The following is a 57,671-nucleotide window of genomic DNA, read 5'->3' on the forward strand; positions in this document are numbered from 1 at the left end:
TCTGATCGTCACAGACCGCGGAAGAGAATTCAAGCATCCTGAAGCTCTTGAGTGTGGGAATAGATAACGTATTGAGAACAAGCATCTATTACTGTGATCCTATGGCTTCATGGCAGAAGCCTCACTGTGAAAAGAATCATGAATACATCCGCAAGATATGCCCTCAGACAACAACTACCTTCGACAGACTTACCCAGGATGATGTCAATCTCATGATGAGTCCACATAAACAGTGCAAACCGTGAAAGCCTTGGAGGGCTCACACCCATTTAAACTAGCCCAAGATGATGCTTCCTAAAAAGCTCTTAAAACACTTTGGCTTTGTGGGAAATACCCTCTGACGAAGTAATCCTCACTCCCGCGCGCTTTTAAAAGGAAAAATCGAGGTTTAAAGCTCAGAAGCTGTTCCTAGATTCTGAGTCAGAGGCAGTTAAAGCAGCCACCTCGCTCCTGCGAGGCTTGTGCCCTTGATAGGTGCCTGAAGAAACGCTACAATGCTCATTCCGACCGATGAAAGCTATTGAAGCTGTTCCTGAGTTCCTCATCGTCGGCAACGGCTGCGAAGCGTTTTCTTCAGGTGCCTGTCAAGGGTGGCGGACGGTGCCAATACATAAATACAAAAAGCCACTAAGCATTACAAAATTTGAAAGAAATCTGCGGACGAGACCACCATATGTTCACCACGAGATAAGTGGAATTTAGTCTTGCAGAACCCAATTCCAGTTGTCAGCGACCGCATACTCTTTTTTATTTTAGCAAATGCATAAGTGGCTAAATTCCACAATAAAGGGTCTGACAAAATATGTCAAACCCTCTAAAAAGCTGAATTTAGTCTTCAGTATGGAATTTACTTTTACATGTGGAATTTAAACTATTCATTCAATCTTATTTATTTCTATTACAAATACTTGAATTCGTAGCTTATTTTCCCGTCATCTCCGATCTCCAGGATCATGTAGCTGGGCCTTCTTCCCTCCTGTCCTGGGGTAGGAAAGGCTTCCGGGATTAAAGAGCCAGATGCCGTCAATACACTTGGCAACAGGCTTGTGGGTGTGACCAAAGAAGGCGATGTCAGCGCCTCGGTAGGCCGCTTCCGCCCTCAGATTCTCAAGATCCATGGACACCATATAGTGATGGCCGTGGGTGATAAGAACCTTGTGGCCCGCAAGTTCTGCCTCTATCTCCCTGTTAAGGTCGGAGAAGAAGTCATTGTTACCGGCAACAAAATACACGGGGCAGCCGGCTGCCAGGGCAAAACGCCCTTCAGATCCTTCAAAATCCCCGCAGTGGATCACCCCGTCCAGGGGCCCCACAAGGTCCAAAACCGTATAAAAATTGTCGTCATGTCCGTGTGTATCACTGACAACCAGGTACTTATGCATTGTCGGAAAGCTCCTCTTTCAAAAGCTCGGCCATTGCCCTTAAAGCCTTTCCTCTGTGGCTTATGGCATTCTTCTCCTCGGGAGAAAGCTCTGCGCTGGTCTTGCCATACTCCGGCAAAAAGAAAATGGGATCATAGCCAAAGCCGTTCTCTCCGGCGATCTCGTATCCGATCCTGCCCTCCATTTTTGCCTATGGTATCGATCTTCCCTGCGCCGGGAAGGGTGGCTGCAATGGCGCAGACGAATCTTGCGCTTCGCTCCTCATCCTTGGCATCCGCCAATCTCTCGATTATTATGCGGTTCTTTTCGGTATATGGTGTGTCTTTTCCCAGGTATCTTGCGGAATAGATGCCCGGTTCGCCGTTAAGGAAATCAATCTCGAGTCCCGAGTCGTCCGCCAAAACCACTGTGTGGTCTGCTGCCTCAGGATCTTTTTCCTTCAAAAGCTCATATATGGCATCGGCCTTGATCCTGGCATTTTCGGCAAAAGAGCTGCCGTCTTCCACCACGTCCTCGAAAACGCCCGCTTCCTTCATGGAAAGGATCTCGGCGTTAAGGCCGCCTAAAATCTCGCGAATTTCCCTCATTTTGTCCTTGTTGCCTGTGGCAAATACTATTCTCATTCCATCTCCTCAAAGGCCTGTAAAAGAGCCTGATAAAGCCCTTCAGCCATCTTCTTTTTGTAGTCGTCTTCCGAAAGGCGCCGCTTGTCTCCCGAGCCCTGCAGATTTCCCATGTCCAGACGGACCGCCGGGATCCTGCAGTCCATTATCATTTCAGCTTCAGGACCTGCAGGTTTTACTCCGCCTGCATCAGCACCTGAGGCCGCCAGACAGCTCTTTTCCACCAGGTTTGCGAAGGCCGCATTGTTGAAGCCCCTGATAAAAAATCTATCGTTGTAGTAGGAAGTTATTCCGTCCGTCCGGTCAGGAGCCATGTTGCAGGTCAGCTCCACGTAAAGGTCCGCTCCGCTGTCCTTCAAAAAGCTTCTGCCTCTGCTCAGGGGAAACATCCGTATCTCCGAGCCTTGTGTAGTAAATCCTGATTCCGGATTCAGGCTTTTTGGCGGTCTCCTCACGAAGGGCCAGAGCCACGTCAAGGTTAATATCCTTCTCCGAAAGTTCCTCGGAAAAATACCCGGTATCGCTGCCTCCGCAGGCAGGGTCAACCACCGCTATATGATCGTACTTGTCCTTGGGCCTGCTAAAGCGCACCTCGATGGTACTGGAATCCGTCAGGGAGCTCTCGTTGACGTAGAGCCCGTCCAGGGTAAAGTCAAGGCACACGCTTCCCGTGTCGTTCTCCTTGATACAGACGGCCTTCTCCAGAATATCCAGATCCGTCCGCACGGGATTATCCAGGTAAAATCCCTCTTCCCGGCTGTCTATGTAGATGAGGAGCTCATTATCAATGTAGCGGTCCTCAAGGACTATATCATCGGAACTGACGCTCTTGGATAAGGGAATTATCAGCGTATTCTCTTTGCCCGCAGGAACGTTCCTGTCGATCAGCAGCGAATATGAGTCATCGGCGTTTCCTCTGTCAATGTGAGCCTCTGCAGCATCCGTGATCATGATGTGCTTGGTGGCCGAGCGGTGAACCATAAGGCCTATGGCCAGCACCGCGAAGACAGAGGCTTTTATCGCCATCTTTTTCATGTCTTCATTGGTCATTGCTGTTTGTCTCTCTTAGGCGGCTTCGGGCCCATAAACTGGTAAAAATAGGTCTTCAGCATACCGTTGTATATCTTGCGGTTCTTGTCGGCTTTGCGGCCGATGAACTTCTCCGCCTGCTCAAAGCCGGTGATAAGGTACATTGACCAGGAATCCAGGGCTTTGTACCTCTCGCCGATAGTCTTGTAGAGGGCATTCAGCTCATTCTTTTCCCCGATTCTCTCACCGTAGGGCGGGTTGGTTATGATAAAGCCGTATTTCTTCCTGTGGCTTAAATCCGCTATGTCTCTGGTCTGGAAATGGATCATGTGCTCCACTCCGGCCTTTCTTGCATTGATGCGGGCAATCTCCACCATCTCGGGGTCAAGGTCGTACCCCTGGATGTCCACCTCAACATCAGTCAGGATCTCGTCCCTGGCCTCTTCCCTGACATCTTCCCAGTTCTGAGGGTCGATGAGGTGCGTCCAGGCCTCAGCAGTGAAATGCCTGTTCATGCCCGGCGCAATGTGGGCTGCCATCATGGCTGCCTCGATGGGAATGGTACCGCTGCCGCAGAAGGGATCGACCAGGATCCTGTCTGCGCGCCAGGGAGTGAGCATGATAAGTGCCGCCGCGAGATTCTCGGCGATGGGAGCCTTGGATTCCAGCTTCCTGTAGCCTCTCTTGTGCAGGGAATCTCCGGTGGTATCAAGGGCCACCGTGACCTCGTCCTTCAAAAAGGAACACGCGCACAGGGTAGTCGTCGCCGTCCTCAGGGAAGCGGTCAACGTCGTAGCTCTCCTTCATCCTCTCCACCATGGCCTTCTTCATAATGGACTGAATATCTGACGGGGAAAAGAGCTTGCTCTTTACGCTGGAGGCCTTCTTAACCCAGAAACGCCCGTTACGGGGGATATATTCCTCCCACTCAAGGCCTTTGGTTCCCTGGAAAAGATCCTCAAAGCTCTCCGCGTGGAAGCTTCCAACCTTGATCAGTACTCTCTCTGCAGTTCTAAGGCCGATGTTGGCACGACAAACAGCGTCAGGATCGCCGGCAAAGGTCACACGGCCATCTGACACTTCAGTGATATCGTACCCCAGATCGATTATTTCTTTTTTTAATACTGCCTCCAGACCGAAATGGCAGGGGGCTATAAGTTCAAATCTTTTCATACCGTGTAATTATAACATTTAACGCAAAGAGCCGCCACAAGAATGCAAATGCTCTTGCAGCGGCTCTCCGCAAAAATGTTTTATGAAAGGGCTGATTTATGAAAATGAATAAATCACTTGGTTATGTGCAGGACTGCCAAAAGTTTTGCCAAAAGTCCTGTCTTGATGGCTATTGCCACAGCTGCGATGATCACTACTGCTGCGCCTGCCGCAATAGGAAGTACCGGTGAAGGAGCTGCTGTGCCGGGAGTGTCTGTTGTAGGCGTCTGCTCGTCGGCAATTGTGGTTGCATCGCCGTTTGCGGAGGCTGCTGTATTGTTGCCGGCTGCTGTATTGTTGCCGGCTGCTGTTTCTGTGCCTGCTGCGGTGCTGTTGTTGTCGGTATTTGCTGCTTCTGTGGTGCCTGCGCTGTTAGCATCGCCGTTTGCTGTGTTTGTATTATCGGAAGCTGCGGTGTTATCTGTTGCAGCGCCTGCGTTGCCGGTAGTTGTTCCGGCATTTGCGCCTGTTGAAGTGCCTGTTCCTGTGGTTGTTCCGGCATTTGCGCCTGTTGAGGTGCCTGTGCCGGTGGTTGTGCCGGCGCTCGTGTTGCCTGTAGATGTGCTTGTGCTGCCGGATGTGCTGCCACTGCCTGAGCTTGTGCTTCCACTGCCGGTTGAGCTGCTGCCTGAACTGCTGCTTCCGCTGTCGGATGAGCTGCCGGAGCCGCTACCATTGCCGGAGCCGCTGCTGCTTGAGCCCGAGCCGCTTCCGCTGCCGGAGCCTGAGCCCGATCCACTGTTTCCGCTGCCATTTCCGGACTCCTCTTCCTCTTTATCCTTCGCGGAATCCTCTGCAGAACCGGAGATATCGCTCTGGTCCTTGATTGCCTCATAGTTGCCGCCAAGATCCGCAACAATGCCTGACGGTGTAAGGCCTGCGTCAACAAGCGCCTTTGCGCCGGCATCGGTGAGCTTAAGGAAATCTCCAAGGTCAATGGAGCCGTCGGCTGTTCTTAAGGAAGCTGCAACTGCGTAAGGATCTGATGCGTTTGCGTAAGGAGCATCCAGTGATACAAACCAATCGTCTGTAACCTTGAGGCCTTCACTGTTTGCGCTTTCGCCATCCATCCAGTAGAAGTTATCCTTGCCGTAGATCTTGCTTGTGTCCTGTGTTCCCTTGGGCTTTATGTTCTCATTGGTGCTCTTGCCTGTTGTTCTGTAGGAGAGAACGCCCTCAACATAATAATCTGTGTTAGCTGTATCATTTGTATAAAGAGCTACGTTGTTGCTTCCGTTGTTGAAGGACATGCTGTTGTAAACCTGGATGTCAGGGCCTGAGTTGGAATCAATACCCTTTGCCTTGTTGCCCCATGCCACGGAGTTGATGAGTCTGTGAGCTCCCTGAATGCTGGAGCCGCCCATCTTGAATCCGTTACCGTTTCCTTCATTGGTGCCGTCAACTCCATAGCCGTTTGCAAATGCTACAGAATTTCTGATGGTCACCTTACCGATAGGACCTGACTCTACCTTTGCAAAGAGATCCCATCCGTCATCTGCGTTGTTGTAGGAGATACATCCGTCAAATACGATGCCCTCGCCGCAGGTGAGCTTTGCCGCAAAGCCGTCAGCATCCTCATAGCCAAGATCGGCGTTGCTGTAGGATGTGCAGTTGAGTATAAGGTCATAGCTTGGCCACTCATCAAATCCGTCTGTAGTAAGGTATCTGCTTACCTGAATACCTGTGTTTCCGTTCTCATAAGTCCTGATATCCTCAAGAGTCATGTGACTTCCGGATACCTGGATACCCTTCTGGGCATTGGCTGACTTTGTGCAGTCGATTCCGCTGATATACCAGTAATCACCGGCAAAAATGAATCCTGCGCACTTTCCGCCAAAATCAAATATTGCTCTTCCATTAGGAGCCGCCATCTTAATAGGCTTTGAAGGTGTTCCGTCTATTCCCCTTTCAACTTTGACTGTACTGCTAAGGTTGTAAGTTCCGGGTGCAAGCTCAATGGTCTGTCCGGGCTGAACATACTTAACTGCTGTGTAAATGTCCACAGGGTTGTTTTCGGTTCCGTCTCCTGTTGACTTACCGTTCTGAGTTACATAGATCTTTTCCCCGTTATTGATGGTTGCGTACTTAACTGTATGAGTAAACTCTGATGTCTCATAGGAGCTAAGGAACTGGTACTCATCATCCTCGGGATGGAAATCCGCATCAGGAGTAAATGTCACTGCAAATTTATTATCTCCCTTTGCAAGTTTAGTAATAACACTTGTTACTTCACCGGCTTTTACAGCCTCTCCATCAACGAGAATCTTTCCGGCTGAGTCTTTGACAGTGAGCACACCGTCAGCATTTCCTGAATACTGAAGTTCATACTTCTCTGTATTTGAATAGGTAGCTGAGATGATGCTGTAAGCAGGTGCTACATATGTAACAGGTCTGTCCTCAGCGGACTCATCCTCTGAAGGATCGATGGTTGTAAGCTCTACGTCTTTAAATGTCGCCTTCACGTTTCTGGACGCAAAGAATCCGATGTAAACATTTCCGGAATCCAGTTTGGAAAGTGCCTCTGTGTCATAGAACTTCTTCTGAGAGATCACGTTGTCATTTCCGTCAAGATATGAAACAAAATATCCCGTGTTATTCTTCTGTATCCTTAACCTTATCTCGGTAAGAGGCTGGTCGCAGGTTCCTAAATCTTTTTCTGTGGTCTCATTGGCGATAATATTTCCGCCGTAACCCAGAGGCCCGAAGCTCTTCTCCAGTGTGTACATATTGGTGGAGAACTGATTGTTTACCACATCAGTGTTATTAGCTTCAAAAGCTGAAAGATTATCAGATGTAACGCCTTTCTTCTCCTGTGCCCCAAGGCCGAGCTTCATTGTAATCTTTGTATATCCGGGAGTATTTACAGTATAGGTCTCTCCGGTCTCGGGATCATAGCCGTACTCAACCTTGGTTGCGGAGGCCATGTAACTGTTGTTCCAGAATACTGAAGCATCTCCGTTAACACCGACTCTGTCAGCCGCCATAAGGCCGAAGCCCTCCTGGCCGTTTGAAAGAATCCACTCATCAATAACAGCTGTTGCTGTAAAAGTAAAGTTCTGATCTGCAGGGACTGCAGTGTAGTAGAAGGAAAGACCGTCTGTGGAGCCAGGAACGATCTTGCCCTTACCATTCACTGCCCATACGCTTACGGTATCATCCTGATTTACGCTGTAGCCGCATTCACTTGCCTTTGATGAAATTCCCTGTCCAAATGCCGAGAATACCCACTCGGTCTCAGCGTCCTTTGTAACCGTGATGTTTACTGAGCTTTCTTCGGAAACATCTGTTATTGTTTCATTTTCTTCAACTCTGTCGCGATTTGCTATAACAGCAAGCTTGTACTCATTTCCAACTGTAAGACTTGTAAAGATATAGGAATACTCTGTCTTGTTGTTGGTCACAACCTCAGAAGGTGTGTAGGCAGCCTTGGTTGTAAGTCCTGCCGCACTTGAAAGATCTGTTGTAACGATACTGTAGGATGTTGCCTCAGGTACGGAGTAAAACTTAAGAACAACCTTTCCTGCGCCTTTATTTGTTGCAACTTTGATTCCGGGTGCCGCAAGAGGAAGAACAAACTTAAGGTTCTCTGACTTGTCGCTGTTCTTGTCCTCCTCATCTATTCTGTGAGCTGCCACAACAAAGTAGTACTCGCCGGATGCGGAAGGAGTAAATGTTGCTGTACCATTGTCTACCTTGGAGGCGTTCATGACCTTCTCATCTGTCTTGGCATCATACATAACTGCTGTTACGGAATCAGCTCCGTCATAACCGGTCTCTACGGTGAATTTAACGTTTATGGTCTTACCGTCCTCAGAAAGTGAGATCTTGTCGATAACGGGAGCCGCAACTTCACCCCAGGCCTTGCGTTCCTGCACAACTGCCTCTCCGCCTTTCTGAACAACAGTGATCTTATAGACTCTTGCGCCTCTGTTAAGCGTCGTATCCTCAGGTGATACAAATCTGTAGGTACCCTCTCCGAGGCCGTAATATGTAAGTGTAGCCTTGGATGTACCCGTAACGAACTCTATATTCTCATTATTTGAAACAGTAGTCTTGGCATCGCCGCTAACTCTAACCAGCGCAACCTTTGATGTGTTGGAGCCTCCTGTGGAGCTTGTCTCAATGGTCACATTGGCATTGCCTGTAACAATGAACTCAAAGTAGCTGCTCTCAGACTTTCCAATCTCCGTTGAGGTTACCTTTTGGGTGCTGGAGTTAATGCGCTTTGTAACACCGCCATAAGCTGTGATATAACCGTTGGCAAAAGTTGTTCCTACTTCAATAACTTCTTTGTCCTTTGCAGCAGTAAGGGTTGTAGCGTCAAATACATAGGTAGTTTCGGCAGCGCCGCCTTCGGGTTCCTCAGGGTCAACATTAACCTTTTCTGTAGGGATAACAATCTTCATGTCATCGCCGTTGTCAGCAAAAGGATCCCATGTTCCAAGGAAAGTCTCTACCGAGATGCTCTTTCCGTCGGTGGTCTCTTCCTTGTCACTTACCGGGGCCCAGCTGACTCTTTTGCCCGTATTATCAACGCCCTCTGCCATCTCATAGGTGCCGTACTCGACGTTCCTTTCGGTTGTGCCGCTGAGTGTTGAAAGCCAGCCATCGGGCATAATAAGGGATGCCGATGATGCCTTGTGCTGATAGCAGGTTGCATCCACTACAGTGTTGTAGAACACTACTTCGGAGGTGTTTGCCGCCCATGGTCTTCCCAGATATCCGGCCTTTGAACCGTAGGAAGAAGCTGTGTTTTCTCCGGGAACAGTGGATGTTACCTTACAGTTGTACATAAGGTAGCCTCTTGTTGCAGCGTCTTTCTGCTGAGCGGCTGTGATGTAGCCGACGTCATTGCTGTCCTCGGAAGTATTGAATATAAGGTTACACTTAGCAAAAACAGCTGTCATTCCGCCGAAGATATAGTCTGTTCCGCCATAGATATCGCAGTTGTAATATGCTTCCTTTGAACCGGGATCACCGTAAAGTGTGTCCTGACGTCCAATGAATGCGCAGTGGTTGAAATATGTCTTGTCTGCAGCTGTGCGGATTGCCATAGCTGCGGCTCTTTCAACGTATTTTTTGTCCTGAACGGTCACATCTCCGGCAGACAGGCCCGCGCGGGGAGCCGATCCCTCTTTTGCGGAGCTCTGCTTAACAATGGTGTCGGCAGCCGCAAGATCTGACTGATACTGGTTAAAAGAGTTCTCAAAAATAATATCGTAAGCTTCAAAGCCGGCTGCATTCACAACAACCGTTGCGTTCCAGTAGCTGCCTGAGGTTGTGCCGCTGCCGGGATTTGTAAATGAAGGATATCCGTTGTAGTTGTTTACCTCCAGAAGCTTGGCATCATATTTGCAGTCATCGCCCATGCTGTAGTAAGTGTAGCCATGGCCGTAGTAGCCTGTGATCCTTACGGAATCCTGTGCAAGGGAAATGCCCTTGTTTACAGGAGTGATGCTTGCGCCCTTTACGGCGTTCTCAAAGGTAACGTTGGGTGTGTCGATAACCAGCATTTCCTGGTAGTCGCCGGGCTGGATCTTTACTGTAACTCTCTGCTGTGAAGCATCCCTGTCCATGTTGCGGATCGCTTCCAGAGCCTCATTTATTGTGCTGTAGTCCTTGCCCTGACCAACGGTAACGGTCTCGGAATAAGGAATCTTCTCAGGTGCTTTGGTAGATACGATGGGCACCTTAACAACGTGCTCGATATCCGCCTCGTGGATAATAGCGTCATAGGAGTGCTTCTCGTCGAATTCGTATCCCGAAGGAACACCTGATACATCAAGTCTGTACTGTCCTTCTCTCAAAGCAGCTGATTCATCAGCAATATCTTTTCCCGAGAAGGTGTATTTGTAGGTTGTGTCCGCAAAGTCCTTCTCCTTATCCAGAAGAATGAAGGTAAAGCTTGCATTCTCAAGGTCTGCCATGGTGAGGTCGCTCTCAGTTACCTCTACGAAAACCGGTACAACAACCTTCTGGACAAAAGAAATTACGGCGTCTGCTGTTTTCTTGTCAGCCTTAAAGGTTTTGGTCAAAAGCTCGTAGTCATCAACGCCAAGCGCTGTAAGGTCGTATTCCACGCCCTTTTCAAGGGTAACCTCAAAGGATCCGTCACTTGCAAGCTCAAACTTTGGAACATAAACGGAGGTCTCGGACTTTGGAGCAAATACAAGCTCAAGGTTTTTCTCGAACCCTTCCGGCATTCCGGCGCCGTATACAAACTCAAGATTTCCCTTTACAGAAACCAGCTCAACAGCAGACACGGCAACATCCATGGTTGTGTCACCGGAAATGCTCACTGCGCTGTCTGAAGTGATGATATACTCATCAGCTCCCTCAAGAGACATCTTGTATTCAAAGCCCTGAGCCAGAACAGCGCTGTAGTTGCCGTCCGAAACGGTGGCCTTTACTTCGTTGCCGTTTTTGGTATTGGTGAAAACAATGTCAAAAGAGCCTGTTCCATCAAAGCCTGAAACAGAGCCTGAAAGAACGCTGTACTTGGCGTGCTCGCGGTAAACCCTGGCAACTACCAGCTTCTCTTCTATTGAGTACAGCTTGTATTTTGATGTAGCAGCGGGATAGAAGACCATCTTCTTGGCCTTGCCGGAGCCAAGATTGAATACATCAGATGCCTTATCCGTAGAATCACTCTCATTCTCAAAAACAAGAGTGGATTCAGTGCCGTTACTGGACACATAGTATGTCATTGTGTCATCGGCCTGACATGCAACCGAAAGGTATACGTCAGTACTCGCCTTTATATTCGAATACAGATAGCCGCTAAGGCTGGTCCCGTCATCCGCAACAAGGCTCTTTTCATCATATCTTGTCACTTCCGTATTGGTGGTTCTGATACGGTGGCTGGTCTTGCCTGCAGCGTTAAATGAAAAGTCTCCGCCGTCAATGGAAAAATCTCCAACACTGACTCCTGTGGATCCGGGTTCAATGTTACTATTTGCATTAAAGCTGTTAAGGGTAGCCACATCAAGCCTGTTGTTGTAGGCGTCTCCCAGATTCTCTGCACCGAAATCCCATACGTCTGTCTTGGAATCGTCAAAAGACCTGTCGGAAACAGCCGCAGCTTTCACAGCGCCAAGGACAGCTTTGGTCTTTAACGCCTCTTTCACAGTCTCCTCCTCGGCCTCTTCCCCGGTTTCCTCTTCGGCTTCCTTGGCCTCTTCCCCGGCTTCCTTAGACTCTTCGGTCTCCTCTATAGTCTCTTCTTTTGCTGCTTCCTGTGTTGTAGCTTCCAAGGAAGCATCCTTCTTCTCGTCTTCATCAGAAAAAGCAGCCTTTTTTCTCGTCTGCGCCTTCCTCGTCATCTTCGGATGAAAGGCCGCCTGTGGCTGCATCTGTCTTGCCTGAGCCCGCATCGTCATCAGGTTCAGTATCTTCTTGTGAAACCGCTTCCACTTCAGTCTCAGATGTCTCAGCGCCGGTTTCCGCAAAGGCCACCGCTCCGGACAAGTTAAAAGACATAGTGGAGAGCCCCATAGTTACTGAAAGAATCGCCGCCATGATGCCCGCAGCAACCTTTCCCCTTCTCGTTCTTCTTGTCATACTTAATCCTCCCAAATTTAGTCCAACAAGCACAAATTATGTATGCGAATGTAAACGCTTACATTCCGCGTGAAATAATCATAGCATAACGGTCCTTCAAAATATATTGTAAAAGCACCACAAAGAATTGTTAGCGGTTTCATGAAATATGAACAATAAAAGCGGGAAATTGAGGTCTGTTTTAGTGAGAATAGAATAAGAATTCTAAAAAATATATAAAGAATGCATAAATTGCAAGAAAAAACAGCCGTATCAAAGATACGACTGTCTCATGTATAAGTGTGCGTGACAGGATTCGAACCCACGACCTTCTGGTCCGTAGCCAGACGCTCTATCCAGCTGAGCTACACGCACATATGCCAATTGCGGCAACACACTATATTATATGCACTACAACCGGCTTTGTCAACAAAAATATTACCCCGCTGTTTTTGAGGCAGCGGGGCAGTTATCATTGCATCTTTTCCGCAGCTTCCTCAGCCTTGGTCTGAGTAACAAGCTTCTCCATGTCGGATCTGGCAAATTCGAAAACAGGCCATGAGTTTTTCCGAGAAGACGCCGCACTCACCGTTCTTGATCATCTCATAGGCTTTGTCCATGGGATATGCAGATTTGTATACCCTGTCGCTGACAAGAGCATCATAAACATCCGCAAGGGCGGTAAGCTGAGCTCCTATGGAATTATCTTCCCCCTTAAGCCTGTCGGGATAGCCACGGCCGTCATATCTTTCATGGTGATGACGGCAGATATCAAGGCACATCTCATAGTATTCCTTGTCCTGAACGTCCTTGAGCATCTCTATTACTTCGCTTCCCCGTGTGGTGTGGGACTTCATTATCTCAAACTCTTCGTCGGTAAGGCGACCGGGTTTTAAGAGGATAGAGTCCGGCACCGATATCTTGCCGATATCATGCATGGCCGAGGCCTGGGTAATGACATCGATAAGGTGGGGATTGAGCCCAGTTCCGGATAATTGTTCATGGCAGTAAGAGCAAGGATCCGGACAAAGCCCTTGATCCTCTTAAGGTGATAGCTGGACTCCATGCTTCTGAACTCAACAATGGTGGCAATGGTGTCTATTACCTTCTCGTTGCTGTTACGCAGCTTCTCTTCCTGCTTCTTAAGATACAGGAACTGTTTCTTTAAAACCCTTGTCTGGTCGTCAACCTGACTCTCCAGAGAGTTCTTGTGATCATAGAGCTCTATTGTTCTGGATACACGCTTATCTACAATTACAGGGTCGAAGGGCTTATGTATAACATCGGCAGCCCCCTTCTGGTAAACTGGTACGCTCCGCCTCCGTAGAGGTGTCCGCTGTGATCATCAGGACCGGAATGTCCTCATTCAGGTTATCCATCTCGCCCATCTGTTCCAGCACAGCATATCCATCCATCTCAGGCATGACAATATCAAGGAGAATCGCCGCCAAGGTCGTCTTTTTTCTCCTTCATGATATTGATGGCTTCGGGTGCCGTCTCCGGCCTCTATGATGTTGTACTTATCCTTGAATATCTCTCCAAGAATGCCTCTGTTTATCTCGTTATCGTCAACTACAAGGATTGAACGATCAGCCATATAAGCCTCCACGCATGTTTCTAGATCTTACCTTTCCACGATGGCTGCGCAGCCCATACCGCCGCCTACGCACAATGTTGCGAGACCCTTGTGTACGTCTCTTCTTGCCATCTCATGGAGAAGTGTAACAAGAATTCTGTTTCCGGAACATCCAACAGGGTGTCCCAGTGCGATGGCGCCGCCGTTTACGTTGAGCACGTCATTGGAGAATCCAAGATCATGCTGAACAGCCACAGACTGTGCTGCAAACGCCTCATTAGCTTCTATAAGATCAAAGTCGCCGATTGAATATCCGGCTTTTTTCATAACCTTCTGTGTTGCGGCAACAGGGCCGATGCCCATGATGCTGGGCTCTACGCCTGCAAGCTCTCCGGCGATCCATGTACCCATGGGTTTAACACCCAGCTCTTTTGCCTTCTCCTCACTCATAACGATAATAGCGGAAGCCGCGTCGTTGATACCTGAGGAATTGGCCGCTGTAACTACGCCGCCGTCCTTTTTGAAGGCGGGCTTAAGATGAGAGATTCCCTCAACGGTAACGCCTTTTCTGGGTCCCTCGTCGGTATCGAAAATGATGGTCTCTTTCTTTTTCTTGATCTCAACAGGAACGATCTCGTCCTTGAACTTGCCTTCCGCAATGGCCTTCTCGGCCTTGTTCTGTGACCAGGCTGCAAACTCGTCAAGCTGCTGCCTTGTAAGGTGCCACTGCTCTGCGATGTTCTCGGCTGTGATGCCCATGTGATAATTTCCAAAGGCGTCGGTAAGGGCATCCTTGATCATGGCATCCTGCAGCTCGCCTGAGCCCATGCGGTAGCCGTAACGGCCCTGCTGCATCAGGTAAGGTGCCATTGACATGTTCTCCATACCACCTGCCACGATGATGTCAGCATCGCCCATGCCGATAAGCTTTGCCGCAAGGTTCACACAGTGAAGTCCGCTTCCGCAAAGTACGTTTATGGTTGTAGCAGGAACCTCAACAGGGATACCTGCGTTGATCGCTGACTGTCTTGCGGGATTCTGTCCAAGGCCTGCCTGGATAACGCATCCCATGTAAACTTCATCAACCTGTTCCGGTTTGACGCCGGCTCTTTTTAATGCTTCCTTAATAACGATTGTTCCAAGGACCGGTGCCGGTGTGGTGCTCAGGGCTCCCCCCATGGTTCCGATCGCTGTTCTGCATGCTCCTGCCAATACTACCTTTCTTGCCATTATCCCTTTTCCTCCATCCATGTTTTTATTATAGAAAAAAGAAGCGGCAGACCCGCAATTGCAGAGTCTCACCACTTCCATTTTATCATCTTAATGTATAGCACTCAACGCATTTTAGATTATTTTCAGAAATGCCTCCCGGGAAAAGAGTCAGCTTTCACCGCCATGTTTCCTGTATAAACTAAGGGGCAGCTCAAGTCCATGATCCTCAAGGAGCTTCTCGTTTCGAAGTATTTCCTGCGCATCCCCGTCGGCGATGATGGTGCCTTCGTCAAGGAGTATCACCCTCTTGCAGGTATCCATGACAAAATCCAGGTCATGGGAGGTGATGATCTTAAGGCAGTCAAGCTCATTCAGTATGCCGATGAGGTTTCGGCGGTTCTTAGGATCCAGGGCAATGGACGGCTCGTCCATGATAATGATATCCGGCTCCATGGAAAGGATCGTGGCGATGGCCGCAAGCTTCTTTTCCCCGCCGGAAAGCTTGTAGTTGTGCTTCTTTCGAAGTTCCGTGATGTGCACCCTCTCAAGAGCCTCCTGAACGCGGCGCTCTACTTCCTCGTCAGAAAGGCCGTAGTTCTGAGGTCCGAAGGCCACATCCTCCTCGATGGTGGAAAGGAACAACTGGCTGTCGGAATCCTGGAAAACATAGCCCACATGCTCCCTGATGTGGTTTAAGTTCTTCCTGTTAACGGGATGTCCGGAAACCTCAAGGGTTCCCTTGCATTCCAGCCTAAGCCCCACAAGGAGCTTCATCAGTGTGGACTTTCCGATTCCGTTGGAGCCGATGATGCCGATGCTCTCTCCGTCATGAGCCACAAGGTTTACGTTCTCCAGGACCATGTTTCCGTCCTCGTAGGTGAAGCTTAAGTTTTCGATTTTAAGAAGTTCTCCGTGTACTCCGGTGTGCATTACTGTCGTCCTTTTCTAAATCACTTTGCGATCAAACAAAGAATCTGATCACGATAAATATCGCTATCCATATTATCGGAAAAAAAGAAATCTACGGGTTTAGCCGCACGCTTTTTTACCCGAAAATCGCCATTAAAGCCTCTCAAAGTCATGCTCTCATACACAGCTCCCGCCCGGTCCATGCTTCGAAGCAGCCACTGTCCCACCAGCGTTCCCCAGGCCTTGTAGTGTATGCCCTTCTGGGACGGGGCTCTTAAGTGATAAGCCGTGGTGATGCGATTCGCTTCGTTCCCCATAAGCCCGAAATACCGGTAGATCAGGAGGATGACTATGACGATGACCTTCGGCACGTGCAGCATTCGAAGGGCGTAGCACAGCTCCTCAATGGAAGTCAGCGCAATGAGAATGTAGGCTGTAAGCACCGTCAAAAGACCTTTCAGTATCAGGGTCAGCATCGACACCATTCCGCCTGTGATGGTGATCCCGGCAGGATTCTCGGCTGTAGCGCCAAATATCATCACCGGAGTCCTGTCAAAAAAACGGATTGAAGATGCCCACAAATATTACCAAAGGCAGTATCAAACGCATTCTGTACAGGCCCTCCTTGAAGGAGAGCTCTCCCACGATAAAGCAGAACGCCGGGAATACAGCCATCAGGATCAGCCGCTGCAGATCATATTTGTCGACAGACGCCACCATAAATACGTAAATAACGCAAACAAGCAGCTTCCCCAGAGGATGAAGCCGGTTCATCCAATGGGAACGCTGCTGAAGTTCCTGAAGCCTGTTAAGTTCATATAAATGATCTTCGATTGATTTCATGAAACCTGCTTAATTGCTATTATATCAGGCACTTGCCTCCGTAGTCTCTTCCTTCTTTTTGAAGAATCTGAAGGCGTAGCATGCACCTACGGTAACACCTACAACTACCAGAGATCCAACGATTCCTGAGAAGCTGGTGCCTACAGCTGACTCACTGTTCTTAAATGCATAGTCAGGCAAAAGAGATGTGGCATCCTGGATACCTGCTGCAGTATCATATGCTCCGCCCTCTGCCTCAAGTTCTGCTGTTCCGGCAACCTTCTCCATGGACCACTCAAGTCCATCAGGGAATGCTGATGCAACCAGAGAGATTGCTCCGCCTGCGATCGCTGCGCAAACTGCAAGAACGATGATTGTTGTCTTGAATGAAAGCTTGCCCTCTTTAGCCTCGGTCTTCTCACCAACGCCCCAGAGAAGCTCAGGTCTTGCCTCGTGTACGAATACAAGAACTGCTGCTGTGATAAGTCCTTCTACAAGACCGATTGCCAGGTGAATAGGCTGCATTGTTCCAAGGAATACGGAAAACGGAAGCTCTGTAACACCGGACAAAAGTGTCTCAATACAAACTGAGAAAGCACCAAGCTGAAGAGTAAGAACACATCCGATGATTGAGGCCGCGATTATCTTCGCTTTTGTTGCTCCCTTCTTCATCATGGGTCTCCATATAAGAAGCGCACCTATAAAGCACCCGTAGAACGCCATGTTCCAGACGTTACAGCCTAGGGCTAATAGTCCTCCGTCGGCGAAAAGAAGACATTGGACAAGAAGTACTCCTATCATGGTAAGGAATCCCGCAAAAGGTCCAAGGAGTGCAGAGAGCATCATGCCTCCACAAAGGTGTCCTGATGAACCTGTACCGGGTATAGTAAAGTTCAGCATCTGAGTCGCAAATACGAAAGCTCCCATAACTCCCATTACCGGGATCTTCTCAGGAGCGCTTTCCTTCCTGACCTCATTAACTGATACTCCTGCTGCCGCAGTTGATAATACATACATTGTTCCGGCCACTGCCGGTGCCACAAGGGCGTCTGCCATATGCATAAAGTAAAACCTCCCAACTATACTTTTTGGCTCTGATGACCGCCTGCGCAGCAGACATTTTGGCCAATCTAATTGTGTATTTTTATTAATACGACACAGCTAAGTATAGTGGCTGGCCATATGACCCGCAAGCCCCCCAGGGGGTTATTTTTATGCATTAATTGCGGTGTAGCCGAATACCTTAACCGCGTGGAGCCGGTTGGGGGAGATTATTTCTCTGTCTTCTTCTCCGCTTCTTTCCTGGCGAAGATGCCGCGGATGGCCTCGTCGTAGGGAGCCCTGAGAACGCCGTACTCTGTAACGATGCCGGCTATCAGCTCGTTGTCCGTTACATCGAAGGCGGGGTTATATACATTTATCCCCTCGGGCGCCATGCGCTCCTTGTACCACATTTCCGTAACTTCCTCAGGTTTTCTCTGTTCTATCTTGATGTCATCTCCTGTGGGAGTGTTCAGATCAATTGTTGAAGTAGGCGCGCAGATATAAAAAGGAATTCCGTATCTCTTTGCCGCAAGGGCCACCATGCTGGTTCCGATCTTATTTGCCGCATCGCCGTTGGCTGCAACCCTGTCGCATCCTGTGAAGATAGCATTGATGGCGCCGCTCTTCATAAGAGATGCCGACATGTTATCGCAAAGAAGGGTTGTGTCTATTCCTGCGGAAGAAAGCTCATAAGCTGTCAGTCTTGCGCCTTGAAGCAGCGGTCTTGTCTCATCGCAGTATACCTTGATCTTGTAGCCCTTCTCATGGGCAAGATACATGGGCGCAGTTGCGGTGCCGTACTTGCAGGCACACAGCTGTCCTGCGTTGCAGTGGGTAAGAAGACCGTAGCCGTCCTCGATAAGTGTAAGACCATACTCGCCGATGCGTCTGCAGACGTCGATGTCCTCCTGCTTGATGCGCTCGCACTCGTCGTGCATTTCCTTTATGAGGGCGGATCTGAGCTCGGGCCAGGATTTCGATTCGCGGGAAGCAGATGCATCTTTTCCCGAGGCGGTTTCCCGGAGCGAAGCAGATGCTTCTTTTCCCGGAGCATCTGTGAGATTCTTGTAAACGTCTTCCACGTGGGCCTTCATCCTCTTAAGAGCCCAGGACAGGTTAACGGCTGTGGGCCTCGATGAATTCAGATAATCACTCTTCTCCTGGAGCTCACTCATGAATTCCTCGTAGCTTCCGGCGGCGGAATGCTTCATCAGAAGGTAAAGCCCCATTCCGGCGCTGACGCCGATGGCAGGAGCTCCTCTTACCTGCAAAAGGTAAATTGCATCCCATATCTCTTTTCCCGTGTGAAGTCTTATGATCTCGGTTTTACCGGGAAGCAGGGTCTGGTCGATGATCTCCAGAGCGTCGTCTTCGTCTATAAGGGCAACGGTTTCGTAATCTAAAATGCTTTTCATTGTAGGTCTCCGATCTTGTATTTATTTCAAATATTGGGTCACCAGGCTTTGTCTGATATCGCTTAGACTATTATATATTATTTCCGGGCGGTTGTGGTCATGAACTACCCTCACCGACTCCACGTCGGAAAGGATTTCTGTTATGCCGCATGGCGGCATGAACCTGCAGGATGCTCTATGCATCCTGCAGAACAGGGCATGTCCACGATGCCCCTATCCCATTGGCTTACCTTTGGGAATACTTTCCTTAAGATGTTTGCAGCTCCATTTATGTCTGCATTTGTTATTGTACCATCATAGTGCCTGTAAAGTCCTCTCTGTATCCTCTTGCCTGAAAAATCGAAGTTCTCTTTCGCATTCTTTTTATACACAGGGATATAGTCTTTTGCAAGAAAGTCTGCCTTTGATGTGTAGCTTTCTTCCGTGAGAACAAACTCTATACCATATTCAGCAAGTTTGTATCTGAGCATGTCTGCAAATATCAGCATTGGTATCTGCACAAAGTTCTGGTTATTGACATGTCCTATACCTATCTCCCGTTTCTGGTATGTATTATGCCCCATCACTACTACATCTACATGGTTATCCCTTGCATAGTCTGCAAGCTGTCTGCTCACCTTATGGAACTGATCCTTTATCCTTCTGTTCCTCTTTTCAGTAAGAGCATTCATCTTTCTTGTCCTGTACCTGTTGTTGCATGTCATGGCACAGGATGCGAGTCTTTTCATCTCTTTGTTGTAAAACTGGTTGATTGACTTGATCACTCCTCCCTTAATCACAAATGGCCTTGCACCAAAAGTGTTGGCTACAGCTACCAAGTTGTCTGTCCCGGGATCTATAGCCATCACTCTCATATCTTTCAGTTCCTCTATATCCGAAAGGTCTGAGAGGATATCCTTATCAGCCATTGGGATCATCCCCATATCAGGAACAGCTAGGACTACATCCAGGACAAAGCTGTTTCCACAGGGCTTTATACGCACTTCCTTAAGGCATGCTTCTTCATGGAGCTGGCCAAGAGACAGCTTATCCCTGGTACCGGGAAACTTAAGACAGTCATTATTGATCCTGCAGATCTGATTTGTCAGGATGGCTGTTTTGAACGAGCCCCGTGACATATATCCCGGCATCTTGGGGCGACCCGTGAAAGCTTCATGATTTCTTCCATATGCTTTTACAGCTTCAAAGAAAGACTTATAGTCCCGAAGGAGGAGTTTCAGTATCTGCTGATTAGCCTGTGCCGGAAGGGCATAGTACGCCTTATCCCTTGTAACCTTTAGCAGATAGTCCAGACCATTGTATGAGAGCCACTTACTGTCACCAAGATATTTAGTCCCTGAAAGATTATCTCTTACGAGCCTGTAAACCATCATCTGATTTGGGAAAAGAGGCTTGAACTCAGCCATTGAATCAACCGATGACGAATACTGCCTTAAGATGAAATTTGCCCTGTTGTACAGAACGGCTGATGATCTGCAGATACCCCTGCAGTAGTCATAGAGTATGTGGTTTCTGCTTATCCTGTATTGCCTTGTTCTGTACACGGTTGAAAATTCCTTATCAGTATTCTATAGTTAGTATTATAGCATACTTTTCAGAAGCATACAAACATTTGTTCTCTTTAGATGTGGAGCAAATTTATGCAGAAATCAATAGTAGAAATAGTAGAATCAGATATCCTGAACGAGTACAGAAGAGGCTCACATTCCGTATACAAACTCACATACCATATAATTTTCGTGACTAAATACAGAAAGAAAGTGATCACTGATGAGATCGGTGATTTCATGAAGAATTACGCAGCTTACCTCTGTGGCCGCATGAACAGTGAACTTATTTCAGCAGAGACAGATGTTGATCACATGCATCTTCTGATCTCCATGCCACCTGATGTGGCACCTGTAAAACTCATTAACTCATTAAAATCGCAATTATCCAAGGAAGTAAGAAACACATATAGAGCACACGTTGAGAAATACCTCTGGGGAGATTCTCCCTTCTGGAGTGCAAGTTACTTTTGTGCTACCACCGGAAGCGTTTCTCTTGATACTGTTAAGAAATATATTGAAGATCAGCGAACAGAAGAACACAAACGCAAATACATTAAGACCGGGAAGTACAAAAAGAAAAGCTAGTGCGATTCATCACGCAACCAACTTCATCGGAAGGGATTTTCTCGCACGTAATATCATAATTCAAGGACGCTTGCCGCAATTGCAGATTCATCACTAAAGATGAGTATGAAGAAAGGCAAAAAGAATGCGGAATAGATCCTAATATACTATCCCATCAAGAAACAATCGCCCGGGCAGCATTGCCCGGGCGATCGTTATATACGTCTAATAATTCAACCTGCAAGATCTATCAATTCTTAGCAGCGAGCTCGTCTTTGAGTCTCTTTGTAAGAGCGGGAACAACCTTGTTGAGGTCGCCTACGATACCGTAGTCTGCTACGTCAAAGATGGGAGCGTTCTCATCTTTGTTGATAGCGATGATGATATCGGACTCTTCCATACCCGCAACGTGCTGGATGGCACCGGAGATACCGATAGCGAAATACAGCTGAGGACGAACGGTCTTACCGGTCTGTCCAACCTGCATATCCTTGGGCTTCCAGCCTGAATCTACAACTGCACGTGAGCAGGAAACTGTTCCGTTAAGAACCTCTGCGAGATCCTCAAGGAGCTTGAAGTTCTCGGGTGATCCAACTCCACGTCCGCCGGATACAAGGATCTTGGCAGCCTGGATATCTTCAACTGCTGAAGTCTCTTTAACGATCTTAACGATCTCTGTGTAGCAGTCGTTCTTCTCGAAGCCGGGATTGTAGTCTACAACTTCTGCCTTAGCACCCTTGATAGGATCGATCTTCTGCATAACGCCGGGACGAACAGTAGCCATCTGAGGTCTGAAGTCAGGGCATGCGATGGTTGCGATTGTGTTTCCACCGAAAGCAGGACGTGTCATAAGAAGCTGTTTGTGCTTCTGCTCTCTGCCCTCAACAGGCTCAAGAGGGAAATCTCCGATATCAAGCTGAGTACAGTCAGCTGTAAGACCTGTGTGTACTCTGGATGATACTCTGGGGCCAAGGTCACGGCCGATGGCTGTTGCGCCAACCAGAAGGATCTCAGGCTTGAACTCGTTGATAACTGATGCAAGAGCGTGTGTATAAGGCTCTGTTCTGTAATCCTTAAGCTCGGGATCGTCTACTACGATTACTCTGTCTGCGCCGTACTCAGCAAGCTTGTCAACAAGTCCCTTAACATCGCTTCCAAGAAGTACTGCGGTTACTTTTTTCTCATCGAGGTCTTCTGCAAGACTCTTTGCTTTGCCCAGAAGCTCCAGGGCGATGCCTGAAAGTTCGTTATCTACCTGCTGAGCAAAGATAAATACACCTTTATATTCTTCTAAAGACATGACTCTTCTCCTTTTTCTATAAATAATTATTTCCGGTCGTCAAGTTTTCATTAAATGCCTGCGCGCAGACAAAAATGAAACTTTTCGTCCATATCACTTATACTACGTGTTTCTCCTTAAGTTTACCTACGATGTAATCTACTGCCTCATCAGGTGAATCGGGAGTAACCTTCTCGCCCTGTCCCTTCTTTACCTTATCTGAAGCCTTAGCGATCTGTGTAGGTGATCCCTTAAGACCAAGGTTTGAATCGTCAACGTCCTTAAGATCAGCTCTGCCCCAAACTGTAACTTCCTTGTCGAAAGCATCGAAGATTCCGCCGGGAGTCATATATCTGGGCTCGTTGAGCTCTGAAAGAGCTGTGATAAGGCAAGGCATGTTAGCCTTTACGATGTGATATCTGTCCTCAAACTGTCTCTTAACTTCAACTGTTCTTGCCTTCTCGTCAACCTTGATCTCCTCAGCATAGGAAATTACGGGAATTCCAAGATGCTCAGAAATCTGAGGTCCAACCTGAGCTGTATCTCCATCGATAGCCTGACGGCCTGTGATGATGAGATCATACTCAAGGTTTCTGAGTGCGCCTGCGATTGTTGAAGATGTTGCCCATGTATCAGCGCCGCCCAGAACTCTGTCTGTTACAAGGTAAGCCTTGTCTGCGCCCATAGCAAGAGCTTCTCTAAGTACTGCGTCAGCCTTGGGAAGACCCATGGTAAGAACTGAAACTTCTGCGCCGTACTCGTCTTTTAATCTAAGTGCTGCCTCAAGTCCTGCCTTGTCATCAGGATTCATGATTGCCAGCATTGCACCTCTATCCAATGTTCCATCGGGTTTGAACTTAACGCCGCCCTTTGTATCAGGGACCTGCTTAATGCAAACTACAACTTTCATTTTTGTTCTCCTTCTTAGTTTTTAATCATAAGGAAGTGATTTACTTCAGCAAATCACCGGAAATAACCATTCTCTGAACCTCAGATGTACCCTCGTAGATCTCTGTGATCTTAGCGTCACGCATCATTCTCTCTACTTCGTACTCTCTGATGTAACCATATCCACCGTGAAGCTGAACAGCCTTAGTTGTAACATCCATTGCAACTTCTGCTGCGAAGAGCTTAGCCTTAGCAGCCTCTACAGAGTAGCGGTCAGTCTTCTTCTTGGCATCTGCCGCTGCATAAACAAGAAGCTTAGCTGCCTCGCACTTTGTAGCCATGTTAGCAAGCTGGAACTGGGTGTTCTGGAACTGACCGATCGCACGGCCAAACTGCTTTCTCTCTTTAACATACTCAACAGTTCTGTCAAGAGCGCCCTCAGCGATACCAAGAGCCTGAGCAGCGATACCGATACGTCCGCCATCCAGAGTATGCATTGCGATAGGGAAGCCCTTTCCGCGAGCACCAAGAAGGTTCTCTGCAGGAATGTGGCAATCCTGGAAAATAAGCTCGTAAGTAGAAGATCCGCGGATACCCATCTTGTTCTCCTTTGTTCCGAAGGTGAATCCGGGTGTTCCCTTCTCAACGATGAATGCTGAGAACTTCTTCTGCTTTCTGCCTCTCTTGTCTTCTACGATATCTGTGTAAGCGATGATGATGTAAACATCAGCTACTTCACCGTTTGTGATGAAGCACTTTGATCCGTTAAGGATCCACTCTTTGCCATCCTCTGTAAGAACAGCCTTTGTCTGTACGCCCTGAGCGTCTGTTCCTGCCATGGGCTCTGTAAGGCCGAAAGCACCGAGCTTCTCACCCTTTGCAAGGGGAACCAGATATTTCTGCTTCTGCTCTTCTGTTCCGTATGTAAGGATAGGATCGCAGCAAAGTGATGTATGTGCTGAAACGATAACTGCTGTAGTTCCGCAAACCTTTGCAAGCTCCTCAACACACATTACGTATGTGAGAGGGTCACATCCCTGTCCGCCGTACTCCTTGGGAATCGGGATACCCATGAAACCGTACTTCTGCATCTTCTTAACGGTCTCCATAGGGAATACTTCTGTCTCATCAACCTCTATTGCATTTGGCTTAACTTCTTTTTCTGCAAATTCTTTAAAAAGAGCTCTCGCCATTTCATGTTGCTGATCAAGCTGAAAATCCATGATATAAACCTCCGATTATATTGTTTATGTTTTAAGGAAACACCTGAAACTACGGGCTCGAAAGAACCTCGCCTCGTAATTACTTATCTGTAGGAACCTTGTTTCCATCAGCGTAGTTGTAGAAACCGATGCCGGTCTTTACGCCAAGCTTCTTGCCACGAACCATCTTACGAAGAAGAGGGCATGCGCGATACTTGGAATCGCCTGTCTCTGAATAAAGAACGTCCATGATAGCAAGAACGATATCAAGTCCGATGTAATCGCCCAGCTCAAGGGGTCCCATAGGATGGTTACATCCAAGCTTCATAGCTGTGTCGATACCTGCGATATCTGAAACACCCTCTGAATATACGAAGATACCTTCGTTGATCATAGGAACAAGGATTCTGTTAACAACGAAGCCTGCTGCCTCGTTAACCTGTACAGGAGTCTTTCCGAGATCCTCAGAGATCTTCTTGATCTTATCAACGTACTCATCGGGAGTGTTGGCGCCCTGGATAACCTCAACCAGCTTCATAACGGGAGCGGGATTGAAGAAGTGCATTCCGATGATGGGCTTTGCAAGGCCTGAGCCAATCTCTGTGATTGAAAGAGATGATGTGTTTGAAGCAAAGATACAATCGGGATTCTTAACGATGTTGTCCTGAAGCTCCTTGAAGAGGTTCTTCTTGATATCCATTACCTCAAGAGCAGCCTCAACTACGAGATCAGCATCTGCGCAGATGTCATTAAGACCTGTCTGGATCTTGGCTGTGATAGCATCAGCCTCTTCCTGTGTCTTCTTTCCCTTGGCAACCTGCTTATCAAGACCCTTCTTGATCTTGGCAAATCCGCCCTCAGCAAACTCAGTCTTGATATCGCAAAGATAAACCTTCTCTACGCTTGCAGCCTGAGCAAATGTCTGGGCAATACCTGAACCCATTGTACCTGCACCAATTACAGCAACTTTCATTTTTATTCCCTCCTAGTTTTTATATGCTTAAATGTGTGTTATGCGTTCTTAAAGTCAACAACCTTAACCTTAGCGGGGTCGTCTTTCTTTCTTAAGAAGTTGGCCATGCCTTCCTTCTGATCCTCTGTCTCGAAGCATGAACCAAAGAGCTTCTCCTCGATAACAAGAGCTGCGTCGATGTCTGTCTGACGTCCGTCGTTGATAGCCTTCTTGCAAGCACGAACAGCGATTGGAGCGTTTGCAGCGATCTGATTAGCCATCTTCTCGGCAGCTGCAAGGAGCTCTTCCTGAGGATATACGGCATTTACAAGACCGATTCTAAGAGCCTCGTCTGCCTTGATGTTTCTTGCTGTATAGATGAGCTGTTTAGCCATTCCGTCGCCGATGAGACGGGCAAGTCTCTGTGTTCCGCCAAAGCCGGGAGTAATTCCAAGGCCAACCTCGGGCTGACCGAACATAGCGTTGTCTGAGCAGATACGGATATCGCAGCTCATTGAGATCTCGCATCCACCGCCCAGTGCAAAGCCGTTAACGGCTGCGATAACAGGAACAGGGAACTGCTCGATCTTGCGGAATACGTCGTTGCCTTTTTTGCCGAAAGCCTCGCCCTCAGCCTTTGTAAGTGTGCTCATCTCTCCGATGTCTGCGCCTGCAACGAATGACTTCTCGCCTGCGCCTGTAAGGACAACGGCTCTTACAACGTTAAGGTCAAGAGCAGAAAAAGCAGCATCGAGATCCTCAAGAACCTGTGAGTTAAGGGCGTTGAGAGCCTCAGGTCTGTTGATGGTGATAACAGCAATCTTGTCTTTTAATTCGCAATTAACAAAACCCATTTTATGCCTCCTATATGAATGATTTACTTTTATCGTGATATACGCCTGACTCCGCTTACACTCCCGTCAGGCTACATACATTCGGAATACGGCCTATCGGCCTGCTTCCTCATGTATGTTCGGTTAACAAATTGATAACGACTGTACTGCGCAAGCGCAGCAGTCGTTATCAGCTTGTTTCCCTATATCACTCATACTTCTCTACGATTGTTGCGCAACCCATTCCGCCGCCGATGCAAAGAGTTGCAAGGCCCTTCTTGGCATCCTCTCTTCTTGCCATCTCGTGAAGAAGAGTAACAAGGATACGACATCCTGATGCTCCAACGGGATGTCCGAGAGCGATAGCGCCGCCGTTTACGTTAACCTTGCTCATATCAAAGCCAAGGTCCTTTGCAACTGCAACTGACTGAGCAGCAAATGCCTCGTTGGCCTCAATAAGGTCGATGTTGTCCAGTGTAAGACCTGTCTTCTTGAGAACCTTCTTTGTAGCAGCAACAGGGCCGATACCCATAACCTCGGGCTCAACACCTGCAAGAGCTCCGCCTACCCATGTAGCCATGGGCTTGATTCCCAGCTCTTTTGCCTTCTCTTCGCTCATAACTACGATAGCAGCAGCACCGTCGTTGATACCAGATGCGTTACCTGCAGTTACAAGGCCGCCCTCTTTGCCTGAGCAGCATTTAAGCTTTGAAAGTGTCTCAACGGTTGTGCCGGCACGAGGTCCCTCATCAACCTTGAAGTCTACCATTTCCTTTTTAACCTTAACGGGAACAGGAACGATCTCGTCGTTGAACTTGCCGTCAGCCATAGCCTTCTCGCACTTCTGCTGAGAATTAGCTGAGAACTCGTCGAGCTCTTCTCTTGTAAGTCCCCATCTGTCGCAGATGTTCTCTGCTGTGATCATCATGTGATAGTGATTGAATGCATCTGTAAGAGCATCGTTTACCATGGTATCTACAACTGTTCCGTTGTTCATACGATATCCGAAACGTGCATTGGGAAGTGCGTAAGGAGCCATTGACATGTTCTCCATACCACCTGCTACTACGATATCAGCCTCGCCGGCTAAAATGAGGTCTGCTGCCATATTGACACAGTTAAGACCTGATCCGCATACTACGTTAATTGTTACTGCAGGTACCTCATTGGGAATTCCTGCCTTGATGGATGCCTGTCTGGCAACGTTCTGTCCAAGTCCTGCCTGGATAACGCAGCCCATGAGTACCTCATCAACCTGATCAGGCTTAACACCTGCTCTGTTAAGGGCTTCCTTGATTACTATAGTACCGAGATCTGCTGCAGGTGTGTTGCTGAGAGCTCCGCCCATCTTACCGATAGCTGTTCTGCAAGCGCCTGCCAAAACTACTTTCTGTGCCATAAAGTATTACCTCCGTTTTTGAGAAATCTTGTGGTTGTTGCTGTTCAAAATTTGTGTGTTAAAATTTTGTCACAGCAATTTTATTGTAGCACAGCACTTATGCATTTGCAACAAAAATAGCTCCCCGCAGGGAGCTATTTTATAAAAAACTAATGACTTGATTGTTATTTAACAGTCTTTTATACTTCAGGTTCAATAAGACCGTAGGTGTTACCCTTTCTCTTGTAGACAACATTTACCGCATCGGTCTCGGCGTTAACGAAAACAAAGAAATTGTGACCCAGAAGTTCCATCTGAACACAGGCATCCTCAGCGTACATAGGCTTGGGATCGAACTTCTTCATACGCTCGATACGGATCTCCTCGTCATCCATGTAGTCCGCCTCGATGTACTCCTTCTTGAAGTTGCTGGCCTCGGCCTGCTGCTTGTCAACCAGTTTGCTCTTGTACTTCTTGAGCTGTCTCTCAATTACTTCCTCAACAAGGTCGATGGAAACATACATGTCATTGCTGACCTGCTCGGCACGGATGATCTTGTGCTTAACAGGGATTGTAACCTCGATCTTATGTCTCTCCTTGTCTACGCTAAGTGTTACGTTAGCATTGGTGTCCGGAGTAAAGTATTTCTCCAGCTTGCCAATCTTCTCTTCTACTGCTGATTTCAATCCGGGTGTTACATCAATGTTCTTTCCAACGATAGTAAATTTCATGCAATCATCCCCTTTACTGCGCCAATTTACGGCTATTTAGTGTTACAAGTATTATATCATTGAACAATACACACTTGCAATTTTTAACCGCAAATTGATTATTATCTTTTCGTTAATTATATGCTTTTTGTACAAAATGCACAAAAAATAACCTTTGTTTTCCATTGTACGAAATCCACCCATATCCCATTATTTTTGTGGATAATGTGGATAACTTCGTGTATAACTCATAAAATCGCCGTTTATGTTTTACCGTTTGTGGATAACTTTTGGGAAAAGAACTTTCGAAAACCTTTAATTTACTGTTGACAAACCAGATTCTGTGCAAAAGGGAGATTTTTGCAGCAAAGTGAGCCATGCACAAACTAAAAATAAGGCTGGGGTAAGTTTACTTAACCCCAGTCTTATTTTTTGGTTTGTATACGGCGAATGCCGTGAAACGAGGAACGGCGCAGCTGTTCCGAGTGTGCAGGGCGAACGACGGAAAGCAAGGAACAGCGCAGCTGTTCCGAGTGTGCAGGGCGAACTCCACAAATCCGGGCGCAGCGCAACAAATAAAAAGAAGCCATGTTCATCTCTGAACATGGCTTCTGTGATTTTAGAAGATCCTTCTTACAGCAAGTACTGTTCTGTATCCGGCATCTGAAATCTTAATACCGGTCTTGGCTGTAGAAGCGTGTACGATCTGTCCGTTTCCGATGTAGATAGCTACGTGACCGGAGTAGCAGACAATGTCACCGGGCTGTGCGTTTGCAAGTCCGTCAACTGCTGCACCTACAGATCTGTCAGCACCGGAGGAATGAGGAAGGCTAACACCGAAGTTAGCATATACGCTCATAACGAATCCGGAGCAATCGGCACCATTTGTAAGTGATGTGCCGCCGTAAACATAAGGATTACCAACGAACTGCTGAGCAAACTGAGCAACTGCGGAACCGATGGAGCTGGTAGCTGTTGTGTAGGAGCTTGCTGAATTGTAGCTGGATGATCCTGAACTACTCTTGGTACTTGACTTGGCAGCCTTGTTAGCAGCTTCTCTTGCAGCTCTTTCCTTAGCAAGACGTGCTTCCTCTTCTGCCTTGGACTCAGCCTTAACGAACTCAGTGGAAAGTGTTACATAATCAAGGGAAACGTATCCGTCACCTTCCTCGATACTAACCTTAACCCACTCATCGAGCTCTTCCTCAACTACAAGCTGATCCTCTATAGGTACGAGACCGAGAACCTCTGCATCAAGGCTTGGGCCTCCCCTAACTTTAAGTGTTGTAGTGGTAACTGTTGCGATCCTGGTTCCAACCTGCTTGGCCAGCTCAACCGCGTCATCACCTGTGACACAGTACTCGCCCTTTACATAGCCTTCAACAGATCCGGACTTGATCTTGTACCAGCCGTTGGTCTCCTCGATGAAGGTACCAACTGACTTGTCATAAAGCTTACCTACTACCTCGCCCTCGTTCTCATCAGGGAGATCACGAACGTTTACGTAATCATTAACCTGAGCGATAACAAGAGTCTTGAACATCTCTTCCTCAGACTGCTCTTCCTCGGTAACCTCTGTCTCCTTGGAAGTATTCCTGATAACAGCACCTGTCGCACTCTGGATATCTGAAAGAATGCTGTTGGTAATAGCTGAAGCTGTAGGTGTTACATCTGTCTTGGTGTCGGATGCCTCAATGGCCTCTGCCACTGCTGACTTGCTGGTGCTGGCCGCTGCATCAGCGTCCTGCTGCTTGTCATTCTCAACCGACTCCTGAAGATTTGAAAGTGAAACCTGATTGCTGCCGAGAGCATAGGTGATACCTGCCTGCGGCAGTACACTTGTAACCTTATTAGATGTTGCGTATGAATCTATACTGTAGTTTGTAAATACTAGTGCAGCTGTCATAGTAAAAGCCGCCAGCCGCATTATTGGTCTTTTCAAAACTAACCTCCGAATAAATGTTACGAATTTGTTACATCTTTTAAAAATATACGCCACATCTATTCATTTGTCAACTTAATTCTAAATTTTCTATTAAATCACTTCGCTTTTCCGACCATGAAATCCTGAACGGAAGTAACTGCGTTAGCGCCGTCAGCTACTGCTGTTACAATCTGGCGAAGCCTCTTAGCCCTTGAATCACCTGCAACAAAGATACCGGGTGCTGATGTAGCTCCGTCCTCTCCTGCGATTACGTAACCCTTCTCATCGCACTCAACAATATCTGCAAAAAGATCTGTTGAAGGATGGATACCAATGGCAACAAAAATACCGTCGACATTAAGGTCAGAAATTTCTTTTGTCTTAACATTTTCAACTTTCAGGTTATTTACCTTATCATCACCCTCGATCTCCTTAAGTACGCTGTCCCAGATAACCTCAACGTTCTCAAGTCCGAAAAGCTCGTCCTGAAGGATCTTGGTTGCTCTGAGCTCATCTCTTCTGTGGATCAGGTAAACCTTGCTGCAGAATCTTGAAAGGAAGATAGCATCCTCAACAGCCACATCTCCGCCGCCGTTTACTGCTGTTACCTTGCCTCTGTAGAAGGCACCGTCGCAGGTTGCGCAGTAGGAAACGCCCTTACCGATGAACTCTTCCTCACCGGGTATCTGGAGCTTGGAGTGGTGAGCGCCTGTGGCAAGGATGATGGTGTGTGTCTCAAACTCGCCGTTATCAGTTGCTACCTTATAAACAGGAGCCTCCGTGTCAGAGCCCTTTGAAATGCAGGTAACGCCTGTAACTGTTGCATCAACGAACTCAGCGCCGAGCTTGTCAGCGTGCTCTCTGAATTTCATTGCAAGATCAAATCCGTTAACTCCGGGAATTCCCAGATAGTTGTCAACTTCGTAAGTGTCAATGATCTGACCTCCGCTGACAGGATTTTTCTCTATAATAAGCATGTTGAGTCCTGCTCTCTTTGCATATACAGCAGCTGAAAGACCAGCAGGGCCGGAACCGATAATAATAAGATCGTACATAGTGTTTATCCTCCTTTAAGAATAATCGTTTGTTAAAAGAACTATGATCAGAATACCACAAATTTTAAAAAATGCAATACATACAATTAAATTTTATACAATTTAAATCCATGCCCCGTCAATCGTGATTATCTGTCCGGTAAGATAGAAGGGTGCTTCCGCCAGTTTAAGCACCATATCAGCCACTTCCCGGGCGTCTCCCATCCTTCCCGCGGGAATCTCCTCCTCCAATCCTTTAAGATCCTCGCTTGTAAGGTGCCTCCTGTTCATATCCGTGTCGATCACACCGCAGGAGACCGCATTCACCTGCACATTGCTTGGCGCCAGTTCCTTGGCAAGAGCCTTGGTAAAAGCATTGACTCCGCCCTTGGACGCGGAATAGGCAACCTCGCAGGATGCTCCAACAGACCCCCATACCGATGAGATGTTGATAATGCGGCCGCTTTTTCTTTTGACCATACCCGGAATAGCTCCGGTGCACATATAGAACAGGGAATCCAGGTTCGTGCCCATGACGCTGTGCCAATCCTCGGCGGTCATGTCGGTGAGAAGCCCCATCCAGGCAATCCCCGCATTGTTAACGAGAATATCCACCTCCGGGATCCGGGAAAAGAGCTTTCTCACGGCCTCAGGGTCTGAGACATCGCAGATAAAGGGCGAGCACTTTACGCCGCAGGTTTTTTCAAGTTCCCGGGCAAGGGCCACCAGCTCTTTTTCGCTCTCCTTACAGGTAATGTAAAGCTCGTCTCCGGCCTCGGCAAAAGAGACAGCTATTGCCCGTCCAATCCCTCTGGACGCGCCGGTTATAAGTACTTTTCGGTTCATTTCGATACCTCTTTTTACTATTATAAAAAGAAACGCCGAAGGCATTATGCCCCCGGCGAAATTATATCAGATAATATGCCTTGCAGGTACATCTTCAGCACTTGGCTAAAGCCTCGAGGACAGTTTCTTCTACGAAGGGCTTGGCCACAAATTCACAGGCGCCAAGCTTTACGGCCTCCATCATCTTGTCTTTCTGGCCGGCGGCGGTGACCATCACCACCTTAGCGTCAGGGAACTGCTCGCGGATCCTTCGAAGGGCTTCGATGCCGTCCATCTCGGGCATAGTGATGTCCATGGTGACAATGTCGGGCATGAGCTTGGGATACATCTCTACAGCCTCTTTGCCGTTTATTGCTTCGCCTTTTATACTGTAACCTGCTCTGTTCAGGATATCTGTGAGGATCCTTCTGGAAGTTCTGGAATCGTCAACTATCAGTACGCTCTTCATATCTATGCCTCCGATGCTTTCATGCCAAGAGAAATATCTTTTGAAACAGCGATAATATATTTAGCCTCTCCGCCGTGGGTGTAGACAGGCAGAACCATCATCTCGTCACAGCTGACTTCAGTGAAGGAAACCGTGAATTCAGGGGGCTCCAGCTCAATCTTCACGTCATTTTTGCTCATCTCGCTGGCGTAAAGTCCGTTGATACAGTTAATAACCTCGCAGACAGCATCCAGTGCGTCTTCCCTGGTCTCGATGAATTCTTCCTTGGTGTAGGCGATGGCCATTTTCCGAAGGTCCTCATACTTGCCGGAGATGGCAATGGTGGCGTTTCTGTCACCGTGGAACTTCTGATAGCCGATAACCTCGTCCTTGATCCTCCCTACCGTATAAGCCTGTCCCAGGCACAGATGGTTGTCCATGAGGCGGTACAGGTTCTTGATACCCATGATAAACATTTCTCTGTAGGAAGGATTTGAAGTGTTCAGGAAAATGGGAACAGCCTGCTCTATATCTCCCGTCTTGAGGGCAGACATATCGCTCTCGGTGAAGCCGTGATTCTTCTGGAATTCCTCTTCAACGGATTTAAGCTGCTCCATGGTAAGATAACCCTTGTCCACAACGGCCTGGAGAAAAGCAAGGTACGTATTGCCCTGCAGCTCCAACAACCTTCCGACCTGAGCCTGAGAAAGGTATCCCTTCTCGATGGCGATATCGCCGAAACGTTTGTCCATGGACTGCTGAAGCATGTTGACCTGCTCCGCCTGAGCTATGGTCATGAGCTTCTCAGCCACGGCGATAACCCCCAGCTTGGCACGGTTGAATTCCTGTTCTTTATATGCCTCGAGAAGCTGGGATTTGGTGAGCATTCCCCGCTCCACGAGATAATATCCGATCAGTCTGTCTAACATCCGTCGCTCCTTTTTATAAGCGCAAAAAACAAGGGTGCTACTTCAATTCTAGACTAATATACGTTCATTAACAAGCAATTTATAGTTTTATAAGATTTGTTACTTGTCGCTGTTAAGGTCAGACATAGCCTGCTTTAAGGCCTGCTGAACTGCGTCATCTGCTGCCGGTCCCACGGGCTTTGCAGGGGCCTTTTTGGCTGTTGCTGCAGCTGCCTTCTGAAGGTCGTTCTCAAGTGCCGCGATCCTCTCCTTGGTAATAACAAGGCCGTGGCCCTGAGGATTGATCCTTACGCCGTCTTTGTCCATGGCGAACTTAACGATATCCCTGTAGCTGAAGATACCTACGTTCCAAACGCCGGCTTCCCTGCCAAGCTTACTGAACTCAAAGCCGTCAGTGTATATAGGAAGGAACTGCTTGTCATCTTTGGTCTTCATTACAAGGAACCTGATCTTGGTGTCCTTGGTGAACTTGAGCTGTCCGTTCTCTCCCATCTCTGCAGGCCCCTCATGCTGCATGGGCACCATGAACTTGGCATTGCGAAGAAGTGAAAGCATTCTCAGCTCTTTTGCCTTGAGAACTTCGGGACGCTTCTCGTACTTAACCGGCCACTTGAGCTCCTCTAAGAAATCAAGCATCGCAAAGTTGAGCTCCGGGTTTTTGGGGCTCTTGTCATTGTCGGCGCGGCCCCACTCCATGGGTGAAGGCATGATCTCTTTTCTCTTGATGCGGGCTCTGTAAGCGCCGTTGTCGACGATCAGGTTCTCGATTCCCACATAATAGAGGAAATCGTAGAAATTCTTCTTGTTAGGGTCGTTGCCCTCAACTTCTATCGGGCACTCACGGGCGGTGAGCTTTCTGAACTGGGCCTCAAAGATGCCTGCAACCTTCTCCGCCAGCTCTTTTTCAAAATATACATTGGCAAAACCGTTGTCGATGAAAGGATAGCCGGTGGTGTTATCGTAAAGCACGAACAGGCTCTTGGCGTTCCTGAGTCTGTCGATGAGTTCGTTGTAAACCTTGCGGTGGTTGGCCTTGAACTCGGGCAGCGGAGACTTTCTGTTGAAAACCTCCATGGTTGTAAGAAGGAACAAAAGCTCCTGTCCTGAGAGGAACTTCAGCGTGTCGGGGGAGAGGTCCTCGTCGAATACCATCTCGCCGATCTCGTCCTTGCGCTCAGGGGACACGGTCTCCTCGATCACGTCGTTCTCGTGGTCCTTGACGTTGACGGGGTTGATACGCTGAATCACAGGCCACTCAAGGTCTGCGTAAGGATCCTGGTCTCCGTCTTCCGCTGCTGCGCTGCCGGCGCTGTTCTTGCGGCCGGGCATCTCATGGTCCTGAACCTCGCGAAAATCATGAATATCCGCGCTCTCATCATTCCGGTCAAAAGAGCCATCACTATCCGGCTCATTGTTGTAGTCGTGAGTTTCTTCCTCGCGGAAATCGTGGTGCTGCTTCTTGCGGCGGGGTTCGCGGTCATCACGCTCTTTGCGGTTGTCGCGGTCGTCGCGTTCTTTGCTGCCGTGGTCTTTTCCGGTGCGCTCATCGCGGTCATCGTCGCGCTCGTCGTCGCGGCGGGGCTTCTTGCGGCGGGCCTTCTGCTCCTGCAGCTCCTCCTCGTTTACGTCTTTTTTCTTTTTGCTGAATCTGTCAAATAATCCCATTAAAAAATAATCCTCCAAAAAAACTGTGTATGGGTGGTGCTTGTGGCACGGGCCTTTACGGTGCTTAGCGGCCGCGATGCGGCGTGTGGGGTGCTAAACCGGCCTGCGCTCTTTTACTCGTTGTAGAAAACTTCCGACACTTTTGCCAGGTACTCAGGATCCTTGCTGCCTGCGGATTCATAGGGTGAATGCATAGCCAGCTGGGCAAGTCCGATATCCACAGTGCTCACTGAAACCTGAGCTGTTGAAATATTGCCGAGGGTTGAGCCGCCTGCCATATCGGAACGGTTCACAAAGGTCTGATAAGGAACTCCGGCCTTCTCGCAAAGGAGTTTGAACCTGGCAGCCGAAACAGCATCGGTTGTATATTTCTGATTGCCATTGTACTTTATCACAATTCCCTTATTCATAACAGGCCTGTTTACAGGATCTGCTTTGTCGGGATGATTGGGGTGCACGGCGTGGGCATTGTCGGCAGAGATCATGAAGCTGTTTGCAATTGCAGTGTAATACTGCTCCTCTGTTCTGCCAAGGCCGGCGTTGATACGCCTCAATGTATCCTTAAGGAAAGTGGAGTCTGCGCCCTGCTTGGTGCCGCTTCCGACTTCCTCATTATCAAAAACGCAGTGGACGGCCACATTCTCTTTTGCCGAGGAATTAAGAAAGCCCTCGAAGCTGGTGTAGACGCACTCCTGGTCATCGAGCCTTGCGCTGGAGATGAACTCCTCGCGGCTGCCCCAGAAAGTGGGCTTCACCCTGCCGTAAAGGAACAGGTCGTGACCAAGAATGTCACCGGGTTTCACGCCGGCGGCCTGAGCTACCAGGTCAAAAAACATAGCTTCGGAATCAGCGTCTCCGAAAACCGGAAGCATGTCAGCCTGGGCGTTGTACTTGTAGCCGTCGTTGGCCTCGCGGTTCATGTGGATGGCAAGGGCCGGGAGCATCAGAAGATCTCTGTCGATGTTGACGAGCTTTGTTGTGAGCCTGCCCTTATCGCTTATAACTACGCGGCCTGCTACGGACAGCGGTCTGTCGAACCACTGGGCGCACAGCATTCCGCCGTACTTCTCAACGTTTAGTTTGATATAGGCGCCGGCGGCCTCCATCTCGGGATTCTCCTTGATCTTGAAGCTGGGAGAATCGCTGTGGCTGGCGATCATGTTAAAGCCGGCAAAGTCAGCCTTGGGAATCCTGAAGGAAATGATGGACGAATCGTTTCGTGTTACGAAGTAGTCGCCCGGGGTTAGAGACCACTCTTTTCCCTCAGAAAGCTCAGTAAAGCCGGCCGCTGTGAGCTGCTTCTTAAGATTGTCCACCACGTGGAAGCAGGTGGGGGACGCGTCTATGAAGTCCAGCATACGGCGGACCGTAGAATCGTAGGTTGATTTGGGCCTGCGAGCCGATGATGTTGCAGGTTTATCGGCGGTCTTGGGACGACGGGCCGATGATGTTGCGGGTTTATCTTCGGATTTTCTTGGCATATTGGTACCTCGTTTGTGTGCTGATTTATGTTCTGTAAAGCCGGCGTAAAATGCGCCGGGAATCTCGTCTTTGTGACAAAAACAAGTATAGCATAAAATCAGGAAAACCGTTGCTAAAAATGCGGTGGTATGTTATTATGTAAGCGCTTACATTTTGAAGATTATTTGTGGTTTTTATCTTTTTTATGAGCAAGGAGAATTGGGGATGACAAGAGAAGAAACTTTTAAGATGCTGGGTGAATATGTGGACTTTCTGCTGGATAAATCCGATGCGGAGCACCCTTACTGGAATATCGAGAATATCAGGGCCGGGAAGCCCAACAAATGGAACTATATCGACGGATGCATGATCACCAGCGTGCTGTCACTGTATGAGATGACCGGGGATAAGAAATACCTGGATTTTGCGGACAGTTTTGTTGGCTGGTTTGTTCAGGAGGACGGCTCCATCAAGACCTACAGCGCCGAGGAGTACAACCTGGACAACGTCAATCCCTCCAAGAATCTCTTTAAGCTCTATGATCTGACCGGCAAGGAGAAATACAGAAAGGCCATGGACACCGTGCGGCTGCAGCTGGCCACAATGCCCAGGACCAAGGCCGGCAACTACTGGCACAAGAACATTTACCCCTGGCAGGTTTGGCTGGACGGCATGTATATGGCGCAGCCTTTCTATATGGAATACGAAAAGCGCTACAACAAGATGCAGGGGTGCCTGGATTCTTTCAAGCAGTTCAAGAACGTTGAGGCGCTGATGAAGGATCCCAAGACCGGGCTCTACTATCACGGCTACGACGAGAGCCGCGAGATGTACTGGGCTGATCCCGAGACCGGCTGCAGCCCGAATTTCTGGCTCAGGGCTCTTGGCTGGTTTACCGTTGCTTTGGTTGATACAGCAGAGGCCATGGACGAGTCCATGTACTACGAGCTTCGCTATCTTCAGACAATGCTCAAGAATCTGGCTGACGCGCTTCTGCCCTACCAGGATGAGAGCGGAATGTTCTATCAGGTTGTAGACCGCCCGGATGCTGAAGGGAACTACCTGGAGACTTCAGGTACAGCGCTGATCGCCTATGGACTTCTTAAAGGTGTTCGTCTTGGATATCTGCCACAGCGCTTTGAGGCTGTGGCTGAGAAGGCCTTTGACGGAATCACATCCAAGTACCTCTCCCGCAACGAGGACGGCTCGCCCAAGCTTGGCGGCATCTGTCTTGTGGCAGGCCTTGGCGGCGCTCAGCACAGGGACGGATCTTTGGAGTATTACTTCTCCGAGCCCGTGGTGGAGAATGAGGCTAAGGGCGTTGCGCCGCTGATACTGGCTTATACTGAGCTGCTGCGGAGGCAGTGATGGACGGACGTTCCGGGCATGATGCATACGGGGATGTTTGGAGTTGGTGCATAGGCAGTGATGAGCCGAACTATATTGAGAAAATTGAATTGTTACGCGCCGGATGTGCCGGCGCTTTCTTTTTTGGGAAGAAACCCTACTGATGTACAAATTTTCTCAATGTACACTCAAATTACAAACACCTAATCTTTTCCCTCTCCATATTCTTAATTACCATTCACACTTTTCAAGACAGCATTCTTGTCTATTCACTGACATTACAATGATTTGACTTTATAAATTGAAGTATAAATAACAATGATTCAAGGCATAAGCGGTAATACGGCACAGAAATCAGGTCTGAGATGTGCTATAAACTTGGAATAAAGGTATATTCGGCACAGAAAAAATGCAGAAAAAAATTATGCATGTGCCTAATTCAAGGCATAAGCAGTAATGCAGCACAGGAATCACATCTGAGATGTGCCATAAACTTGGAATAAAGGTATATTCGGCACAAAAAAAGTGCGGAAATAAATTATGCATGTGCCTAATTCAAGGCATAAGCAGTAACGTAGCACAGAAAGATCCGGATTCTATGATTTTTATAAGCCACAAATTCAAATATCTGAGGATTTAGGCACACTAATCACATCTGAGATGTGCCGGATTTTTACAAACAAATACGATTAGGCTCACGCATGGCTAGCAAGCAGCCTCCTCAGGCAGATCATGCGTGAGCCTAACACCTCATGGATAGTAACCAGTTATCATTTGCTAATCCCTCTCAAACCCTCCTCAATAATGTATAATTGGAATTAGCTGTAAACACAGACATCAGAATCAATGGAGCTCGAAAACATGAAATACAATAAATCAAAACGCCGACAAAAGCCTTACATAGCACTTAAATCAGCTCTGCCAATCTTCATGGCACTGATCATGTTCATAACCCTGGCAGGATGCGGCAAGGCTAAACCCGCCGCACCGATAGAACTGCCTGTTGCTGAAAGCAGCTTCACTGAAGCCCCCGCGAATAATGACACTCAATCACAGGAATCGCAAGAATCTGAGCAATCTGCCCAGCAGGAGTCTCAATCTGCCGACACACAAAGCACCTCAGCACAAGAATCTGCTGCAGACACAACTCAGGCTGACCAGCAAGATGCATCGCAGGTGACGGAACAGGCCGCCGCACAAGATACCCAGCAAGCCTCTGCCCAGGAGACTCAGCAGAATGCCCAGAACACTACTCAGGACTCTCAGCAGCCCACCGCCACAGAGCCCCTGATTGACGAAGACGGCGTCTACACCACCAAGGAGGACGTTGCGCTCTACATCCACACCTATGGCAAGCTTCCTTCCAACTTCATCACCAAGAAAGCCGCCAAAAAGCTTGGTTGGAGCGGAGGTTCCCTTGAGGACTATGCCCCTGGCAAATGCATCGGCGGCGACTACTTTGGAAATTACGAAGGCCTGCTGCCCGAGGACAAGGAATACCACGAATGCGACATCGACACCCTGGGCAAAAGCAAGCGCGGCGCCAAGCGCATAATCTACTCCGACGACGGCTACATCTACTACACCGGCGACCACTACGAGAGCTTCGAGCTGCTGTATGAACCGTAATCCACACCCACTCCGATAATCACAGTACACACGGGGCCCGCTGCTATTACCTTCTTCAGAAATCGCAGCGCCAAATCACACCCACGAAAGGTTGACGACATGGAAAAAGTATTCTACATAGATCTTAAAGACATCACCAATAAGAGCGAACTTCACCGGCTGCTCTCCCGGGAACTTCCGCTTCCCGACTACTACGGCAATAACCTGGATGCTCTCTACGACGTTCTCACCGACAACGGCGATAGCTGGAATCTGATCTTCTACAATCAGCCCAAGTCTCCATCTGAGGAATTCGAGAAGTATCTAGGCAAACTAAGGAAGATGTGCGCCCGCGCCGCATCAGAATGCGACAATCTGCAAATACGATTCTTCCCGTAAACCCGGGGCGCGAGGCCAATGCGCCATTCCCCACGACGACCACGAAACCAATCCACTATCCTATTAAGAGGGAAAAGAAATTGAGTCTGACAATACACGTATCAAAAACCGACGGGGATTTTTCCACCATTCAGGAAGCCATTAACGCTGTCCCCTACGAAGAAACCGCAACCATCCACATCTCGGAGGGCGTTTATAACGAGAAGATCTTTTGCGAGAAAAGAGCCATCACTTTAATCGGGGATGGAGTAGACAAGACAATTCTCTGCTTTGATGATTATGCCAACGAAGTTATGGAGGACGGCAGCAAGCGCGGAACCTTCAGAAGCTACACTGCATTCTTTGGCGGCGACAGAGTCCATATTAAAGATATGACCATAAGAAACGACGCCGGTGACGGCAGAGCCGTGGGCCAGGCTATTGCTGTTTATGCCGATGCCGATATTTGTTTCTTTGAAAATGTGAAAATGACAGGATGCCAGGACACGCTGTTCTGCGCACCTCTTCCCAGACAGGAGCGAAAGAAAAACGGCTTCCTCGGCCCAAGAGTTATGACAGAAAGGCGACTCACCAGCCAGTACTATAAGAACTGCACCATAACCGGTGATGTGGACTTTATATTTGGCGGCGCTGACGCCGTATTTGATGACTGCACCATCATCTGCAACGACAGAATGCATGTTGGTTTGACAGTGGCGGGAAGCTCGCCCGCAGGTTCCGCCACTCTCGATAAAGACCAGATAGACACCAGGGAGCGCTTCATCAACGGCTACATTACCGCGGCCTGCGGCCTAAGCCGGGACCTCGGCTTTGTCTTCAGGAACTGCCGTATTGGCGGAGCTGAGGGATGCGAAGAAGGCTCAGTATTTCTGGGGCGTCCCTGGCGGGATGAGGCAAAGAGTGTTTTCTTACACTGCACTATGGACAAGACCATTGCTCCTGAGCGCTTCTCCGGCTGGGGCGGGATCACAGTGGATCAACCTGAGACCTTTTATGGGGAATTCGGAACGATTTTAGCCGGTCCCTCCATCATCTTCGCAGATCTCTCCCAAAAGAACTCCTGGGTAAAGGATATCAGCGAGTCAGAGGCAGCCGCCATCAGCAGCCGCGCAGATTTGATTGTAAAAAGAATCTGCGGATGAGGCGCTCATAATAATCTTCAAACAGACGCAATGAATAGATTTGCAATAAAACAGGGACACTTCACACCGGCTCCGAAAGGCAGTCAGTATGAAATGTCCCTGTTGTTATTTTGCATCCAAATAAGTCAATCAGAACCGTCCCCGGTGACTTAGAACCGTCCCCGGTGGCTTTCCAATCAGAACCGTCCCCGGTGGCTCAGCCGATGTCTTACGCTCCTGAATACACAAGCCAGATGAACAGATATCCGACGCACACAGCAGTCAGTGTGAAGGGCACACCGATCTTCATGAAGTCACCGAAGGATACCTCGTAACCTTCTTTTCTGAGCATGCCCACACCGGCGATGTTGGCAGATGCGCCGATAGGTGTAAGGTTTCCGCCGAGGGTCGCACCGATCAGAAGACCGAAGTACAACAGCAGAGGACTTACATTCATAACAGCTGAAAGGCTGGCCAGAACCGGAAGCATCGTAGCAACGTAAGGAATGTTATCGATGAAGGCGGAGATCACAACCGAGCCGAATACGATAACTGTATACAGAAGGAATACATTTCCCTTTCCGGCGCTGGCAATGAAGTTAGCCAGATCATCGATGATGCCTACTTTAGTGATGCCTGCGATAACGCAGAACAGTCCGCCGAGAAGGAGCATTGTGTCATAGTCTATAGCCTTCAGAGAATGCCACATGCTGTCGGTTCCCTTTGAAAGGAAAATCTCCCAGACAATATTGATGATACCGCATACCATACAGATCACACCGTTGGTGATGTCGGGCTTCTCGGGAATAAAGGAAGCTGCGATGAGAAGTACCACATGCCCCAGCATCATGATGGTGGGAACATAGTCTGTAACTGTTGTCCTCTCGTCGGAGCTGACGGGCTCTTTGTCCTTGCGGAACATGATCATCATGATAGGCACTGTAGCGATAGCGCCAAGCTCAACCGCAAAGAAAATTCCGGGATGACCTTCCATCCAGAAGAAGTCATTGAAGTCCATCTTTGCTGCAGCTGCCAGCATGATTGAAGTGGTATCGCCTACCAGAGTAGCGGCGCCCTGAAGGTTTGAGGAAACCGCGATACAGATGATCATAGGTACAGGTGAGATCTTGAGCTTCTTGCAGATAGCCAGTCCCACAGGAGCAACCATCAGTACAGTTGCAACGTTGTCGATAAATGCTGAGATGAATCCGGAGAAAAGAGACATCAAAATGGTCACCCACAGTACGTTAGGCGCCAGGTCCAGCAGCATCTCCGCTATCCTGTTGGGCATCTTGGACTCGATGAAGTAATCCACGATGACCATAGTACCGAAGATCATCATCAGTACGTTCCAGTCGATGGCCCCGAATACCTCATTAAGCGGAAGGATTCCCAGGATCACAAACACAGCCGCTGTGGAAAGCGCTACGATATGACGCCTCTTGGGCAGCGTGATCATGAGGATGTACATAAGTACAAATAAAATGATTGCGATGGTTTTCAGATTAAACAATTTCTGCCTCCTTAAACGAAAATGAATCAATCGGCTATAAAAAAAGACTCTTATCATAGCCAAAGCTACGATAAAAGTCTTGCTGTCAGTCAATAACGATAACCTTATGCCGGATTCGGATGCCCCAAAGCATCGTCCTGACGGATCCGACAGCCGACACAGATGTCAGCCAGCTACTCCCTTTTATCAGGTGTCAAAATCAGAGTTATTGCGACGCTCTGACCAATTTCTCCGTCTATCTTAAGGGAGAATACGCATCTTGTCAAATTTAAATTGCACACCATCGGCATGAATCTGCCGCCCGAACAGAGTCGCTCCGACGCAAATGTCCGCGCCCGCGCGAACAGCCCCATCACTTATACTTCACGCCTTCGCACACAAAACGCTCTACGCCCATCATCTCAGGCTCTTTATCCGCAGCTCCGATGATCTCCACGTTCCTGAGCACCAGCTCTTTTACATTCTCAGCATAGACACTGCGGCCGCTCATCTCGTCGAAGTTATCCATCATGACAGGTCTCTCGGGCACTCGCTCCGCCTCAGGCAAAAATGTCGCCTTGATATTCTCAAACTCGAGCTTTCCAACCGGGCTCTCGGGAAGTCCCGCAGCGCAAAGCACGCAGGCACTAACTCCCTCGCAGGTAATATCTCGTCCCGTAATGGTTCCGATGGCAGGAGTCATCTCATCAACGGGAGCCGCCGCCCTGTTCTGCACGTAATCGCTGTGTCCGTCCGGATCGCAGAAATAGAACATATTCACGGTAAAGGGCATATGCACTCCGTTCATCTTAATCTTCTCAAAAAGGATATCGTCAAGAACCGACCTCTCTCCGCGGCCTCTCCTGGTCTTGATCCTAAGTCCCCTGTCCGTGCCGTCAAAAATGCACTGGGAAACCCTCACATTCTTAACGCCGCCTGCAACCTCGGAACCCACAGTCACGCTGCCGTGCCCGCGCTCAAACCTGCAGTTGCGGATCACCACATCCTCAGTGACCTTGTGATGATTGAGACTCATGTAGTACTTGCCGCTCTTTATGGCCATGCAGTCATCCCCCACGGAAATGACACAGCCAAGCACCTTCACGCCCTTGCAGCTCTCGGGATCCAGCCCGTCGGTATTGGGTGAATCGGAAGGGTTATGTATATACAGATTCAAAAAAGACAGCTCCTCACAGTAGTAGGGATGCAGCGTCCAGCAAGGTGAATTCTGCACAGTAATCCCCTGCACCCTGACATTTCTGCACCTGCACAGGAACATCATGTTTGGCCTCCAGGCGATGCGTTTTTTCTTGGCGTCCTTCCACCAGTCGGAATTCTGCGCATTTCCGTCCAAAGTCCCCCCGCCGATGATATCAATATTCTCCGCATCAATGGCAGTGATCAGGGAAGCGAAATTGTCCAGAGGATTGCCCTCCCAGCTTCCAAGATTGTACTCGTCCTTCTCATCGGTAGTCATGGTCATCCCGGGCAGGACCGGATAATGATTCCTGTCAGTATCTCCAAGGATCACCGCACCCTCATCAAGCCACAGGGTCATGTCGCTCTTAAGGAAAAGAGGCGTCGAATAATAGGTACCCTTTGGCAGATAGACCGTACCATCCTTGGGGCAGGACAAAATAGCCGCCTGCAAAGCGGGTGTATCCAAAGCCTCTCCGTCGCCTTTGGCGCCAAAGGCCTTTACATTAAGGAGCACCGATTCATGCTTTGTGGTAAAAGACTTCTCGCATTCACCGTCTGCTGCCGCCACCCGTATCTTATATTCTCTGTCAGGCAAAAGACCTGTCACCGACACCACATTTCTGTCAGAGCGAAGTCTCTTTTCCCCGTCTATAAATACCTCGAAGGGCTCAGACTGCTGAAATATAGCCTCAGACTCCAGCTCGATGGTCACACTTCTGTTAAAGATTTCGATGATTTCAAAATTCATGATACTTCTCCCCAAAAAATAACGGAACTTTGCTACATACATCATAGCATAGTTCCGTTTTCATTCCTTGTTAATTCATGAAGTAAAACTGCCTTTTTCAGCCCAGTTTATCCGTAAGCGATCTGCTGTTAGGTGCTTGCGGCCCCGGCGCTCACTGAGTATTTATGGAAGCGTCCATGTACTTGATAAGCTCCAGAGCACTTCTGAAATCCTTTTTCTCATTCCGTTCCCGGAAGATGACGTGTCCCTGCCAGGTAGCATCCTGTCTGTATACCACCTGGACCACAAAGGTGGCAAGCTTGCCCTTCTTGTTCTGGACGTTACGGACTCCGTTCATGTCCTGAATGATCTCAATGGGAAGTCTGTCATCGTCAGCCTTCAGAGGATGAACCTTGCGGGCGTTATCTCTGTTCTCTTTCTTAAAGAAACGCTCAGCCAGTCCTCTTTGGGGAAAATCCCACTGGTCCATGAGGTCTTCCATCTTAACAAGAAAATCAGTGGCACTGGTGAAATCTACAGGGGCATCAGCATACTGATGATACAATAATCCCGAAAAATCCCCGTCCTGAACCTGCTCTACACAAACGCAGACCAGATTTTTTGCAAAAAGCATCTGCTTGGTTTCTGCCATTTTGTCTTTAGTTTTCCTTCTGAGAAAATAATCGATAATCATATTAAATTATACCGCTATTTCATCCGTCAGTACAGTGCATTTTGCCTCGGGAAAAGAGAAAACGGCTGACCGGTAAACACCGGCCAGCCGCCCTTTTATTACTTATTCAGTTTGAAGTTACCTGTGTATTACTGGTCTTCTTTTCTCTTGCCTTTAAGAAGAATTACTATTGCAGCTGCTGCGGAAAGGATGATAATCATCACTCTTGCTGCGCCGGATGTTGTCTCATCATCAGTTCTTCCTCTTCTTGCTCCGAGAACTGCTGCGCCATCTGTAGACTGCTCTCTTGTTGCTCCAAGTACTGCTCCGACAGGTGCTGCAGGTGCAGGTGTAGGAGCTGTAGGAGTAGGCTCATCTACGATAGGTGTAGGTGTAGGAGTAGGTGTAGGATCTCCACCGCCTCCGCCAGCGGCTGTGATAACCAGTTGACCGGGTACGTAGGTTACTTTGAAGTTACCCTGAAGCTCTTCGCCTGCGGCTGTGATAGGATATGTTCCTACATCGTTTCCACCTGTGCGGCTCAGTGTGTACTTGACAGTTTCTGCTGCTTCAGCATTAAGGTCAGTATTCTCGGCCTCTACCTTTGCTGTAAATGCAGGATCTGCCTGAGCTGTTGTCTTGCTCTTGTTGTCTGCTGTTACAGTTACAGGTGCGGGTGTGATCTCCAGTGAAGCTGTTCCTTTTGCTACTACCTTGAACTGATTGGATACATCTTCTCCTTCAGCATCAGTTACTTTGAAGTTTGTAAGAGTTGCCTCATCCATGCTGAGTACGTATTCTCCTACATCCTTTGCTGTGCGATCAGCTATTACCTCTGCATCTACTACTGCGTGATAGCTTCTTGCTCCATCTGAGTAGTCATCAGCTTTCTCTCTTGCATCAGACTTGATAGTGAACAGATCTGCTACAAACTCTACTACGTTTTCAGCTGTCTCTCTGATGGCTCTTCCTGCTCTTGCAAAGATACCTTCGTCTGCTTCAGCTGCCTGACGTGCTGTCTGATCTACTGCAACTGCAGTAGCATCAATTTCTGCTGCTTCAGTACCACCAACTTCCCAGCTGATAGTGTAATCGAAATCTGTCTTTTCCTGTCCGTCGTATACTATTGATCCACCGTCAAGAGGTGTTGCGTAGATGATAAACTTCTCATCATCAGGTCTGTCGTATACTGTCAGTGTTCCAAGGTTTTCTACCAAATTGTAGTTGCCTTCGTTTCCTGTTGTCCATGCCAGTGTGTATGTATTGGTTACTACATCAGGTCTTGTAACTGTTCCGGTTGTTGCAAAGTCTACGGTGTCGCCGCCTACCAGTCCGGATATGCTACCTTCTGCTGTAAGAGGAGTTCCGTCATACTTCTTTCTGGCTGTAGGTGTTGTTACTGTAAGATCTCTCTTGAAGATGTTCAGAGGAACTGCCTCAAGAACAGCATCTTCGTAATTCTTGTTCTTAATTGTTACTGTTACGAATCCGATGCTCTCGGATACATTTTTGATAACAGGTGCTGAAGTTGCTTCTACTGTCTGTGCCTGGTCTGCAGTATCAACATATGTGAAGATGATCTCGTCCCCTGCAATCCTTCCGTCTTCAGAAACTGTTACAGTGTGGGTCTGTCCATCATAAGGTCCCTCGAAACCTGTAGCTGTAGGAACTTTACGATCCTTGGCGGGAGTGATGATGAGCTTACCATCCTCATCCAGAACTACTGTGATGTTCTCGTAGTTAGGAGAAGTTGCCACAAAGTCTCCTGATACAAGATTCATCATGTATCCCTCTGCATTGGCATCTGTGCCCTCAGCATGTGCTGCCTTGCCTTCTGCAAGAGCAACGGTGATGGTTTCATCAACTGTTCCAACCTTCTCAAATCCGTCAATGGTCTTGAGTGTTCCGTCATATACTTCTGTTGCGGAATTACCCTTTACATGTACGATCATCTCATCCTTGAAAGGATTGATCGTAAGGGTTCCGGGTGTTACATCAAATGTTACATCAAAGTTACCATTTGCCTCGTTGCTGTTTACAGCAAAGTCATCAGCTGTAACTTCCATTGTGTAAGTATCTGCGTTTGTTCCCTTAGCAGTAACTTTTGCGCCGTCCTGTGCAGGTCCGTTGTAGTAATCATCCAGATACAGATCTGAGCTTGCCTGTGCTGTATATCCGCTTACCGACTGCTCTTCTCCATTGTATTCAACAACATCGCTGTTTCCTGTGATGGTTACTGTTACAGGAAGTTTGTTAATCTGGAGCCATCCGTTAGTTACGGTAAAGGTTACATCGAAGTTGGCTTTATCGGTATTTACAAAGCTGTCTTCTGAGAGATTCATAGGATAAGCTTCCTGCCTTGCATTTGTTCCTGCTGCAATTGCTTCTTCCTGTGAAGGTCCTTCGAATGCTGTGTAAAGAGCTGTAGCATCCTTTCTCTCTCCGCCGTTTGTAAGCCATACACCATCAATGGTATAACCTGTTATGCTCTTAGGTGTTCCATCATAGGTTACTGTATCTGTATTACCGGTTACTTCTACTTCAATCTTTGCCTTCTCGATATTAAGTGTTCCGTTTACTATCTCGAAGCTTACTTCGAAGTTAGGATCTGAGTTGGAGAACAGGCCCTCTGCAAGAGTCATGTCGTACTTGCCAACTGCTGTTCCGGTTGCTATTGCTGCGCTCTGAGCAGGTCCTGTTACCTTATCCAGAGTGTACAGTCCGCTATCATCGGTTATTATTTCCATTTCGTATCCGGTTACCGACTGAGGTGTTCCGTCATAGATAACGGTGTCGCTGTTACCGGTTACTCTTACTACGATGGAGCCTGCTGCAACGATATCAAGATATCCATCTACTACCACGAAGGTTACATCATAGTTAGGATTGATGTTTGTAAACTGTGACTCATCAAGTCCCAGGTAATACTTTCCTACAGAGCCCTGAGTTACTTTAACGGATCCCTGTGAAGGTCCTTCATAATCAAGGGTTGCGCCTTTTGTTCTGTAAGCCCGGTCAGCAGGGACCTCTGAAAGAACATCTGCTTCATAACCTGAAACTGTATGAGGCTTTCCGTCAAATACTATCGGATCAGGATCTGATATATGTCCGGTAATCTGTACTGTTATAGGTCTGGGCTTAACGATCAGCTTGCCGTAATTTACAGTATCGATGATGTAGTTATCTGCGTTTGTTCCGCTATCAAAGATGATTGCAGGATCGCCAACCTTGTTCTCGTAGTAGTGTGTATCACCTTCTACCAGATCATCTTCATCAATAACGTTGTACTTGATACCGCTGAGGCTTCCAAGCTTACCACCATCACCAGCTACCCATCCCTGAACAGCGCCTCGTGCATCGGCATCTGACAGTGTGCCTGATGTTGCAGGCTCAGGATAAGTTGTTATTACAGTAGGTGTTGTAACAGTAAGTTTCTTAGGAGTGATTGTAAGTCCGCCTTCTGCTACGTTGATGGTTACGTTTGCGAAGTTGTGTGCATATTCTTCTTTTACGAAGAAGTGTGCTGCAAGCTGCTGGTCAATTACATCTTTGCTTGTGATCTCAATATCACCTGTGTGTCCGATGTAATCTGCCTTGAATGCAGGATTGGTGATGCTTTCAATAGTGTACTTAGCTGTGTGCGACTGTCCATCATATTCAATGTTGATATTATCTGCCGCGATATTTACTACTATGCCTTCAAGGGCTGTTACTGTAAGAGTTCCGCTCTTGTACTCTATAATGTAGTAGTCACTTCCGGACTGTCCTGTTGAAACCTGTGCTCCGAAAGGAGTGGTCTTGCTCTCGCCAACCTCAGTCTGGCTTCCCGTGAAGGAAAGGGCTGTGATCCTGTGACCATCTACAAGACCTTCTACATAATAGTCTTCTGCTGTAAAGGTACTTACAAGAGGTCTTCCGTCATAGGTCTTGGTCTTACCGTTCGCTCCGATAACGAGTTTCTTCTGATAGTATACAGTTCTTGTTATTGTTCCGCTGGTTGCTATAACCTTAGGAGAATCTACTATCTGTCCACTCTCGTCCTTGATATAGTTGAATACATAACCGCCAAGGCTTGTATTTATCGTGTACTGTCCGCCGGGCATCATGCTCTTTTCAACTGTATCTGCTATGCTGTTGCCATCCATATCCACGAAGTTGACAACGATCTTACCCATCTTGTAATCGTGATAGTAGAATGTGATCACATTCTGAGTATCTGTGTATGTAAAGATATGGGTCTTAACTACTTCTTCAGGATAGTACTTTCTGTCTGCATAAGAAGCATATTCGGGAACGCTTCTCATGTAATCAGGATCAGCCTCAACTGCAGCTACTGTTACACTGGCCTGGCTGCCTGATAACGGCTCAGCAGGTGTATAGTCGGGAGCAACCCTGATCTCGTTGCCGCCATCCATGAAGATGTAACGTACTGTGTAAGTAAGGTTCTCAGGCTTATGCTGGTAAACAAAGGTTACAACATTCTCGCCGTTAGTGAGGATAATCTCCTTTTCAGTTGCATCAGGAAGCATTCCCACTACTGAGGCTGCCTTAACAACCTTTTTATCTCCGGGCTGGAACGCAGGGCTTCTCTCTGTTCTTGAAGGAGCTGCCTCCATTTCTTCCCCGTCTTCGTAGTATATAAATTTTACTGTATAGCTGATTTCGTCAGGAATCCAATAGGTGTATACCGATATGTCTTGTGTCAGAGGTTTATTGAAGTCATACTTCTCGCTGTAATCACTGTCGATATACCATCCACCAAAGGTAAATCCGTCGATCGCTGCAGGTGTTATTGATGATGCTGTTTTATTATGATCGTAGGCCTTGGTCTCAATAACTGTCTGCTGGCCTGTAACGGGGTCAACCTTGACAAAAGTGATGTGTCTTTGCGGTATGATCCAGTTAGCGTAGAGTACAAGACCTGTAGGCATCTTATTATCGCCTGCATATGCTTCTGAGTGGTAGGAATCAGTATACCATCCATCCCAGTCTGCATCGTCTGTAGGCGGTGTTGCTAAAGCCTCCGCAGCTGTGATTTTTCCACTGATGTCACTGCCAAGAGCAATCTGCTCTGTGCTGATAAGTGTACCGTCGTAATTGTTAAAGGTCAGAGGATAGGAATCTGCGAAGTAATAGAAATCAAATCTCAGGCCTTTATAGTTTTCTGTTGCCGTTCCACTATTGTAACTGCCTGTTCCAAGGGTAAAGGTTATATATTTGTTTATATCTTCCCATCCCAGGCCTTTTTTCTTCTGTGCAGCCCATGTAGTAAATTTATTCTTTGTATAACCTGCTATCTCCGGGAACTCGGAATAGTCATAACAATGTTTGAAATGTACTGTTGTGCTCTGGAATAAGCCGTACTTCTTGCCCTCAAAAGTAACCTGACCTGCTTCAGGGCCGTAGTTCTCCAGCCAGTAATTCAGTATCTGTGTAGCATCAGTAGAAAAGTTATGTCTATAAAGCTTTATGGTCTTGCCATCTTCTATCCATGTAATACCGCTTTCACCCTTGCCGGGCATGGTGTTATAGATAACGAACTTGTCTCTGTCTACGTTTGTAAAACTCCAGGCATATTCAGAAGAATATCCTTCATTGAAGATTCTACTGAAGGAATCCGTTATGTCAGAACCGTATTTGGCTTCCAGTGTGTTTCCATAAATACCACCTGATCCGGAATATTTGATCTTATAAACATTTCTGCTGTATTTTACAGTTATAGTGGTGCTGCCATCAGGCAAAACTGTTTTTTCATTAGATTCCTTAAATGTAAAGTTATCTAAATCAAGCTCAGCAGGCTTAGGGCTGCTTGCTGTTGCCTTAACAGAAGAACCAACCTGTGCTGTAGCTGTTGCTATACCAATATAAGAGTATTCTGTATCATTGGCATTTTCAATCGTGTAAACCAGTGTGTAATTTACTGTTGCAGGATCCCACTTGGCATAAAGAGTTGTATCTTTTTCCAGTTTATAGTTATCATCTGCGGCTGTAGTGAGGGCTTCATCTGTGTACCATCCGCCGAAGGTGTAACCTGCATATGTAGGCTCTTTTTCACTGATATCTATAACTGTCTCATAAGGAGCTGTAACCGCATCTACATATGAGCCGCCGTTTGAATCAAACTCAAGACGATAGTTGGCACGTGTGTAGTAAACGGGAAGTTCCTGGCCTTCTACAGTTACAGTGTAGCTCTCGGTTCTCTCAAACTCACCACCGGGGATATCGATAACCTTAGGTGTAACAACCGTATTCTTAACGCCTTGGGCCGGAATTGATTGAACCTTGGTATAATTACCGCCCTCCAAATCCTTGAGCAGATATGTATACCAGAAAGTAAACTCAAAAGGAATATACTGAACGCTTCTGTCATTCAGAATACCTACGATAACAGAACCTTCCTGTCTGGTATCCTTGATATCATCAAGGTCTGCAGTTGTGATCTGGATTGAGGTCTCCTTAGGATAGTAAACAGGGTATGCCTCATCCTCTGCAACCTGTACTTCCGGAGGAGAAGTGATGGTTACAGGGAGATTACTCTTTTCAACTTCTACTATCTGATTGTCAAAAGGCACCTCTGTGCCACCGGGACTGATATAGTAATACTTAACAGTCACCTCAAAGATCTTGATCTCCTCAAGCTCTGCTTCAAGAACCATATCACCGGTTACCGTGTAATCAGAAGCATTGTCATGAGTTATGAGACTTCCGTTATAATTCCATCCTCTGAAGAAGTATCCTGCTTTGAAAGGATCCTGAGAAGGAATTGTAAGTGTTTCTCCACTTGAGAAGCCGCGGGTATCAAAATCAGATCCGTCAACCTTGAAAGAAACTGTATAACCTGACTTCACGAAGTTTGCGTAGTATGTGGCTCCGTCAACAAGAAGTTCACCTGCGGGGCGGAATGTTCTTGACCCACAAACCACGGTGCTTCCATCTGTCCAGTTAACAAAGGCATAACCGGTATCAGCGTTAGCTCTGACTTCTGATGCTTCGCCGTCTTCCGGGATGGTATCAGAAGGTATGCTTACGCTTCCGCCTTCGTTAGCAACGTATGAAATTGTTATGGTTTTTACAGGAGCAGGCGGAAGTTCTTCCTCTTCATCTTCGGGTTCTTCCTTTTTCTCCTCTTCAGGTTCTTCCTTTTTCTCCTCTTCAGGATCTTCCTTTTTCTCCTCTTCAGGATCCTCAGGAGAGCCTCCTGATTTTGAACCATCCGGAGGTAAAAGCTTCTGGTCTTCATCTGTAGGAGTATCTACCACAGGGGGATCACCTGCAGGAGGATCTTCTACAGGGGGATCTACTACAGGAGTCTCTACTGTAGGGGGATCTACTGTAGGGGGATCTACTACAGGGGGATCCGTATTAGGTTCATCACCAGAAGAATTCTCAGGAGCTCCTTCTGTTTCCGCATAAACCCTGATATTACTCACGTTGGAGTTAAATGTGGTAGCTATCATGGCTATAGCGAGAAGTACTGCTAAAAATCTGTTCCATTTTCTCAACATAGTCGAATTCCTCCCTTATAAAAGAATTGGCTTGTTAGAAGTTAATAGTTACGTGTGACTACTTATCCTGCTTCTTCGTCACTTTTGTTCTTCGCCATGGTCTCGCCCATGGCACCGTCAATTAGTTTGATCAGTTCCAAAGCACTTCTGAAATGAAGTGTCTGCTCCCCTTCAGCCCAAGTCAGCTTACCCTGCCAGGTACCACCTTCGCAGCGGGCTATCTTGACGATGAAGGTTCCTCTGTCATTCAGTTTTTTCGGATAATCTTTTGAAAAATAACATTTTTTCATGGCGATGATATCCTTTCTTAAATTTATGATACTCAAACGTCAATCATACGAATTATCATACGACCCCCTATATTTTGTGGATTCAGCTTAACAATTCATAAATATAGTTAAGGAATAATGAAGACTGTAAATATGAGATTAAGACTATAAAGAACTCATAAAGTAAACGTTTTAGGTAGATAGGTACAAAAATTATGATTGGGGGAATAAAAAAGACGGGTAGTCGGTGTTAACCGGCTACCCGCCATCTTTTTTATTTCTTATTTGGGAAAAGAGCTATCGGCTCAAACCTCGTCTTCTTCCTTCTTTTTTCCCTTGAAAAGAAGTGCAATTGCAACTGCTGCTGAAACAATGATTGCAAAGATTCTTGCTGTTCCGGTAGCTGTGTCGTCTGCTGTTCTACCTCTTCTTGCACCGAGAACTGCAGGTCCGTCAACCTCAACCTCTCTCTGAGCTCCAAGTACTGCAGGTGCAGCTACAGGAGCAGGTGTGTCAGGTGTAGGTGTAGGTGTAGGAGGTGTAGGTGTAGGAGGATTAGGTCCGGGTGCTGCTGTGATTGTGAACAATCCATTTACCAACTTAGGCTCATTATAGTTATTGGTTATCAATGTCATGCTCTCAAAGTCGATTCCTTCTGTATCATCTACTACCACTACATCGTCAGCCAATGCCTTAACCATCGGTCTGATAGGTTCCTGAGGCTCAAAGCTCTTAGGATCGATATGGATAACATATGTGCCAACGTCCTCACCTTTGTCACGATAAATTTCAGTGATCTCTTTGAGGAAAGCCTCTACATCAGCCTTTCTGGCAACGTCTTCACCTATAAGACCTGTAAGCTGTGCTGTAAGTGCAGGATCAGCTGTTCCCTGAACTTTACTCTTATCATCTGCGGTATATGTAAGATCAACCGGAGTGATATTGAACTTGCCCTTAAGACCCTCTTTATTAACAGTGAAACTCTTTGTTACATCAACATCATCAAGAGTGATTACAATATCCTTCTCAAGTTCGAAATCATAAGGAGGAATTCCGGCAGAACCTTCGGTAACATTTCTACCCTCTGCCTTAACCTTAATGTTCTTAACAACGTAGGTCTTGTTCTTGAACTCGAAGGTTGTCTGATCATCTGCTGCACCGGCTGTTATTGTCAATGCATCGCTGATGGCATCTAAAACTTTCTTATAAAGAGGTTCTTTAGGTCCTTCAACGGTGGCCAGCGCTTCGACAGTCTGCATATATCCGGTATAAGGCTTAGTAACATCGGTTACTGAAAATGCAATTTCAATTTCACCATTGCCGTTTTCAATGACAAGCTCACCATCTGTAACATCTACGGTGCCAAGTACGAAGTTCATGTCCTTAGGATCAAGAGTAAACATAGCCTTCTTAAGTCCCATAGGATATGTGTCAGGAGTAAGGCCAGTAGCTATAGCATCGTCTTCCTCATCAGCTGTGCCATTGCCATCGAAGTCAAAGATCACATCAGCTGTAGAGAAGTCAGGAGTATCAGCACCCTCAACCTCAACTACTTCTACCTCGTATGTCTCAAATCCGGTTACGCTCTGCTCTTCTCCATTGAATGTCTTAGTTTCCTTTTTACCGGCAACTGTAATGTTAACAGTTCTAGGTGTGATTGTAAGAAGACCATCAGCACGCACTTCAAATTCTACATCAGGGAATGTTGTTGTGTTAACTACTGCGAAGTCCTTTTTATCAAGTCCCATCGCATATCCTTCGTCGTTAACATCTGTTCCCTTTGCAATAGCTGCTGCCTGAGCTTCATCACCGGTCTTTCCCTTATATGTGAAAGAAGCTGCAGTGAACAGGTCATTGTTGGATGTAAACTCAAATCCGGTTACGCTCTGCTCTTTTCCGTTGTAAGGAAGCTCATCAGTCTTACCGGTAATTACTACTTTTACCTTACCTACAGGAAGGATTTCGAAGATACCGTCTTTGTTATTGCCTTCAGAATCCTTCGCAATCTTGAATTCATAGTCAAGGATGTCATCGTTGTTTAATACGAAATCTTCAGGTCCAAGATTAAACGGATACTCATCAACCTCTGTTCCTGATGCTCCAATACTCTGTCTGATGCTCACATCATCTTTTGAAATGATACCAGATACATCATCGGCATCATACTTAATTGATGTTACCTTAAATCCAGGATCGTCATTTGTAGCGTCTTTAGGGAAGCTTACGCTCTGTTCCTGTCCGTTGTATGTCGTTGAGTAATAGTTACCTTCAACTGTGATTGTTGCCTTAACAGGCTTATAAACAACCTTAATAGTCTTATTCTTGCCGGCTTCGATTGTGGTGCTTGCAGGATCTACTACACCAGCCTTGTAACCCACGCCTGCTGTTTCACGATACTTATCAACATCGATATCGGCTGCAGTGATTTTTGTTCCGGCCTTAACACCTTCAACTGTTACAGGCTCACCAATCTTTACATCTGCTGCGCCGGAGCTTGCAGGGAATGACTTATAGTACTCAACTGTGTAAGAACCGTTAAGCTCTTTCCATACTGCGTAAAGTACATTTGTACTAGGATTATCATCAGAGTTCTTGTTGTTGGCAATGATGTACTCCTTGCCCAGAGCAATCTTAAATGTTCCTTCATTAGCTTCATTCTGATCGATATTCCATCCAAGGAGCTCGAAGCCCTCTCTCTTGAAGTTGTTTTTCTCAGCTTCAGCAAGTGTCCAAGCCTGAATCTTCTCATTTACACGAAGATCATGGTCACCATTCTTGCTGATCGTAACTGTCTTAGGTGAGGCACTTCCATCATTGATATTGTAGGTAAGTGTTGTCGTATCAGCAGCTGTGCCGCCGCCTGTCTTAGCGTAAAGAGCTCTAAGAACTACGTAATTTTCCTTCTCTCCATCTTCGCCAACTTCAGTTACTATGTAGCTGTCATCGAGGTCAAAGTGATCATTAGGATAATATGCTTTAACTACGTTTCTGTTCTTATCAAGAAGTTCCCATCCAATGAATGTAAACTTATCTGTTTCCACTGCTGTTGATCCTGCTGTTACAACAACAGTAGAATCAGTTGCATAGGTATGAGTGTCGCGGTTGGAATCAAGCATAGTACCTGCAACGTTCTCACGAGCTCCGGTATCCTTATTCTTAATATAAGTACCATTCTCTTCGTACTTGATCTTTGTTCCGCCCTGCTTTCTCCACTTAGCGTAGAGGTTTACGTCAGATGTTACAGCGCCGTAGTCATATGTCTTATCTGTTTCTTTTACAAACCATCCAACAAGATCATAACCGGAACGAACAAACTTGGTCATAACTGTGTCTCTGACAACCTTATCACCATAATACAAATCAAGTGTTGTAGGCTGGCCATTTGTCTCAACAGTATTATAGCCTGTTGTTGTATCCATGTCCTTGTCGCCGTCAACGTTAAGATCAAAGTATACTTTGTATTTTGGCTTTACCCAAACAATGTATGCTCGTGTGTCATTGGTTGCAGGCATCGTTGTATCGAAATCAAACAGCTCTGTTCCTGCTTCATCCTTCCAGATACCAATAGTTCCGTCTTCTGCAAGCTTAGGAACATAACCCGGAATAGGAGGAGTTTTTATTTTCTTGGCATCATTAATGGCCTTATCCTTGTATGATGTAAGGCTTGACTCAAATAGGATATCTTTATATTCCTGAACAGTCTGTGCAGTATTTTCAGCAATAACTTTTTGAGTCTCAGGATCGATAGAAGCTGCCACGCTCATAAGTGTGAGCTTATACTTATTACGCTCATAACGGATGTATAAGTTTTCACTGAAAGGTACACTAGGATTGTTTCCGCCAGGAACATTCTGATAGGAACCAGAATTTCCAACTCTATACGACTTTACTGTAAATCCATCATATTTATTTGAGAAATACCATGTATTGTTCCCAGAATTTCTTATATTTGTGCTATCAGTAGCCTCTGTAGGGTATGAGGAACCATCTTTATTCTGTTTATAATGCCTTACCTTAAGACTTCCACCTGCAGCCTCATAAGAATAGAAATCCTTATCTCCATCTGTAGAGAATTGAGCAAGGAAAGTCATTCCCTGGCCAAGTATTTCAATTTCTTCACCATAATAATAAGTAGATCCCTCGTATTCAAACCACTCTCTTTCACTAGGCCAACGATAGCCATCATATTTAGAAATCGGCTGTCCATAAAGACCAGACATCTCCTTTAGCGAAGTATACTCTTTGGCATTCCAGACATATCTGTTTGAGCCATATGAGGTATAATAATCTGCAGTATAGAACCTATATGTAATCTTCTTTCTGTCGTAGTAAACATTTACAACAGTATCGCCCTTTGCAGAAATCTTTCCGTCATTTGTGATTACTTTTTTAGGAGTTGCATTAAATCCTGTAAAGTTCTTGTTAAGAGCATTGCCAAGCCAACTATCCTTAATAAGATCATCTGTAGCATGGCCTTCAATTACAGTCTGGCTATCATAGTCATAGTTCTTAGGGTCAAACGCTGCATTCTTATCTGTATCAACGTTCTGCTTCCAGATAATTACAGTAAAAGGAGCAGTACCCTTCGCCCACTTAGCATAGATGTATGTTGTCTTTATGATAGTTGTATTAAAATCGAACTCTTCTGTGCAGTTTTTATCTGCATACCAACCTCTAAAAACATAGCCATTTCTGGTAGGATTAGCAGGTCTAGTAGCCTTACCGCCTTCTACTACGAACTCAGGCCTTGTATAGGAAGCTCCGCCGCCATCTCCACCATCATTCTCATCAAAGTGAACCCAGTAACCTTTTTCAATGAATGCAGTAAGTGTACGGTTATTATCGTCACTTGCATCGATTGTGGCACCATCTTTATAATACTTGTTATTTAAGTTTGTCCATCCTGTGAAGTTCTGTGTATCCTC

41 protein-coding genes, 1 tRNA gene and 2 pseudogenes (1 of these 44 running past the window's edge) are annotated in these 57,671 nt (G+C 47.3%); 6 read left to right on the forward strand and 38 right to left on the reverse strand.

Going from position 1 to position 57,671, the window contains the following annotated elements; genetic code table 11:
* Positions 1-53 precede the first annotated feature (53 nt).
* On the forward strand, positions 54-245 hold the full coding sequence (locus T456_RS22465) for a hypothetical protein (RefSeq protein WP_155838074.1): 192 nt from the start codon (positions 54-56) through the stop codon (positions 243-245).
* Positions 246-932: 687 nt separating this feature from the next.
* On the opposite strand, the gene T456_RS19840 is transcribed toward T456_RS22465, so the two are convergent.
* The 18 genes and pseudogenes from T456_RS19840 to T456_RS0110940 form a co-directional block, all read right to left on the reverse strand.
* Positions 933-1,382 carry a metallophosphoesterase gene (locus tag T456_RS19840; RefSeq protein ID WP_330369734.1) on the reverse strand — a complete coding sequence of 150 codons (450 nt, stop codon included), beginning with the start codon at positions 1,380-1,382 and terminating at the stop codon, positions 933-935.
* Positions 1,375-2,005, reverse strand: a pseudogene (rdgB, locus tag T456_RS19845) (RdgB/HAM1 family non-canonical purine NTP pyrophosphatase). Before rdgB ends, T456_RS19840 begins: the two are co-directional and overlap by 8 nt.
* Entirely contained in the window at positions 2,002-2,364 is a 363-nt protein-coding gene (locus T456_RS0110880) for an N-acetylmuramoyl-L-alanine amidase (protein WP_197026881.1), read from the reverse strand. Before T456_RS0110880 ends, rdgB begins: the two are co-directional and overlap by 4 nt.
* Entirely contained in the window at positions 2,309-3,055 is a 747-nt protein-coding gene (locus T456_RS0110885; RefSeq protein WP_024866169.1) for an N-acetylmuramoyl-L-alanine amidase, read from the reverse strand. The genes T456_RS0110880 and T456_RS0110885 overlap by 56 nt, the downstream gene beginning before the upstream one ends.
* Positions 3,052-4,207: pseudogene (locus T456_RS19850) on the reverse strand (THUMP domain-containing class I SAM-dependent RNA methyltransferase). Before T456_RS19850 ends, T456_RS0110885 begins: the two are co-directional and overlap by 4 nt.
* Positions 4,208-4,320: 113 nt before the next feature.
* A complete protein-coding gene (locus T456_RS21325; protein WP_024866170.1) occupies positions 4,321-11,568 on the reverse strand; it encodes a pectinesterase family protein in 7,248 nt (2,415 codons plus the stop codon).
* Positions 11,525-11,806, reverse strand: a complete 282-nt coding sequence (locus T456_RS0110900) for a hypothetical protein (RefSeq protein WP_024866171.1) — start codon at positions 11,804-11,806, stop codon at positions 11,525-11,527. The genes T456_RS21325 and T456_RS0110900 overlap by 44 nt, the downstream gene beginning before the upstream one ends.
* A 280-nt stretch (positions 11,807-12,086) precedes the next feature.
* Positions 12,087-12,160: transfer RNA gene (locus tag T456_RS0110905), tRNA-Arg, on the reverse strand.
* Between the two features lie 122 nt (positions 12,161-12,282).
* Positions 12,283-12,723, reverse strand: a complete 441-nt coding sequence (locus T456_RS23115) for an HD-GYP domain-containing protein (protein ID WP_051465020.1) — start codon at positions 12,721-12,723, stop codon at positions 12,283-12,285.
* Between the two features lie 333 nt (positions 12,724-13,056).
* Positions 13,057-13,209 carry a hypothetical protein gene (locus T456_RS24085; protein WP_334291124.1) on the reverse strand — a complete coding sequence of 51 codons (153 nt, stop codon included), beginning with the start codon at positions 13,207-13,209 and terminating at the stop codon, positions 13,057-13,059.
* Entirely contained in the window at positions 13,152-13,382 is a 231-nt protein-coding gene (locus T456_RS23125) for a response regulator (protein ID WP_242835942.1), read from the reverse strand. The genes T456_RS24085 and T456_RS23125 overlap by 58 nt, the downstream gene beginning before the upstream one ends.
* Before the next feature lie 27 nt (positions 13,383-13,409).
* Entirely contained in the window at positions 13,410-14,591 is a 1,182-nt protein-coding gene (locus T456_RS0110915; RefSeq protein WP_024866172.1) for an acetyl-CoA C-acetyltransferase, read from the reverse strand.
* 150 nt (positions 14,592-14,741) lie between these two features.
* Positions 14,742-15,503 (reverse strand): energy-coupling factor ABC transporter ATP-binding protein, encoded by a 762-nt coding sequence (locus tag T456_RS0110920; protein ID WP_024866173.1) that lies wholly within the window; start codon positions 15,501-15,503, stop codon positions 14,742-14,744.
* 20 nt (positions 15,504-15,523) lie between these two features.
* Positions 15,524-16,021: an energy-coupling factor transporter transmembrane component T gene (locus tag T456_RS23130; protein WP_242835938.1), complete on the reverse strand. Its 498-nt coding sequence runs from the start codon at positions 16,019-16,021 to the stop codon at positions 15,524-15,526.
* Between the two features lie 13 nt (positions 16,022-16,034).
* A complete protein-coding gene (locus tag T456_RS23135; protein ID WP_242835931.1) occupies positions 16,035-16,325 on the reverse strand; it encodes an energy-coupling factor transporter transmembrane protein EcfT in 291 nt (96 codons plus the stop codon).
* Positions 16,326-16,349: 24 nt separating this feature from the next.
* Positions 16,350-17,366, reverse strand: a complete 1,017-nt coding sequence (locus tag T456_RS0110930; RefSeq protein WP_024866174.1) for an energy-coupling factor ABC transporter permease — start codon at positions 17,364-17,366, stop codon at positions 16,350-16,352.
* A gap of 209 nt (positions 17,367-17,575) precedes the next feature.
* Positions 17,576-18,763, reverse strand: a complete 1,188-nt coding sequence (gene mtnA, locus T456_RS0110935; RefSeq protein WP_024866175.1) for an S-methyl-5-thioribose-1-phosphate isomerase — start codon at positions 18,761-18,763, stop codon at positions 17,576-17,578.
* A 140-nt stretch (positions 18,764-18,903) separates the two neighbouring features.
* Entirely contained in the window at positions 18,904-20,307 is a 1,404-nt protein-coding gene (locus T456_RS0110940) for an RNA-guided endonuclease InsQ/TnpB family protein (protein ID WP_024866176.1), read from the reverse strand.
* Between the two features lie 96 nt (positions 20,308-20,403).
* On the opposite strand from T456_RS0110940, the gene tnpA reads away from it, so the two are divergent.
* Positions 20,404-20,898 (forward strand): IS200/IS605 family transposase, encoded by a 495-nt coding sequence (tnpA, locus tag T456_RS0110945; protein WP_051465022.1) that lies wholly within the window; start codon positions 20,404-20,406, stop codon positions 20,896-20,898.
* Positions 20,899-21,127: 229 nt separating this feature from the next.
* Here the strand turns inward: tnpA and T456_RS0110950 are convergent, their stop codons facing one another.
* The 14 genes from T456_RS0110950 to T456_RS0111015 all read right to left on the reverse strand — a co-directional run bounded on the left by T456_RS0110950 (position 21,128) and on the right by T456_RS0111015 (position 36,425).
* Complete coding sequence (locus T456_RS0110950) at positions 21,128-22,177, reverse strand: electron transfer flavoprotein subunit alpha/FixB family protein (protein ID WP_024866178.1); 1,050 nt, start codon at positions 22,175-22,177, stop codon at positions 21,128-21,130.
* A 97-nt stretch (positions 22,178-22,274) separates the two neighbouring features.
* Positions 22,275-23,066, reverse strand: a complete 792-nt coding sequence (locus T456_RS0110955) for an electron transfer flavoprotein subunit beta/FixA family protein (protein WP_024866179.1) — start codon at positions 23,064-23,066, stop codon at positions 22,275-22,277.
* A 40-nt stretch (positions 23,067-23,106) separates the two neighbouring features.
* The gene (locus T456_RS0110960) at positions 23,107-24,267 is read right to left on the reverse strand and encodes an acyl-CoA dehydrogenase (RefSeq protein WP_024866180.1); all 1,161 of its coding nucleotides are present in this window, start codon (positions 24,265-24,267) and stop codon (positions 23,107-23,109) included.
* A 79-nt stretch (positions 24,268-24,346) separates the two neighbouring features.
* Positions 24,347-25,219, reverse strand: coding sequence for a 3-hydroxyacyl-CoA dehydrogenase NAD-binding domain-containing protein (locus T456_RS0110965; RefSeq protein ID WP_024866181.1), 873 nt, complete (start codon positions 25,217-25,219; stop codon positions 24,347-24,349).
* A 38-nt stretch (positions 25,220-25,257) separates the two neighbouring features.
* Positions 25,258-26,052, reverse strand: coding sequence for an enoyl-CoA hydratase-related protein (locus tag T456_RS0110970; protein ID WP_024866182.1), 795 nt, complete (start codon positions 26,050-26,052; stop codon positions 25,258-25,260).
* A 187-nt stretch (positions 26,053-26,239) separates the two neighbouring features.
* Positions 26,240-27,430, reverse strand: coding sequence for an acetyl-CoA C-acetyltransferase (locus T456_RS0110975; protein ID WP_024866183.1), 1,191 nt, complete (start codon positions 27,428-27,430; stop codon positions 26,240-26,242).
* Positions 27,431-27,609: 179 nt separating this feature from the next.
* Positions 27,610-28,140, reverse strand: a complete 531-nt coding sequence (hpf, locus tag T456_RS0110980; RefSeq protein WP_024866184.1) for a ribosome hibernation-promoting factor, HPF/YfiA family — start codon at positions 28,138-28,140, stop codon at positions 27,610-27,612.
* A gap of 598 nt (positions 28,141-28,738) precedes the next feature.
* Positions 28,739-30,061 (reverse strand): C40 family peptidase, encoded by a 1,323-nt coding sequence (locus tag T456_RS0110985; protein WP_024866185.1) that lies wholly within the window; start codon positions 30,059-30,061, stop codon positions 28,739-28,741.
* 98 nt (positions 30,062-30,159) lie between these two features.
* Positions 30,160-31,098 carry a thioredoxin-disulfide reductase gene (trxB, locus tag T456_RS0110990; RefSeq protein ID WP_197026882.1) on the reverse strand — a complete coding sequence of 313 codons (939 nt, stop codon included), beginning with the start codon at positions 31,096-31,098 and terminating at the stop codon, positions 30,160-30,162.
* 102 nt (positions 31,099-31,200) lie between these two features.
* Positions 31,201-31,923 carry an elongation factor P 5-aminopentanone reductase gene (gene ymfI, locus T456_RS0110995; protein WP_024866187.1) on the reverse strand — a complete coding sequence of 241 codons (723 nt, stop codon included), beginning with the start codon at positions 31,921-31,923 and terminating at the stop codon, positions 31,201-31,203.
* Between the two features lie 94 nt (positions 31,924-32,017).
* Positions 32,018-32,371, reverse strand: a complete 354-nt coding sequence (locus T456_RS0111000; protein WP_024866188.1) for a response regulator — start codon at positions 32,369-32,371, stop codon at positions 32,018-32,020.
* A 2-nt stretch (positions 32,372-32,373) separates the two neighbouring features.
* The gene (locus T456_RS0111005; RefSeq protein ID WP_024866189.1) at positions 32,374-33,279 is read right to left on the reverse strand and encodes a chemotaxis protein CheX; all 906 of its coding nucleotides are present in this window, start codon (positions 33,277-33,279) and stop codon (positions 32,374-32,376) included.
* A gap of 99 nt (positions 33,280-33,378) precedes the next feature.
* On the reverse strand, positions 33,379-34,944 hold the full coding sequence (locus tag T456_RS0111010; RefSeq protein ID WP_024866190.1) for an SseB family protein: 1,566 nt from the start codon (positions 34,942-34,944) through the stop codon (positions 33,379-33,381).
* Between the two features lie 113 nt (positions 34,945-35,057).
* A complete protein-coding gene (locus T456_RS0111015; protein WP_024866191.1) occupies positions 35,058-36,425 on the reverse strand; it encodes a M18 family aminopeptidase in 1,368 nt (455 codons plus the stop codon).
* A 205-nt stretch (positions 36,426-36,630) separates the two neighbouring features.
* On the opposite strand from T456_RS0111015, the gene T456_RS0111020 reads away from it, so the two are divergent.
* The 4 genes from T456_RS0111020 to T456_RS0111040 all read left to right on the forward strand — a co-directional run bounded on the left by T456_RS0111020 (position 36,631) and on the right by T456_RS0111040 (position 40,901).
* Positions 36,631-37,773, forward strand: coding sequence for a glycoside hydrolase family 88/105 protein (locus T456_RS0111020; RefSeq protein WP_024866192.1), 1,143 nt, complete (start codon positions 36,631-36,633; stop codon positions 37,771-37,773).
* An 840-nt stretch (positions 37,774-38,613) separates the two neighbouring features.
* Positions 38,614-39,381, forward strand: a complete 768-nt coding sequence (locus T456_RS23140) for a ribonuclease domain-containing protein (protein ID WP_024866193.1) — start codon at positions 38,614-38,616, stop codon at positions 39,379-39,381.
* A gap of 99 nt (positions 39,382-39,480) precedes the next feature.
* On the forward strand, positions 39,481-39,759 hold the full coding sequence (locus T456_RS21345) for a barstar family protein (protein ID WP_024866194.1): 279 nt from the start codon (positions 39,481-39,483) through the stop codon (positions 39,757-39,759).
* Positions 39,760-39,839: 80 nt separating this feature from the next.
* Positions 39,840-40,901, forward strand: a complete 1,062-nt coding sequence (locus T456_RS0111040) for a pectinesterase family protein (protein WP_051465023.1) — start codon at positions 39,840-39,842, stop codon at positions 40,899-40,901.
* 208 nt (positions 40,902-41,109) lie between these two features.
* Here the strand turns inward: T456_RS0111040 and T456_RS0111045 are convergent, their stop codons facing one another.
* The 6 genes from T456_RS0111045 to T456_RS0111070 all read right to left on the reverse strand — a co-directional run.
* Positions 41,110-42,393 (reverse strand): SLC13 family permease, encoded by a 1,284-nt coding sequence (locus tag T456_RS0111045; RefSeq protein ID WP_330369739.1) that lies wholly within the window; start codon positions 42,391-42,393, stop codon positions 41,110-41,112.
* Positions 42,394-42,745: 352 nt separating this feature from the next.
* On the reverse strand, positions 42,746-44,320 hold the full coding sequence (locus T456_RS0111050) for a glycoside hydrolase family 28 protein (RefSeq protein WP_024866197.1): 1,575 nt from the start codon (positions 44,318-44,320) through the stop codon (positions 42,746-42,748).
* A 151-nt stretch (positions 44,321-44,471) separates the two neighbouring features.
* Entirely contained in the window at positions 44,472-44,951 is a 480-nt protein-coding gene (locus T456_RS0111055) for a hypothetical protein (protein ID WP_155838075.1), read from the reverse strand.
* A gap of 170 nt (positions 44,952-45,121) precedes the next feature.
* Complete coding sequence (locus T456_RS0111060; protein ID WP_024866199.1) at positions 45,122-52,477, reverse strand: InlB B-repeat-containing protein; 7,356 nt, start codon at positions 52,475-52,477, stop codon at positions 45,122-45,124.
* 62 nt (positions 52,478-52,539) lie between these two features.
* Positions 52,540-52,767, reverse strand: a complete 228-nt coding sequence (locus T456_RS0111065) for a hypothetical protein (RefSeq protein WP_035801952.1) — start codon at positions 52,765-52,767, stop codon at positions 52,540-52,542.
* Between the two features lie 284 nt (positions 52,768-53,051).
* A protein-coding gene (locus T456_RS0111070; RefSeq protein WP_024866201.1) for an InlB B-repeat-containing protein crosses the window boundary here: on the reverse strand, positions 53,052-57,671 show its 3' portion. Its footprint extends 1,464 nt past the window's final position; the window shows 4,620 of its 6,084 coding nt (coding positions 1,465-6,084); the start codon falls outside the window, past its right edge — the gene reads right to left on this strand; it ends in the stop codon at positions 53,052-53,054.

Source organism: Butyrivibrio sp. FCS014 (genome assembly GCF_000526935.1).
Lineage (GTDB): Bacteria > Bacillota > Clostridia > Lachnospirales > Lachnospiraceae > Butyrivibrio.

What these genes read in the sequence shown, in the direction of transcription:
- T456_RS19840 (WP_330369734.1), bottom strand. Translation starts at nt 1,382, where the DNA reads ATGCATAAGTACCTGGTTGTCAGTGATACACACGGACATGACGACAAT.
- T456_RS0110885 (WP_024866169.1), bottom strand. Translation starts at nt 3,055, where the DNA reads ATGACCAATGAAGACATGAAAAAGATGGCGATAAAAGCCTCTGTCTTC.
- T456_RS21325 (WP_024866170.1), bottom strand. Translation starts at nt 11,568, where the DNA reads ATGACGAGGAAGGCGCAGACGAGAAAAAAGGCTGCTTTTTCTGATGAA.
- T456_RS0110900 (WP_024866171.1), bottom strand. Translation starts at nt 11,806, where the DNA reads ATGACAAGAAGAACGAGAAGGGGAAAGGTTGCTGCGGGCATCATGGCG.
- T456_RS23115 (WP_051465020.1), bottom strand. Translation starts at nt 12,723, where the DNA reads ATGCATGATATCGGCAAGATATCGGTGCCGGACTCTATCCTCTTAAAA.
- T456_RS24085 (WP_334291124.1), bottom strand. Translation starts at nt 13,209, where the DNA reads ATGCCTGAGATGGATGGATATGCTGTGCTGGAACAGATGGGCGAGATG.
- T456_RS23125 (WP_242835942.1), bottom strand. Translation starts at nt 13,382, where the DNA reads ATGGCTGATCGTTCAATCCTTGTAGTTGACGATAACGAGATAAACAGA.
- T456_RS0110915 (WP_024866172.1), bottom strand. Translation starts at nt 14,591, where the DNA reads ATGGCAAGAAAGGTAGTATTGGCAGGAGCATGCAGAACAGCGATCGGA.
- T456_RS0110920 (WP_024866173.1), bottom strand. Translation starts at nt 15,503, where the DNA reads ATGCACACCGGAGTACACGGAGAACTTCTTAAAATCGAAAACTTAAGC.
- T456_RS23130 (WP_242835938.1), bottom strand. Translation starts at nt 16,021, where the DNA reads ATGATATTTGGCGCTACAGCCGAGAATCCTGCCGGGATCACCATCACA.
- T456_RS23135 (WP_242835931.1), bottom strand. Translation starts at nt 16,325, where the DNA reads ATGAAATCAATCGAAGATCATTTATATGAACTTAACAGGCTTCAGGAA.
- T456_RS0110930 (WP_024866174.1), bottom strand. Translation starts at nt 17,366, where the DNA reads ATGCATATGGCAGACGCCCTTGTGGCACCGGCAGTGGCCGGAACAATG.
- mtnA (WP_024866175.1), bottom strand. Translation starts at nt 18,763, where the DNA reads ATGAAAAGCATTTTAGATTACGAAACCGTTGCCCTTATAGACGAAGAC.
- tnpA (WP_051465022.1), top strand. Translation starts at nt 20,404, where the DNA reads ATGCAGAAATCAATAGTAGAAATAGTAGAATCAGATATCCTGAACGAG.
- T456_RS0110950 (WP_024866178.1), bottom strand. Translation starts at nt 22,177, where the DNA reads ATGTCTTTAGAAGAATATAAAGGTGTATTTATCTTTGCTCAGCAGGTA.
- T456_RS0110955 (WP_024866179.1), bottom strand. Translation starts at nt 23,066, where the DNA reads ATGAAAGTTGTAGTTTGCATTAAGCAGGTCCCTGATACAAAGGGCGGC.
- T456_RS0110960 (WP_024866180.1), bottom strand. Translation starts at nt 24,267, where the DNA reads ATGGATTTTCAGCTTGATCAGCAACATGAAATGGCGAGAGCTCTTTTT.
- T456_RS0110965 (WP_024866181.1), bottom strand. Translation starts at nt 25,219, where the DNA reads ATGAAAGTTGCTGTAATTGGTGCAGGTACAATGGGTTCAGGTATTGCC.
- T456_RS0110970 (WP_024866182.1), bottom strand. Translation starts at nt 26,052, where the DNA reads ATGGGTTTTGTTAATTGCGAATTAAAAGACAAGATTGCTGTTATCACC.
- T456_RS0110975 (WP_024866183.1), bottom strand. Translation starts at nt 27,430, where the DNA reads ATGGCACAGAAAGTAGTTTTGGCAGGCGCTTGCAGAACAGCTATCGGT.
- hpf (WP_024866184.1), bottom strand. Translation starts at nt 28,140, where the DNA reads ATGAAATTTACTATCGTTGGAAAGAACATTGATGTAACACCCGGATTG.
- trxB (WP_197026882.1), bottom strand. Translation starts at nt 31,098, where the DNA reads ATGTACGATCTTATTATTATCGGTTCCGGCCCTGCTGGTCTTTCAGCT.
- ymfI (WP_024866187.1), bottom strand. Translation starts at nt 31,923, where the DNA reads ATGAACCGAAAAGTACTTATAACCGGCGCGTCCAGAGGGATTGGACGG.
- T456_RS0111000 (WP_024866188.1), bottom strand. Translation starts at nt 32,371, where the DNA reads ATGAAGAGCGTACTGATAGTTGACGATTCCAGAACTTCCAGAAGGATC.
- T456_RS0111005 (WP_024866189.1), bottom strand. Translation starts at nt 33,279, where the DNA reads ATGTTAGACAGACTGATCGGATATTATCTCGTGGAGCGGGGAATGCTC.
- T456_RS0111010 (WP_024866190.1), bottom strand. Translation starts at nt 34,944, where the DNA reads ATGGGATTATTTGACAGATTCAGCAAAAAGAAAAAAGACGTAAACGAG.
- T456_RS0111015 (WP_024866191.1), bottom strand. Translation starts at nt 36,425, where the DNA reads ATGCCAAGAAAATCCGAAGATAAACCCGCAACATCATCGGCCCGTCGT.
- T456_RS0111020 (WP_024866192.1), top strand. Translation starts at nt 36,631, where the DNA reads ATGACAAGAGAAGAAACTTTTAAGATGCTGGGTGAATATGTGGACTTT.
- T456_RS23140 (WP_024866193.1), top strand. Translation starts at nt 38,614, where the DNA reads ATGAAATACAATAAATCAAAACGCCGACAAAAGCCTTACATAGCACTT.
- T456_RS21345 (WP_024866194.1), top strand. Translation starts at nt 39,481, where the DNA reads ATGGAAAAAGTATTCTACATAGATCTTAAAGACATCACCAATAAGAGC.
- T456_RS0111050 (WP_024866197.1), bottom strand. Translation starts at nt 44,320, where the DNA reads ATGAATTTTGAAATCATCGAAATCTTTAACAGAAGTGTGACCATCGAG.
- T456_RS0111055 (WP_155838075.1), bottom strand. Translation starts at nt 44,951, where the DNA reads ATGGCAGAAACCAAGCAGATGCTTTTTGCAAAAAATCTGGTCTGCGTT.
- T456_RS0111060 (WP_024866199.1), bottom strand. Translation starts at nt 52,477, where the DNA reads ATGTTGAGAAAATGGAACAGATTTTTAGCAGTACTTCTCGCTATAGCC.
- T456_RS0111065 (WP_035801952.1), bottom strand. Translation starts at nt 52,767, where the DNA reads ATGAAAAAATGTTATTTTTCAAAAGATTATCCGAAAAAACTGAATGAC.